At 73.3% G+C, this 55584-nt stretch carries 53 protein-coding genes and 1 pseudogene (1 of these 54 running past the window's edge); 25 read left to right on the forward strand and 29 right to left on the reverse strand.

Annotated elements, in window-relative coordinates:
• Positions 1 to 160: 160 nt before the first annotated feature.
• From ACIRYZ_RS18445 to ACIRYZ_RS18455, 3 genes are all read right to left on the reverse strand, one after another.
• Positions 161 to 955, reverse strand: a complete 795-nt coding sequence (locus ACIRYZ_RS18445; RefSeq protein ID WP_402945732.1) for a spermidine synthase — start codon at positions 953 to 955, stop codon at positions 161 to 163.
• Between the two features lie 53 nt (positions 956 to 1008).
• The gene (locus ACIRYZ_RS18450) at positions 1009 to 1980 is read right to left on the reverse strand and encodes an alpha/beta hydrolase (protein WP_402945308.1); all 972 of its coding nucleotides are present in this window, start codon (positions 1978 to 1980) and stop codon (positions 1009 to 1011) included.
• A 177-nt stretch (positions 1981 to 2157) separates the two neighbouring features.
• Complete coding sequence (locus ACIRYZ_RS18455; RefSeq protein WP_402945311.1) at positions 2158 to 2688, reverse strand: hypothetical protein; 531 nt, start codon at positions 2686 to 2688, stop codon at positions 2158 to 2160.
• Positions 2689 to 2703: 15 nt separating this feature from the next.
• Between ACIRYZ_RS18455 and ACIRYZ_RS18460 the strand changes: the two genes are divergently transcribed.
• The 5 genes from ACIRYZ_RS18460 to ACIRYZ_RS18480 all read left to right on the forward strand — a co-directional run bounded on the left by ACIRYZ_RS18460 (position 2704) and on the right by ACIRYZ_RS18480 (position 7303).
• Positions 2704 to 2841 (forward strand): hypothetical protein, encoded by a 138-nt coding sequence (locus ACIRYZ_RS18460; RefSeq protein WP_402945314.1) that lies wholly within the window; start codon positions 2704 to 2706, stop codon positions 2839 to 2841.
• A gap of 169 nt (positions 2842 to 3010) precedes the next feature.
• The gene (locus ACIRYZ_RS18465) at positions 3011 to 4414 is read left to right on the forward strand and encodes a selenium-binding protein SBP56-related protein (protein ID WP_402945316.1); all 1404 of its coding nucleotides are present in this window, start codon (positions 3011 to 3013) and stop codon (positions 4412 to 4414) included.
• A 378-nt stretch (positions 4415 to 4792) separates the two neighbouring features.
• A complete protein-coding gene (locus ACIRYZ_RS18470) occupies positions 4793 to 5308 on the forward strand; it encodes a hypothetical protein (protein WP_402945318.1) in 516 nt (171 codons plus the stop codon).
• A 4-nt stretch (positions 5309 to 5312) separates the two neighbouring features.
• Positions 5313 to 6344 (forward strand): peptidase, encoded by a 1032-nt coding sequence (locus ACIRYZ_RS18475; RefSeq protein WP_402945321.1) that lies wholly within the window; start codon positions 5313 to 5315, stop codon positions 6342 to 6344.
• A 227-nt stretch (positions 6345 to 6571) separates the two neighbouring features.
• Positions 6572 to 7303, forward strand: a complete 732-nt coding sequence (locus ACIRYZ_RS18480; RefSeq protein ID WP_402945324.1) for a hypothetical protein — start codon at positions 6572 to 6574, stop codon at positions 7301 to 7303.
• Between the two features lie 124 nt (positions 7304 to 7427).
• On the opposite strand, the gene ACIRYZ_RS18485 is transcribed toward ACIRYZ_RS18480, so the two are convergent.
• Both ACIRYZ_RS18485 and ACIRYZ_RS18490 read right to left on the reverse strand, forming a co-directional pair.
• The gene (locus tag ACIRYZ_RS18485; RefSeq protein ID WP_402945326.1) at positions 7428 to 8354 is read right to left on the reverse strand and encodes a globin domain-containing protein; all 927 of its coding nucleotides are present in this window, start codon (positions 8352 to 8354) and stop codon (positions 7428 to 7430) included.
• Positions 8355 to 8440: 86 nt separating this feature from the next.
• On the reverse strand, positions 8441 to 9334 hold the full coding sequence (locus ACIRYZ_RS18490; RefSeq protein WP_402945328.1) for a helix-turn-helix domain-containing protein: 894 nt from the start codon (positions 9332 to 9334) through the stop codon (positions 8441 to 8443).
• Positions 9335 to 9508: 174 nt separating this feature from the next.
• On the opposite strand from ACIRYZ_RS18490, the gene ACIRYZ_RS18495 reads away from it, so the two are divergent.
• Complete coding sequence (locus tag ACIRYZ_RS18495; protein WP_402945331.1) at positions 9509 to 10585, forward strand: NAD(P)-dependent alcohol dehydrogenase; 1077 nt, start codon at positions 9509 to 9511, stop codon at positions 10583 to 10585.
• An 86-nt stretch (positions 10586 to 10671) separates the two neighbouring features.
• On the opposite strand, the gene ACIRYZ_RS18500 is transcribed toward ACIRYZ_RS18495, so the two are convergent.
• The 3 genes from ACIRYZ_RS18500 to ACIRYZ_RS18510 form a co-directional block, all read right to left on the reverse strand.
• Positions 10672 to 11253, reverse strand: coding sequence for a DUF6114 domain-containing protein (locus ACIRYZ_RS18500; protein ID WP_402945333.1), 582 nt, complete (start codon positions 11251 to 11253; stop codon positions 10672 to 10674).
• A 2-nt stretch (positions 11254 to 11255) separates the two neighbouring features.
• On the reverse strand, positions 11256 to 11912 hold the full coding sequence (locus tag ACIRYZ_RS18505) for a DUF6230 family protein (protein ID WP_402945336.1): 657 nt from the start codon (positions 11910 to 11912) through the stop codon (positions 11256 to 11258).
• A 137-nt stretch (positions 11913 to 12049) separates the two neighbouring features.
• Entirely contained in the window at positions 12050 to 12802 is a 753-nt protein-coding gene (locus tag ACIRYZ_RS18510; protein WP_402945338.1) for a TetR/AcrR family transcriptional regulator, read from the reverse strand.
• A gap of 510 nt (positions 12803 to 13312) precedes the next feature.
• Between ACIRYZ_RS18510 and ACIRYZ_RS18515 the strand changes: the two genes are divergently transcribed.
• Complete coding sequence (locus ACIRYZ_RS18515; RefSeq protein WP_402945340.1) at positions 13313 to 13984, forward strand: Tat pathway signal sequence domain protein; 672 nt, start codon at positions 13313 to 13315, stop codon at positions 13982 to 13984.
• A 79-nt stretch (positions 13985 to 14063) separates the two neighbouring features.
• Here ACIRYZ_RS18515 and ACIRYZ_RS18520 read toward each other — a convergent pair whose 3' ends face one another.
• Positions 14064 to 14450 (reverse strand): hypothetical protein, encoded by a 387-nt coding sequence (locus ACIRYZ_RS18520; RefSeq protein ID WP_402945343.1) that lies wholly within the window; start codon positions 14448 to 14450, stop codon positions 14064 to 14066.
• A 166-nt stretch (positions 14451 to 14616) separates the two neighbouring features.
• Between ACIRYZ_RS18520 and ACIRYZ_RS18525 the strand changes: the two genes are divergently transcribed.
• Both ACIRYZ_RS18525 and ACIRYZ_RS18530 read left to right on the forward strand, forming a co-directional pair.
• Entirely contained in the window at positions 14617 to 15507 is an 891-nt protein-coding gene (locus ACIRYZ_RS18525; RefSeq protein ID WP_402945346.1) for an AAA family ATPase, read from the forward strand.
• The gene (locus ACIRYZ_RS18530) at positions 15504 to 16931 is read left to right on the forward strand and encodes a VWA domain-containing protein (protein WP_402945348.1); all 1428 of its coding nucleotides are present in this window, start codon (positions 15504 to 15506) and stop codon (positions 16929 to 16931) included. Before ACIRYZ_RS18525 ends, ACIRYZ_RS18530 begins: the two co-directional genes overlap by 4 nt.
• Before the next feature lie 7 nt (positions 16932 to 16938).
• Here ACIRYZ_RS18530 and ACIRYZ_RS18535 read toward each other — a convergent pair whose 3' ends face one another.
• The 3 genes from ACIRYZ_RS18535 to ACIRYZ_RS18545 form a co-directional block, all read right to left on the reverse strand.
• The gene (locus ACIRYZ_RS18535; protein WP_402945351.1) at positions 16939 to 17904 is read right to left on the reverse strand and encodes an alpha/beta fold hydrolase; all 966 of its coding nucleotides are present in this window, start codon (positions 17902 to 17904) and stop codon (positions 16939 to 16941) included.
• A gap of 182 nt (positions 17905 to 18086) precedes the next feature.
• Positions 18087 to 21572 (reverse strand): S8 family serine peptidase, encoded by a 3486-nt coding sequence (locus ACIRYZ_RS18540; RefSeq protein ID WP_402945355.1) that lies wholly within the window; start codon positions 21570 to 21572, stop codon positions 18087 to 18089.
• A 472-nt stretch (positions 21573 to 22044) separates the two neighbouring features.
• Positions 22045 to 22926, reverse strand: a complete 882-nt coding sequence (locus tag ACIRYZ_RS18545) for a siderophore-interacting protein (protein ID WP_402945358.1) — start codon at positions 22924 to 22926, stop codon at positions 22045 to 22047.
• Positions 22927 to 23005: 79 nt separating this feature from the next.
• Here ACIRYZ_RS18545 and ACIRYZ_RS18550 point away from each other — a divergent pair, with 79 nt between their 5' ends.
• Complete coding sequence (locus tag ACIRYZ_RS18550) at positions 23006 to 23767, forward strand: TetR/AcrR family transcriptional regulator (RefSeq protein WP_402945361.1); 762 nt, start codon at positions 23006 to 23008, stop codon at positions 23765 to 23767.
• Positions 23768 to 23786: 19 nt separating this feature from the next.
• On the opposite strand, the gene ACIRYZ_RS18555 is transcribed toward ACIRYZ_RS18550, so the two are convergent.
• Positions 23787 to 23984: a hypothetical protein gene (locus tag ACIRYZ_RS18555; protein ID WP_402945363.1), complete on the reverse strand. Its 198-nt coding sequence runs from the start codon at positions 23982 to 23984 to the stop codon at positions 23787 to 23789.
• A 157-nt stretch (positions 23985 to 24141) separates the two neighbouring features.
• Between ACIRYZ_RS18555 and ACIRYZ_RS18560 the strand changes: the two genes are divergently transcribed.
• The 6 genes from ACIRYZ_RS18560 to ACIRYZ_RS18585 all read left to right on the forward strand — a co-directional run bounded on the left by ACIRYZ_RS18560 (position 24142) and on the right by ACIRYZ_RS18585 (position 29764).
• Positions 24142 to 25503, forward strand: a complete 1362-nt coding sequence (locus tag ACIRYZ_RS18560; protein ID WP_402945365.1) for a D-alanyl-D-alanine carboxypeptidase family protein — start codon at positions 24142 to 24144, stop codon at positions 25501 to 25503.
• Positions 25504 to 25533: 30 nt separating this feature from the next.
• Positions 25534 to 25944 carry a PPOX class F420-dependent oxidoreductase gene (locus ACIRYZ_RS18565; protein ID WP_402945367.1) on the forward strand — a complete coding sequence of 137 codons (411 nt, stop codon included), beginning with the start codon at positions 25534 to 25536 and terminating at the stop codon, positions 25942 to 25944.
• Positions 25945 to 26151: 207 nt separating this feature from the next.
• Complete coding sequence (locus ACIRYZ_RS18570) at positions 26152 to 26559, forward strand: NTP pyrophosphohydrolase (RefSeq protein ID WP_402945370.1); 408 nt, start codon at positions 26152 to 26154, stop codon at positions 26557 to 26559.
• A 225-nt stretch (positions 26560 to 26784) separates the two neighbouring features.
• Positions 26785 to 26946, forward strand: a complete 162-nt coding sequence (locus ACIRYZ_RS18575; RefSeq protein ID WP_380612408.1) for a hypothetical protein — start codon at positions 26785 to 26787, stop codon at positions 26944 to 26946.
• The gene (locus ACIRYZ_RS18580) at positions 26943 to 29240 is read left to right on the forward strand and encodes a heavy metal translocating P-type ATPase (protein WP_402945373.1); all 2298 of its coding nucleotides are present in this window, start codon (positions 26943 to 26945) and stop codon (positions 29238 to 29240) included. Before ACIRYZ_RS18575 ends, ACIRYZ_RS18580 begins: the two co-directional genes overlap by 4 nt.
• A 29-nt stretch (positions 29241 to 29269) precedes the next feature.
• On the forward strand, positions 29270 to 29764 hold the full coding sequence (locus ACIRYZ_RS18585) for a copper chaperone PCu(A)C (protein WP_402945376.1): 495 nt from the start codon (positions 29270 to 29272) through the stop codon (positions 29762 to 29764).
• Between the two features lie 321 nt (positions 29765 to 30085).
• Here the strand turns inward: ACIRYZ_RS18585 and ACIRYZ_RS18590 are convergent, their stop codons facing one another.
• Complete coding sequence (locus ACIRYZ_RS18590) at positions 30086 to 30934, reverse strand: universal stress protein (RefSeq protein ID WP_402945379.1); 849 nt, start codon at positions 30932 to 30934, stop codon at positions 30086 to 30088.
• A 324-nt stretch (positions 30935 to 31258) separates the two neighbouring features.
• Between ACIRYZ_RS18590 and ACIRYZ_RS18595 the strand changes: the two are divergent.
• Positions 31259 to 32545 (forward strand): annotated as a pseudogene (locus ACIRYZ_RS18595) (GAF domain-containing protein); the annotation flags it as partial.
• Positions 32546 to 32708: 163 nt separating this feature from the next.
• Positions 32709 to 33173, forward strand: a complete 465-nt coding sequence (locus ACIRYZ_RS18600; protein ID WP_402945734.1) for a hypothetical protein — start codon at positions 32709 to 32711, stop codon at positions 33171 to 33173.
• Positions 33174 to 33219: 46 nt separating this feature from the next.
• Here ACIRYZ_RS18600 and ACIRYZ_RS18605 read toward each other — a convergent pair whose 3' ends face one another.
• The 10 genes from ACIRYZ_RS18605 to ACIRYZ_RS18650 all read right to left on the reverse strand — a co-directional run bounded on the left by ACIRYZ_RS18605 (position 33220) and on the right by ACIRYZ_RS18650 (position 42721).
• Positions 33220 to 33474, reverse strand: a complete 255-nt coding sequence (locus ACIRYZ_RS18605; protein ID WP_402945382.1) for a hypothetical protein — start codon at positions 33472 to 33474, stop codon at positions 33220 to 33222.
• 105 nt (positions 33475 to 33579) lie between these two features.
• Entirely contained in the window at positions 33580 to 34296 is a 717-nt protein-coding gene (locus ACIRYZ_RS18610) for a response regulator (RefSeq protein WP_393027583.1), read from the reverse strand.
• 116 nt (positions 34297 to 34412) lie between these two features.
• Complete coding sequence (locus ACIRYZ_RS18615) at positions 34413 to 34946, reverse strand: hypothetical protein (RefSeq protein WP_402945386.1); 534 nt, start codon at positions 34944 to 34946, stop codon at positions 34413 to 34415.
• A gap of 142 nt (positions 34947 to 35088) precedes the next feature.
• Complete coding sequence (gene ctaD / locus ACIRYZ_RS18620) at positions 35089 to 36753, reverse strand: cytochrome c oxidase subunit I (RefSeq protein ID WP_402945736.1); 1665 nt, start codon at positions 36751 to 36753, stop codon at positions 35089 to 35091.
• 303 nt (positions 36754 to 37056) lie between these two features.
• Positions 37057 to 37929, reverse strand: a complete 873-nt coding sequence (locus ACIRYZ_RS18625) for a virginiamycin B lyase (protein ID WP_402945389.1) — start codon at positions 37927 to 37929, stop codon at positions 37057 to 37059.
• 77 nt (positions 37930 to 38006) lie between these two features.
• Positions 38007 to 39089, reverse strand: a complete 1083-nt coding sequence (locus ACIRYZ_RS18630) for an AI-2E family transporter (RefSeq protein WP_402945392.1) — start codon at positions 39087 to 39089, stop codon at positions 38007 to 38009.
• 80 nt (positions 39090 to 39169) lie between these two features.
• The gene (locus tag ACIRYZ_RS18635) at positions 39170 to 40255 is read right to left on the reverse strand and encodes a winged helix DNA-binding domain-containing protein (protein ID WP_402945395.1); all 1086 of its coding nucleotides are present in this window, start codon (positions 40253 to 40255) and stop codon (positions 39170 to 39172) included.
• Positions 40252 to 40989, reverse strand: a complete 738-nt coding sequence (locus ACIRYZ_RS18640; protein ID WP_402945397.1) for a glycerophosphodiester phosphodiesterase — start codon at positions 40987 to 40989, stop codon at positions 40252 to 40254. Before ACIRYZ_RS18640 ends, ACIRYZ_RS18635 begins: the two co-directional genes overlap by 4 nt.
• A gap of 42 nt (positions 40990 to 41031) precedes the next feature.
• A complete protein-coding gene (locus tag ACIRYZ_RS18645; RefSeq protein ID WP_402945399.1) occupies positions 41032 to 41448 on the reverse strand; it encodes a molybdopterin-binding protein in 417 nt (138 codons plus the stop codon).
• 88 nt (positions 41449 to 41536) lie between these two features.
• Positions 41537 to 42721 (reverse strand): ROK family transcriptional regulator, encoded by a 1185-nt coding sequence (locus tag ACIRYZ_RS18650; RefSeq protein ID WP_402945401.1) that lies wholly within the window; start codon positions 42719 to 42721, stop codon positions 41537 to 41539.
• Between the two features lie 164 nt (positions 42722 to 42885).
• Between ACIRYZ_RS18650 and ACIRYZ_RS18655 the strand changes: the two genes are divergently transcribed.
• Both ACIRYZ_RS18655 and ACIRYZ_RS18660 read left to right on the forward strand, forming a co-directional pair.
• Positions 42886 to 44115, forward strand: a complete 1230-nt coding sequence (locus ACIRYZ_RS18655; protein ID WP_402945404.1) for an MFS transporter — start codon at positions 42886 to 42888, stop codon at positions 44113 to 44115.
• Positions 44116 to 44212: 97 nt separating this feature from the next.
• On the forward strand, positions 44213 to 44986 hold the full coding sequence (locus tag ACIRYZ_RS18660; RefSeq protein WP_402945406.1) for a dienelactone hydrolase family protein: 774 nt from the start codon (positions 44213 to 44215) through the stop codon (positions 44984 to 44986).
• Between the two features lie 38 nt (positions 44987 to 45024).
• Here the strand turns inward: ACIRYZ_RS18660 and ACIRYZ_RS18665 are convergent, their stop codons facing one another.
• Positions 45025 to 45672 (reverse strand): response regulator, encoded by a 648-nt coding sequence (locus tag ACIRYZ_RS18665; RefSeq protein ID WP_402945409.1) that lies wholly within the window; start codon positions 45670 to 45672, stop codon positions 45025 to 45027.
• Positions 45657 to 46916, reverse strand: a complete 1260-nt coding sequence (locus ACIRYZ_RS18670; protein WP_402945411.1) for a sensor histidine kinase — start codon at positions 46914 to 46916, stop codon at positions 45657 to 45659. The genes ACIRYZ_RS18665 and ACIRYZ_RS18670 overlap by 16 nt, the downstream gene beginning before the upstream one ends.
• Before the next feature lie 310 nt (positions 46917 to 47226).
• Between ACIRYZ_RS18670 and ACIRYZ_RS18675 the strand changes: the two genes are divergently transcribed.
• From ACIRYZ_RS18675 to ACIRYZ_RS18695, 5 genes are all read left to right on the forward strand, one after another.
• Positions 47227 to 47973, forward strand: coding sequence for a TVP38/TMEM64 family protein (locus ACIRYZ_RS18675; RefSeq protein WP_402945413.1), 747 nt, complete (start codon positions 47227 to 47229; stop codon positions 47971 to 47973).
• Positions 47974 to 48034: 61 nt separating this feature from the next.
• Complete coding sequence (locus ACIRYZ_RS18680; RefSeq protein WP_402945415.1) at positions 48035 to 48550, forward strand: DinB family protein; 516 nt, start codon at positions 48035 to 48037, stop codon at positions 48548 to 48550.
• Positions 48551 to 48822: 272 nt separating this feature from the next.
• Complete coding sequence (locus tag ACIRYZ_RS18685; RefSeq protein ID WP_393028875.1) at positions 48823 to 49215, forward strand: cell division protein SepF; 393 nt, start codon at positions 48823 to 48825, stop codon at positions 49213 to 49215.
• A gap of 166 nt (positions 49216 to 49381) precedes the next feature.
• A complete protein-coding gene (locus ACIRYZ_RS18690; RefSeq protein ID WP_402945418.1) occupies positions 49382 to 50008 on the forward strand; it encodes a TetR/AcrR family transcriptional regulator in 627 nt (208 codons plus the stop codon).
• The gene (locus ACIRYZ_RS18695) at positions 50005 to 51570 is read left to right on the forward strand and encodes an MFS transporter (protein WP_402945421.1); all 1566 of its coding nucleotides are present in this window, start codon (positions 50005 to 50007) and stop codon (positions 51568 to 51570) included. The genes ACIRYZ_RS18690 and ACIRYZ_RS18695 overlap by 4 nt, the downstream gene beginning before the upstream one ends.
• Before the next feature lie 98 nt (positions 51571 to 51668).
• Here ACIRYZ_RS18695 and ACIRYZ_RS18700 read toward each other — a convergent pair whose 3' ends face one another.
• The 3 genes from ACIRYZ_RS18700 to ACIRYZ_RS18710 form a co-directional block, all read right to left on the reverse strand.
• On the reverse strand, positions 51669 to 54134 hold the full coding sequence (locus tag ACIRYZ_RS18700; RefSeq protein ID WP_402945423.1) for a SpoIIE family protein phosphatase: 2466 nt from the start codon (positions 54132 to 54134) through the stop codon (positions 51669 to 51671).
• A 143-nt stretch (positions 54135 to 54277) separates the two neighbouring features.
• Positions 54278 to 54898, reverse strand: a complete 621-nt coding sequence (locus ACIRYZ_RS18705; RefSeq protein ID WP_402945424.1) for a TetR/AcrR family transcriptional regulator — start codon at positions 54896 to 54898, stop codon at positions 54278 to 54280.
• Between the two features lie 86 nt (positions 54899 to 54984).
• Positions 54985 to 55584, reverse strand: the 3' portion of a protein-coding gene (locus ACIRYZ_RS18710) for an AMP-binding protein (protein WP_402945426.1). Its footprint extends 1002 nt past the window's final position; 600 of the gene's 1602 nt are visible here — the last part of the coding sequence; the start codon falls outside the window, past its right edge; the stop codon is at positions 54985 to 54987.

The raw sequence follows: 55584 nt of genomic DNA on the forward strand, positions 1-55584 counted from the left end.
CCCGCGCCGCCATGCGCGCTTACGCGGGGTTGGGCCCCACGTGCCTTAAGGCCCGGCGGTTTTCGGACCCGCGGGGGGGGGGGGGGCCCGGGCCGACGCGCGGCGCGGCCCGTGCCCCGCCCGTGCCCCGCCCGTGCCCCGCCCGTGCCTCGCCCGTGCCTCAGCCGATGCTGAAGGCGCCGTCCGGCGGGGGCGGGGAGTCGGTGGCGTTCGCGTCCGTGACCGGGGCGGTACGACCGACCAGGGCGGAGAGGTCCTCGCCCTCGGTGAGGCGGGCCGGGAAGATGTCGCCCGCCAGCAGCCGGGTCAGCTCCGTCACCGGCAGCGGCGCCGTCGAACCGGCCAGCAGGATGTTGCCGTACCGGCGCCCGCGCAACACCGGGGCCTCCGCGACCAGGCAGACGTACGGGAACACCGCCCGCACCGTCGCCGCCTGCGCCCTGGCGAAGGCCAGCGGCGGACCGTCCGCCAGGTTGGCGGCGTAGCAGCCGCCCTCGCGCAGCGCGCTCGCGGCGAGCCGCAGGAACTCCACCGAGGTCAGGTGCGCCGGGGTACGGGAACCGTGGAAGACGTCCGCGATCACCAGGTCCTGGCTGCCCGCCGACGTCGCGGCCAGCGCCTCCCGGGCGTCGCCGACCGTCGCGGTGATGTCCGCCCCGGGCCCCTGCCAGGGCAGGTGCTCGGCGACCAGCTCCAGCAGCGGCCCGTCCACCTCCACCACCCGCTGCCGAGAACCGGGCCGGGTCGCGGCCAGGTAGCGCGGCAGTGTCAGCGCGCCCCCGCCGAGGTGCAGCACGTCCAGCGGCCGCCCGGCGGGCGCGAGGGCGTCGGCGAGGTGGCCGAGCCTGCGGGTGTACTCGAACTCCAGGTGCGTCGGATCGGCGAGGTCGACGTACGACTGCGGAGTGCCGTCCAGGGTGAGCAGCCAGCCGCCGTCCCGGTCGATGTCCGGCATCAGCTTGGCGAAGCCGAGGTCGGTCCGCCGACCGACCGGCACCGGCTCCTCCGTCACGCGTTCTCCCCCACCGGCCGCACGTCCAGGTACGCGGCCAGCCAGCGGTCCAGCTCGGCGAACGCCTGGGTCCGGGCCGCCTCACCGGAGAGCACCAGGTCGTGCATGCCGCCCTTGATCCGCACGACCGTCACGTGCCGGCCCAGCCGCGACCCCTGCGCGGCGATGTCGTCGGCGCGCAGCACGGCGTCGGCGTGGTGCAGGGCGTTGTGCCACTTGGTGGTGGAGATCGACTTCGTCGAGGCCATCAGCAGCACCGGCACATCGATCCCGAGCCCGTTCCGCAGCTGTCGGTGCCCCTGGTGAATCGCCGACAGCCAGCCCGCGAACAGCGGGAAGCCCTCCGCCGGCTTCAGCGTCAGGTCGAAGTCCCACTCGCCCTTGTGGTCCTTGTGCAGGCTGTGGGTGTAGTGCGGGTTCAGCGAGGACGGCAGGATGCGGGTCGGCGCCAGCCTGCCGATCGCCGTCACCACCGGGCCCCCGGCGGTCCGGACAGCCGGCCCGGCCGGCATCGACAGGAACGGGCTGTTCAGGAACAGCCCGTCCACCACCCCCTGGCCCGCCCGTCGGCCCGCCCACAGGGCGGCCACCAGCCCGCCGGTGGAGTGCCCGTTCACCAGCAGCTGCCGGTGCCCGTCCATCTCCCGGATGATCCGCACCGCCTCGTCGATCTCCTCGTCGTACTCGGCGAGGTCCCGGACGAAGTTCGGCGACTGGTGCGGCCGCAGGGAGCGGCCGTACTTGCGCAGGTCGAGGGCGTAGAAGGAGAAGCCGAGGTCGGTGTAGTGGTCCGCCAGATTGGTCTGGAAGAAGTAGTCGTTGTACCCGTGGATGTACAGGACGGCCCGGTCCGCCCCCGGCACCACCCGGCGCACCAGGGTCGCGCAGACGGCGCCCTCGCCGTCGGGCCGCAGCGTCAGCTCGGCCGCCTCGTAGGGGGCACCGAGGATGTCTTCCCGAAACTCCATCTGCCCTGAACCCGTCCCTCTGCTCCGCCCGCCCGTTACGGCAGGTGACCACCCGTTCCGAGCCACGACGATACCGGCCGGTAGGGGCGGAGCGCTCGGCGGCGGGGTCGCGTGCGGAGCTCGCCCCTCCGGTTCGGCCGGGATCCGCCGGGATCCGCCGGCCGTTCCTGCCCGTTCCTAGCGCCGCGCCAGCCACGTCGCGATGTCGTCGACCATCGCCGGCTCGACGTGCCCCGGTCGCGCGTACTCGGCCGGAGTGGAGCGGCCACTGCCGGAGAAGAAGAGGTGATTGGAATCCTGGTGGATCCGGCTGACCGCCTCGGAGCGGTCCCCCAGGACGGCCTGCCAGCGCGTCAGGTCGTCGGCAACGGTGACCTGGTAGTCCCGCCCGCCCTGGAGGATCAGCATCGGGCAGGTCAGCCCGGCCGCCGTGGACACCGGGTCGTACGCGCGCAGGTCGAGCCAGTAGGGGGCGGAGAGCCCGAGCGGCAGCAGATCCGACGGCGTGTCCGGCGTGAGGTCGGAGCCGGCCACCAGTGCGGCCTGCCGGGTCAGCGCCGCCACCGCCTCGTCCGCCCCAGGGGAGGGAGCGAGCGCCGCGAGATGGCGGGCGACCCGGACGACGGCCTCGTGCATCGGCTGGGCATCTGCGGCGAGCAGCACCAGCCCGGCGATCGACGGGTCGGCGGCTGCGATCCGGGGCGCCACCTTGCCCCCCATGCTGTGGCCGAGCAGGTGGATCAGCTGATCGGCGAGCTGCGCGCGGCCATCGTGACCAGGCTGGCCAACCGGCCGGGCCCCGAGCGGGTGCAGTACCTGCTCAGCCCGATCCACTTCCCGGTGGAACCCACGCCGTCGTGAGCCGTACGCCCGAGAGCCGAAGTCGATCACCCGACGGTCCCGGCGATGCCGTTGCGCACCCCGCACGGGGTAGCCGTCCGCGCCTCCTGACCACTTCTCGTGCGCCTGCTGTGCGCCGGTGTTCATGTGGAACGCTTCCCGGACGGACAAGGCGAGTTGGGGAGTTTGCATGCAGCACGGGCACACCGATCCGTCGCTCTACCGGTCGGCCGCGGAGGCGATCGCCGCGCCGCCGGAAACATTGGCGTACGTGGCCGGGTTCGACCGGTCGGCGCGGCAGCCGGACGCGTTGCTGACCGTCGACACGGATCCGGCGTCGGCGAGCTACGGGAAGGTGCTCAACTTCGCCGAACTGCCCACGCTGGGTGACGAGTTGCACCACTTCGGGTGGAACGCCTGTTCCAGCGCCCTCGCACACGCCTGCCACGAGAACCCGGAGCGGCGGTTCCTCCTCCTCCCGGGGCTCCGGTCGTCGCGGCTGCACGTGATGGACACCCGGCCGGACCCGGTCCGCCCGCGCCTGGTCAAGACCGTAGAGGCGAAGGAGCTGGCCGCCAGGGCGGGCTATTCGCGCCCCCACACCCTGCACTGCGGCCCGGACGGTGTGTTCCTGTCCTGCCTCGGGTCCGCCGAGGGCGCCGACGGGCCGGGCGGCGTCGCGCTGCTCGACCACAGCACCTTCGAGGTGCTCCGCCCGTGGGAGACCGAGCGCGGTCCGCAGCACTTCGCGTACGACGTCTGGTGGCACCTCGGCACCGATGTCGGGGTGACCAGCGAGTGGGGCACCCCGTGGATGGTGGAGGACGGGGTGCTGCCCGAGCAGTTGCTGGCCCGCAAGTACGGGCACGCGCTGCACTTCTGGGAGTTGAGCACCGGGCGGCACCTGCAGCGGATCGATCTCGGGGACCAGTACCAGATGGTGCTGGAGCTGCGTCCCGCGCACGATCCGCAGGCGGAGTGGGGGTTCGCCGGGGTGGTGACGAATGTCGAGGACCTCTCCTCCTCGGTGTGGCTCTGGTACCGGGAGGGGCCCGCGTTCACCGCGCGCAAGGTGATCGAGATTCCCGCCGAGCCGGCCGCAGCGGAGCAACTGCCGCCCGCGTTGCGGCCGTTCAGGGCGGTGCCGCCGCTGGTGACGGACATCAACCTGTCGGTGGACGACCGCTGGCTGTACGTGTCGGCCTGGGGCACCGGCGAGTTGTTCCAGTACGACGTCTCGGACCCGTTCCACCCCCGGCTGGCCTCCTCCGTCCGGCTCGGCGGGGTGGTGGCCCGCACGCCGCACCCGGCGGAGCCGGGCCGGCCGTTGAGCGGGGCGCCGCAGATGGTGGAGATCAGCCGGGACGGGCGGCGGCTGTACCTGACCAACTCCCTCTACGGCGCCTGGGACGACCAGTTCTACCCGGACGGCATCGAGCCGTGGATGGTCAAGCTGGACGCCGATCCCGAGGCCGGCGGGCTGAGCATCGACGAGCGGTTCTTCCCGCACGGCGACGACTTCCGGGGCCTGCGCGTCCACCAGACGCATCTGGCGGGTGGCGACGCCTCCTCCGACTCCTACTGCTACCGGTAGGCGGCCTACCGGTAGAGCGCCTGGTCGTACCGGATCGGCACGGATCGGGCGCGAGCCGGGGTGCTGCGTCGCGTAGGCGTCCGTGACGCGGTCAGGCCCGGGCGGGCTGCAGGGCAATGGACGGCGTGATGGCCTCGTCCCCGCCAGGGGGCGAGGCCATCGGCGTTGGTGAAGGTCAGCCGCTGGCGCATCCGGCGGCAGCGGAGGCCGGTTCGGTGGCCTGCTTCGCTCCGGCTGAAATCTGACCATTCGTGTGGCGGAACGCGGCGCGCGTCGGCTTGTGCGAACAGGCCGCAACCGTTTCCCTGAGTCGCGTCAATCACCAGGTCCGCCGTCAGCCGGTATGCCCGCTGACAGGTAGCCACTCCGGGAGTTATCGTGCGCGTACGAAGCCTATCTGTCGCAGCCGCAGCCGCTCTTCTCGCCCTGGTCCAGCCAGGCCTCGCCACCGCGAAGGACGACCCCAGCACCACGGTCACGTTCACCGTCACGTCCGGCGCATTGACGCTGTCGGTACCGGTCAGCGCCAACCTCGGCTCGGGAGCGCCCGGCACCACGATCAGCGCGCCGATCGGCCCCTGCACCGTCACCGACAACCGCGCCCTCCTCTCGGCCACTTGGACGGTGACCGCGGCGGAGACGGACTTCGCGAACGGTACGCAGACGATTCCCGCCACCGACGCCACCTACTCGGCCGGGACGGTGACGACGACCGGTACCATCACCGTCACTACGACGAACGTGACGCTGAGCAACAGCGCGCAGACGGTAGTCACCGGGACCGCCGGCGTCGGAGACAACACCGCGAGCTGGGACCCGACAGTCGCCGTCAACGTGCCCGCCAGCGCCGTCGGCGGAACCTACACCGGAACGCTGACCCAGTCCGTTGCCTGACGGAATGAAGGGGGCGTGCCGGTACTGGGTTCTCCTGCTGATGCTGGCCTTCGTGCAGGCCGCCGGGGTGATGCCGGCGGCGCACGGGGCGCCCGGGGCTCCACCCCCCCAGGACCCGGCTGCGGGCAGGACCATCGGCATCAAGCTGCTCGACGCCCCGGAAGACCGCCGTGCCGACCCCAGAGCGCATGCCTACATCGTCGACCACCTCGCACCCGGCTCGACCATCGAGCGGCGGGTGGAAGTCACCAACCAGTCGTCCACACCGATGCACGTCAACATCTATGCCGCGGCAGCCAGCATCGCGAAGGGCGAGTTCACCTTCGCGCCGGAGCACACCCCCAACGAGCTGACCGGCTGGACATCACTCGATACGACGGGCCTTGATCTGGCGGCCTCCGAAACGGCGCGGGTCCGCACCACCGTCCAGGTGCCCAGGGACGCCACCGCCGGGGAGCGGTACGGCGTCATCTGGGCGCAGACGGGCAACCCCACGGACCGCTCCCACACTCTGACGGTGCTGGGCCGGGTGGGCGTCCGCATGTACATCGACGTCGGTCGCGGTGGTGAGCCACCCTCGGACTTCAAGATCGAGCGGCTCTATCCGACCCGGGACCGCGACGGGCGGGAAGAGGTTCGCGCCCGGATCCACAACACGGGGGGCCGCGCCCTGGACATCAGCGGGGCACTCTCCCTCCTCAACGGGCCGGGCGGGCAGCACGCCGGACCGTTCTCGGCCGCCAAGACGGGCACCACACTGGCTCCGGGCGACCGGGGGGAGGTGGTCGTCCCGCTGGACGCACCGCTGCCGAACGGCCCGTGGACAGCGGAGCTCACGCTCAGAAGCGGCCTGGTCGAGCACACCACCCGCGCCACCATCACCTTCCCGACGACCCCCGGCAGCATCGGAGCGGTCGCCGCGGTCGCCCAGGAAGAGGACTTCCCCACCCCCGCGGTCGCCTGGCTTTCGGCCCTCGCCCTCGCCCTCGCCGCTCTCTGCCTTCTCCGCACCAGGTTCCTCCGGCGTCGCCGATGACCACTCCGACCAAGTCCCGCCCCCGCAGGTGTGTTTGTCGACTCTGTGCGCTCGCCACGATCACCGTCGTGTTGCCTTCGCGAGCCCACTCATGCATGCGTAAAGTAATGTCCATGTCACGATGAGTATCTACGGCTTGTTATCGACGGCTGGGAGCGGAGATATCGGTGTTCAGACATGAGAGAGGGCGAGCCGGAGCAAGCCGCGGCACGGGAGCTACGGGCGGCATGTTTCGATCGTGGCTGAGGGTGCGGGCCCGCAGGGCGGGGGCGGTCACGCTGACCGGGCTGGCCGTCCTGGTGATCGTCCTGGCCACGACCTGGACCGCCACGGTTCAACCCACCTACGTCGCCCAGGTCAGCGACGGGGCGGTGCCGATGATCGACACCTTCACCGCCACCGGCCTCAGCAAACCCAGTGGCACCGCCACCGCTGGCGCCGTCAGGGCCAGCGGTACCGGCAGTACCAGCCTCACGTTTACGGTCATCCCGGTCAGCCTGACCATCGCCAAGAGTCACACGGACCCCTTCATCCGGGGCGAGGACGGCGTGTACACCATCACTGTGGGCAACCTCGCGACGGCCAGCCCCACCAACGGCACCCCGGTCATCGTCCACGACACCCTCCCCGAAGGCCTTCGGGCCGACAGGATCACCGGTGCGGGATGGAACTGCGTTCTGGCCACCCTCACCTGTACACGCAGCGACATCCTGCCTGCCGGGCAGAGCTACCCGCCCATCACCCTGACGGTCGACGTCTCCTGCCACGCCCGTGAGCAGGTCACCAACACCGCTACCGTCACTGGAGGCGGTGACACCACCACCCACACCGCCACCGACCCCACCACGATCAAGCGCCACGGGCACGACGACGACGGGCACGACGGGCACGACGGCCACGGCGGCCACGACGGCCACGACGGGCACCATGACCACTGCGACAACAACGACCACTGGTAACACTCAGCCCGCGTGGACGTAGCGGGAGGTGGTGGAGGTCCTCCGTCTCTGCAGCGGACCTCCACCACCTCCCGCGTCGGCACCGAGACACTCGACAACAACTCCCGGCCGGCCCACCGCATGATCAAACAGTGCCTTCGGCCCCTCCGTATGTGCCGTCCACGTCGGGCGGCAGGCCGCCGCGCGGCGGTCCGAGGCGCAGCCGGTCGCCGACGGCGGTGTGCTCGACCAGGGCCGCGCTGACGCCGCCGGGACCGGTGCGGCGGACGTGGAACTCCAGCTCGTCGTCGGCGCGCGGGGCGCGGCCCATCGAGTACTGCCGCCAGGTGTGCGGCAGCGCGGGGTGCTCAACGGTGCCGAACTGTCCGGCGCGGTAGGGGTACGGCTCGCCGGTGCGCACCCGCAGGACGGCGAGGTCGGGGCGGCGGCGTTCGTGGCCGGTGACCACGGCGTGCCAGTACGGGGGTTCGGCGAGCGCGGAGTCGGCGCCGGCGACCATCGCGCCGACGGCGAAGCGCAGCATCCGCACCCAGGCGGCTTCCAGCTCCTCGGTCCAGCGCTCGCCGGCCCGGTGCCGGAGGGCCGCGCACAGAGCCTCCTCGAAGGCCTCGTAGTGGACCGGTCGGACGCCCAGTTTCCGGTGCTCACGGCCTAGTTGACGTAGCGTCCGGTGGAGTCCGGCGGGGCGGTGCAGGTGGCCGATCAGGTGGCGGAAGATCCGTTCCAGGTGGGTCTGCTGGAACTCCATCGAGGCGGGGAAGAGCGGTCGCAGGTAGGGGCGGCGGCGGAACATGACCGCGTAGAGGTGGTCGATCAGCTCCGCGAGCGGCGCGACCAGGTCGAGGTCGCGCCGGATCAGGTACTGGTCTCTCGCGCCGTCGTAGCCCTCGCCGCCGCCGATGCCGTGGCCGGCTCCGGATCCGGGCCCCGACGGCGAGGCGGGGGTGAGGAGTTGGCGCCGCAGTCGCATCGCGTGGTGGCGGGCGATCAGACGGTCGTACTCGGCGGTGGCGGTGACCCTGCTGCTGTTGTCCATGACCTGCCCAGTCAACTGCCGCCCACCTGGCACGAGAAGGGCCGATCGCCTCGGGCGGACCCGGGACCATCGGCCCTGTATCGACGAACCGGTCGAAACGCCTACCGGCTCTGCTCGGCGGTCCGCTCAGCCGCGTCCGCGGACTCCTCGCGCAGCTCGGTGGCCGCCCAACTGGCCAGCAGCCGAAGGGACTCGGCGGAGGCGGAGCCCGGTTCGGCGTGGTAGGTGACCAGTACCTGGTCGCCGTCCCCGGCCGGGCGCAGCGTCTCGTACTGCAGGGTGAGCCGGCCGACCACCGGGTGGTGCAGGTGCTTGGTGCCGTGGCCCTTGTCCTGGATCTGGTGGGTGGCCCACAGGCGACGGAAGTCATCGCTCTTGACGGAGAGTTCGCCGATCAGCGAGGCGAGCCGGGGGTCGTCCGGGTCGCGCCCGGCGTCCAGCCGCAGGATGCCGACCACGTCGGTGGCCTTGGTCTCCCAGTCCTGGTAGAGCTCGCGCGCGGCCGGGTCGAGGAAGACGTGCCAGGCCATGTTGCGCTGCTCGGGCAGCATCGTGGCGAAGTCGCCGAGCAGGGCGGTGCCGAGCCGGTTCCAGGCGATGATGTCCAGCCGCCGCCCGAGCACGTACGCGGGCACGCCCTCCATCGCGTCCAGCAGCTGCTGCAGCGCGGGCCGGACCCGCTGCGGACGGGCGGCGGCGCGGCCGGCGCGGCGGCGGGCGGGCTTGGTGAGCCGGCCGAGGTGGTCGCGTTCGGCAGGGCTGAGCCGCAGTACCCGGGCGATGGCGTCGAGGACGGCGGTGGAGACGTTCTCGCCGTGGCCCTGTTCGAGCCTGGTGTAGTAGGCGGTGCTGACTCCGGCCAGCTGGGCCAGCTCCTCGCGGCGCAGTCCGGGTACCCGCCGGCGGGTGGTGGTGTCCGGCAGGCCCACGTCCTCGGGCCGCAGCCGGGCGCGGCGGGATCGAAGGAACTCGCTGAGTTCGGTGCGCTGGTCCATGACTGCAGTATGCGGGCGATCCGACGCGCCCGGGTGCGGGTGAGGGTGATACTGCCGTGCGTAGGTTCCGCTGTCCTACGTTCCGCTTCCCTACGCGCCGCTGTCGTACGCCCCGCCTTCGTACGACGATCTCTGGTCTGGTTGGCCTTCCGGCGCCGCCGCAGTCTTGTGGTCATGACGAACGAGACCACGCAGAACGCCGCCACCCGCACCGTCGCCGCCTACGCGGCCCAGCAGCCCGACGCCCCGCTGGCGAGGACCACCGTCACCCGCCGGGCCGTCGGCGAGCACGACATCGTGATCGACATCAAGTACTCCGGCATCTGTCACTCGGACATCCACCAGGTCGGCGAGGACTGGGGCACCGGGATCTTCCCGATGGTCCCGGGCCACGAGATCGCCGGCGTGGTCAGCGAGGTCGGCCCGGGCGTCACCCGCTGGAAGGTCGGCGACCGGGTCGGGGTCGGCTGCTTCGTCGACTCCTGCCGGGAGTGCGACAACTGCAAGGCCGGCCTGCAGCAGTACTGCACCGGTGAGGGCGGCGCCGTCTTCACCTACAACGCCATGGGCAAGGACGGCCTGCCGACCTACGGCGGCTACGCCGCGGAGCTGGTGGTGGACGAGGCGTACGCGCTGGGCATCCCCGACAGCCTGCCGCTGGACGCCGCCGCGCCGCTGCTGTGCGCGGGCATCACGCTGTACTCGCCGCTGGCGCACTGGGGCGCCGGCCCCGGCAAGAAGGTCGCGATCGTGGGCCTCGGCGGCCTCGGTCACATGGGCGTGAAGATCGCCCACGCGATGGGCGCGGAGGTCACCGTGCTCAGCCAGTCGCTGCGCAAGCGCGAGGACGGTCTGAAGCTCGGCGCCGACCACTACCGGGCCACCTCCGACCCGGCGACCTTCAGCGAGCTCGCGGGCAGCTTCGACCTGATCGTCAACACGGTCTCCGCCGACCTCGACCTGAGCGCCTACGTGGGCCTGCTGCGCACCGACGGCACCCTGGTGCAGGTCGGCATGCCGGAGAAGCCGGTCACGCTGCACCCGTACCCGCTGGCCACCGGGCGCCGCTCGCTGGCCGGTTCGATGATCGGCGGGTTGCCGGAGACCCAGGAGATGCTGGACTTCTGCGGTGAGCACGGCATCGGCGCCGAGATCGAGGTGATCCGGGCCGAGCAGATCAACGAGGCGTACCAGCGGCTGCTGGCCGGCGACGTCCGGTTCCGCTTCGTGATCGACGCCTCGACCATCTGAGCCTCGACCGACCGACGCCACGCCCCGCGCCCTGGTGCTCTCCCATCACCAGGGCGCGGGGCGCCGCCGTTATCCCCTGCCGGGGGTCAGACCCCCGCCGCCCCGGCCCCGGCCGCCGCCCGGCGCTCCGCGCGCCGGTCCTCCCGCCGCTGCCGTCCGCGGCGCAGCGGCTGGTCGGGCAGCCAGCCGAAGGTCAGACAGGCACCCACCACCCCGAGCAGCATCCCCATCAGGAAGCCGCCCAGGTTGGAGGTCACCCAGCTGACCAGCGAGGCGAGCACGGCGAGGACGGAGTAGAACAGCCGCTGCGCCGGGTTGAACAGGATCAGCAGGCCGCACAGCACCATCACCACCGGCACCAGGTACCCCGCCAGCCCGGCCATCCCGATGTGCAGGAGGACGGGCAGCGGGGCCCACAGCGTGAACAGGATCTCGGCGCCGCCGAGCGTGACCAGCAGCCCGCCCCAGAACGGTCGCTTGCCCCGCCAGTCGCGCCGCACCGGGCCCCCGGCGGGCGCGGACTCCGGTGCCGGGGCGACGGCGGCCGGAGCGGCGGGTGCGGGCGTGGCCGCGGCGGGCGCGGCGCCCGTCCCCTCGGCCGCCACCCCCTCGGGCCGCGGCACGTCGCCCTCGCCGGTTCCGGTCGGCTCCGGTACGGACTCCGTCACGGTCAGCAGCCCTTGGAGCTGAAGCTCAGCCGCAGGTTGGGCAGTTTGAACCCGACGGCTGTGCTCGCGTAGTTGTGCTGCTTGAGGTGCGTCAGCTGGACGTGGTCGGCCTGCTGGCCGAAGACGCCCCGGCCACCCTTGCCGATGTCGCCGGCCTTGTCGAAGGTACTGGCGTCGCCACCGATCTCGATGTTCTTGAACTCCGCGTCGCCGGACAGCAGATCGGAGTCGGTGGTGAGGTCGGAGGCGGAGACCGGGGTGCCGTTGTCGCCGGCGTGGATCACCAGGTTGACGCCGCCGAGGTCGACGCTCTGGCAGAGGTTGGTGATCTCGGCGGTCTTGATCGCCGACACCGCGACCAGCACCTGGCCGCCGGTGTTTCCCTTGTTGGGGCTGTTGGGGATCATGTGGTCCAGCGAGCCGAACTGCGCGAATCCGTCTCCGTCGAGCTTGTCCGCGGTGATCGTGAACGGCATGCCGGAGATGGAGAACTGCGCGGCGAGCACGCCTTGGGCGGTGAGGGTCATCAGGATGCCCCCGACCGCGACGGCCGGTACCGCCATCAGGACCGAGCGCTTCAGCCGTACCCGGCCTCTTCTCGCCCCGGTCGGCCTCTGCGGGGATTCCGCCGCGGCTGCGGCGTCCTCGGACATGGCCATGTGTGCTCCCTGTCGATGGATTGGGTGTGCAGGCACTGGCACGTTGCCCTGGCGCGGACAGCGTTGCGCATCCCGACCGGGCCGTCCGCCCCTCGGCAGCGGGGCGGGCTCGGTCGGAGCGCGAAGTAACTGGGAAGCTACTGCCCGGTATTGGCCGGGTCAATACGGGTGCACGAAGGATCTTCACCAATCCCGGCTCCGAGCCGCTCGGCCGCCTGCGCCGGGCCGAGGAAGGGAGCGAGGCAGAACAGGCTCAACACCGGTAGCAGTTCCGGCAGTTGATCAGTGAGACCGGAGTCGATCCGGCGGTAGACCGCGCTGTAGACGCCGCCCACCACGGCGTCCACCATCTCCTGCGCCCCCACGCCGCCCGGCAGTTGGGGCACCTCGGCGAAGAACGCCCGGAACCGGGTGAGGAGTTGATCCCGCTCGCGCCGGCCGGCCGGGCCGACCGACTCGATCTCGATCACCGCCATGGTCGCGAAGGACGGTGTCCCGGCGAGGAGTTGGAGCATCGCGTCGAGCGCCTGGCGAATCCCCGCGCACCAGTCGGATTCGGCCGCGAAGGCCGCCGCCATCCGCCGGATCACCACCCCGGTGCCGTACCGGTGCGCGGCCAGGAAGGCGTCCTCCTTGCCGCTGAACAGCTCGTAGAAGACCGGCCTGGTCACACCCGCCGCGCGGCAGATGTCGCTGACCGTGGCGTGCTGGTAGCCGCGTTCGGCCACCGTCCGGACCAGCCCGTCCAGCAGCCGCTCGCGCTGGGTCGCGGCGACCACCCCGGCGGGCAGCCGGCGAGGGCCGGGCTTGATCGATCTGGCCGGATCCCGGCCGGTCCGGGCACCCGGCAGCAGGATCACCTCGGCACTCCGGAAGTGGTTCCGATCCATCCCAACTCCTGTGTCCTGTATTGACATTGACGGAAGAGCGGGTTTACAACACTGGCAGGTTTCCAACCGGTGGGTGAGCAGGCCACCACCGGCCGACCTCCAGGGGCTCCGACGGCCCCGGGCCAGCCGCCCGGGCCTCGGGACCACGGCGGACCCTTGACCCGCGGCGGCGGCAGCCGCCGACGCGCACCCCCACGGCACCGCACGTCCGCACCGATCCGGCTCCGTGCCACTGCGAACCGAACCGCCGCGTACAACACCTCCGTACCACACACAACGCACCTGCACACCGCCGTACCGCACGAGCGGGCCCGTGGCGCCGGGCCCGCCCGCGCCACGGTCCGTCGGACCCCTCGTACGCCGAAGCCCTCGTACGCCGAAGCCCTCGTACGCCGAAGCCCTCGGCCCGCCGGAGCCCTCGGTACGCCATCACCTCCCCCGCCGTGCACGCCACCACACCCGCACGCGGGGACTCCCCCACCCGTCTCCGCACGGAGAGAGGCACCACTCATGCGCATCCGTCGCACGCTCGCAGCCGCATCCCTCGCAGCCATCGCCCTCACCGGCGCCGCCGTGGCACCGGCCCAGGCCGACGCCGCCGCCGTCCTGACCACCGGCAGCGCCTCCGGGCCGGCCGTCTCCGTCGGAGACACCCTCACCGCAAGTCTGGCCTCCGGCACCGCCGCGACCTTCACCGACGGCCCCGGCAGCTCAAACGGCGTCAGCTGCGCCACCTCCTCCTTCTCCGCGACCGTGACGTCCAACCCGGCCGCCCCCGGCAGCGCGACCGAGCAGCTCAACAGCCAGTCCTTCGACTCCTGCACCTCCAGCGTCATGGGCGTCATGGGCGTGCAGAGCGTCACCGCCACCAGCCTGCCGTACACCAACACGGTCACCTCCGGCTCCGGCAACAACGTCTCGCTCAACGGCGGCACCGCCGGCCCGGTGGGGATCACGGTGGTGCTGAACACCCTCCTGGGCACCATCGAATGCGACTACCAGAGCCCCAACGGCATCACCGGCTCCACCTCGAACAGCGGCAACACCATCGGCTTCGCCAACCAGCCGGCCAACCTGGTCTCCGGCCCGGGCCTGTGTTTCTCGACCGGCTACTTCAGCGCCAACTACGGCCCGGTCACCGACACCTCGGCCGCGGGCAGCCCGGTCCTGTACGTCAACTGACGTTCCGGGGCCCGGACGGACGGGAGCGGCGTACGACGGGCAGCAGCCCGCCGTACGCCGCTCCACCGCGCCCGGGCGGCTACGGCTTGATGCAGAAGTACACCACCATGCCGGCGGTCAGGCTCAGCAGGATCTGCCCCATCATGGCCACCGGCATCACATCCCGGTCCGACCTGCCCTCCCGCTTCGCCTCCATCAACCGCTGGGCGAGCTTCCGGCGGTGCCCGACGGCCCCCAACCCGAACGACAGGATCGCCGTGGAGAACATGGACAGCGCGTCGGCCGGATCCATCCCCTTGATCTCGTAGTGGGCCAGCAGGACCAGCGCCCCACCGAACGGCGCCAGCACCGTCATGATCCGGTACTCCCGCGTGGGCATGGACGGCACCCAGATCGCCCAGAACACCGCCGTCACCAGGACGGCGATCCACCACCACGTGGCCACACTCAGCCCGAGTGGAGTCATGTCCCCTACCCCCCAGTTCACAAAGGACGTTCGCTCACGCACGTCCACCACCGAGCACCCTAGCCACGCGTCCGGACCCCGGGCCCGGCGACCCCCCGAGACAAGCAAGTGACCGGCGGGTAGGGTGGCGCCGCACGGACACGGCGAACCGGAACGGGGCAGGCAGATGGCCAGCGGCAGCAGCGCGAACGGCGACGGCACGGGGTTCTTCGCGTCAGTGGCGGACACCGCCGACCGACTCGCCGCGACCGGGTACCTGGCCTCCACCGCCGTGGCCACCACCGTCTTCCTCGCCGACCGGCTCGGCAAGCCGCTGCTGGTCGAGGGCCCGGCCGGGGTCGGTAAGACCGAACTCGCCAAGGCCGTGGCCGAACTCGGGCAGGCCCGGCTGGTCCGGCTGCAGTGCTACGAGGGCATCGACGAGGCCCGCGCGCTCTACGAGTGGAACCACGCCAAGCAGCTGCTGCGGATCACCGCCGGCCGCGACGAGGGCTGGGACCAGGCCCGCACCGACATCTTCGGCGAGGAGTTCCTGCTCACCCGCCCGCTGCTCACCGCCATCCGCGGCGAGGAGCCCACCGTGCTGCTGATCGACGAGATGGACAAGGCCGACGTCGAGGTCGAGGCGCTGCTGCTGGAGGTGCTCAGCGACTTCCAGGTGACCGTCCCCGAACTCGGCACCATCACCGCGAGCCGCCGCCCCTTCGTACTGCTCACCTCGAACGCCACCCGCGAACTCTCCGAGGCCCTGCGCCGCCGCTGCCTCTTCCTCCACCTCGACTACCCGGACGCCGAGTTGGAGCGCCGGATCGTCCGGCTCAAGGTGCCCGGCCTGGACGACACGCTGGCCGCCTCCCTGGTCCGGGTGGTCGGCGCACTGCGCGCGATGGAGCTGCGCAAGGCGCCGTCCGTCGCCGAGACCATCGACTGGGCCCGCACCCTGCTCGCCCTCGGCGCGGACACCCTGGACGAAACAATCGTCCAGGACACCCTCGGGGTGATCCTCAAGCACCAGGACGACGTCCGGAAGGCCGCCCAGAAGCTCACCCTCGCGTGACGGCGCCGCAGCCGGCCGACACCGCGGCCCGACTGACCGGCCTGGTCCGCGCCCTGCGCGAGCACGGCCTGCGGATCGGACCGGCCGAGACGGTGGACGCCGCCGCCGTGCTCGACGTGCTCGGCTTCGCCGACCGCGAGCAGATGCGGGCCGGCCTGGCCGCCGCCCTGCTGCGCTCGGACGGCCAACGGGCCGTCTTCGACGCCTCCTTCGACCTGTTCTTCCCGCTCGGCGTCGGCACCCCCGAGGCCCTGCGCACCGACCCGCCGCCGCTGCCGGACGACCCCGAGCCGCCGCGCTTCGGCCGCCCCGACCCGCTCCGCGACCAGCTGCGCGAGCGCCTGGCCGCCGCCCTGGCCGCCGACGACCGGGCCGCCCAGGCCAGGCTGGCCGGCGAGGTGGTCGAGGCCTTCGGCCGGTACGGCACCGGGAGCACACCGGGATCGGACGGCTGGTCCGCCCACCAGGCGCTCGGCCGCCTCTCCCCCGAGACCCTGCTGGCCCGGATCCTCGCCGCCCTGCGCGAGAACCCCGGACCGGAGGACCTCTCCGACCGCGTCCTCGCCGACGAGATCCGCCGCCGCATCCGGGACTTCCGCGCCCAGGTCACCGGCGAGGCCCGCCGCCGGGTCGCCGAACTGCGCGGCCCCGAGCGGATCGCCGAACGCGCCGTCGCCCCCACCGCCGACCGGATCGACTTCCTCTACGCCGGCCGCGAGCAGCTCGCCGAACTACGGCGCACCGTCCACCCGTTGGCCCGCAAGCTGGCCACCCGACTCGCCGCCCGGCGCCGCCGCGCCGCCCGCGGGCAGATCGACCTGCGCCGCACCCTGCGCCGCTCGCTCGGCACCGGCGGGGTGCCGCTGCGCCCGGCGTACCGGCTGCGCCGACCGGCCCGGCCGGAGCTGGTGCTGCTGTGCGACGTGTCCGGCTCGGTGTCGGGCTTCGCCGACTTCACCATGCTGCTGGTCCGGGCGATGAGCGAACAGTTCAGCAAGGTCCGGGTGTTCGCCTTCGTCAACCGCACTGCCGAGATCACCGACCTGCTCCGGGAGAACAGCGCCGACCCGGCCCGGCTGGCCACCCGGATCCTCGCCGAGGCCAAGGTGATGGGCTACCACGGCAACAGCGACTACGGCTCCGCCCTCGGCGAGTTCGCCGACCACCACCTGGACGCCGTCGGCCCGCGAACCTGCGTGCTGGTCCTCGGCGACGCCCGCAACAACCACCGCGACCCCAACCTGGACGCGCTGCGCCGGATCGCCGGCCGGGCCCGGAGGGTGTTCTGGCTCAACCCCGAACAACCCGCCCTCTGGCCGACCGGCGACTCCGCCGCGCTCGCCTACGCGGACGTCGTGGAGATGCACCCCTGCCGCAACGCCCGCCGCCTCGGCGAGCTGATCGCCCGCCTGCTACCGGTCTGAGGAAGGATTAGTCCAGCGTCTTCAGGAAGTCCAGCAGCGCTTCCGTCACCTCGGCCGGGCGCTCCTGCTGCGTCCAGTGCCCGGTGTCCGGCAGCCGGACGTGCCGGTGCAGCCGGGGCGTCAGGTGCTCCAGCAGGTACGTCACCACCTCGGGCGCGATCATCGCGTTCACCAGGTCCTGCTCGCCGGCCACGTACAGCGCGGGCGCCTCGATCCGCCGGCCGGCGAACGCCGCCATCAGCTCGTTGTTCCGGTCGATGTTGCGGTACCAGTTGAGCCCGCCGGTGAAGGCGTGCTCCCCGTGCAGGGCGTAGTCGGCCGCGAACGCCTCGATGTCCGCCTCGGTGAGCCAGTCCGGCAGCCGTTCGGGCTCCGGGACACTGTCCAGCAGACCCTGGCCGTCGGGGACCACCCACGGCCGCGGCTTGCCCTCGGGGGAGATGCCGCCGAGGATGCGGCGGAAGCTGCTCCTCAGGTCGGCCGCCAGCTCGGCGTCGGCCCGGCCCGGCTGCTGGAAGTAGATCTGGTAGAAGCCCTCGCCGAAGTTCTCCCTGGCAGCGGCCAGCGGCCCCGGCCCGGCCGTCACCGGCGGCACGCTCAGCCCGGCCACCCCGCGCACCAGGTCCGGCCGCAGCGCGGCGGTGGCCCAGGCGACCGGCGCTCCCCAGTCGTGGCCGACCACCACGGCCCGCTCCTCGCCCAGCGCGCCGATCAGCGCGGTCACGTCCCCGACCAGGTGCAGCAGGGTGTACGCGTCCACGTCCTCGGGCTGCGAGCTGCGGGCGTACCCGCGCTGGTCGGGGGCGACCACCCGGTACCCCGCCTCGGCGAGCGGTGCGAACTGGTGCCGCCAGGAGTACCAGCTCTCCGGGAAGCCGTGCAGCAGCAGGACCAGCGGCCCCTCGCCCTGCTCCGCGAGGTGCAGCCGGACGCCGTTCACCTCGACGTGGCTGTGCTTGATCGCGTCGTTCAACTCCGCTCCCGGTTCGCTTCGATGGATCCGTTCGGTGGGTCCGTCCGACCCCCTGCCCAGCCCAACGCCCACGCAATCCCCGCGAATTCCCCTTCCGGCATGGACACGCGGAAAGCAGCCGAGGCCGCCCCGGGAATTCCGGGACGGCCTCGGCCTCAGCGTTGCGCTGAACTGATTGAGCGTCAGTTCACCGTGTAGCTGTACGGGATCGCCGCGAGCACCGAACCGGTGGTGCCCAGGCTGTTGTTGGCGGTCGGCGCGAAGGTCGGGCCGGACACCAGGTAGAGGATGCCCTTGACCGTGCTGCCCTTCGGGCCGGTCGGGGTCACGGTCACCTGCAGCGAGCCGGTGGCGCCCGGGGCGACGGTCACCGGGTTGGCGGCCGGAGCGGAGGCGTTGACACCGGAGGCGAACGGGTCACCGGTGCTGGAGGCCAGCGCCGGGTCGAACGCCAGGGTGTGCGCGCTGGCGGTGATGGTGGAGGTACCGGCCGGCGCGGCGTTGTTGCCGAACGGGCCAATCTGCTGGACGAAGGTGCCCCAGGAGCCGGGGACGACCGGCTGCTCGGCGCTGCCCTTGTCGGTGACGACCGAGATGGTCGAGCCGTCCTGGGCCTTCTTCAGGTCACCGAACAGGTCCGGCGAGCCGGTGGTGGCGTTCAGCTCGATCTGCGCCGGCGTCGAGGACGCCGCCACGGCCTTGAGCTGGTCGGTGCCCGGGGGCACCAGGAAGCCGGGGACCGAGGAGGTCAGGCTCAGCGGCAGGTTGACCGAGGCCGAGGCGCCCTGCGGCACCAGCGGCAGGTCGACGCGCTTGTCGAGCCGGCCGTCGGCCGCGATGCGCTGGGTGGCCGCGGTGTTGTTGGTGTAGTTCACCTGGACGGTGACCGGCTTGCCGGCCGCCAGCTTGGTCTTCGCGTCGTTGGGCAGACCGGCCGCGGTGGCCTGGTTCTGGTTGAACGCGATGGTACCGGTGAAGTCCTGGGCGAGCTCCTGGCCGCTGACCGGGCCGAGCACGTTCAGGACGAACCGCCAGTGGCCCTCGGCCGGGTTGACGGTGGTGGCCGAGACACCGTTGGAGGTGCCGGTCAGGTTGCCCTGGGCGTCGAACAGCGCGTTGCCCTCGATGTCGATCGGGGTGCCGTTCGGGCTGATCAGCGCGCCCTGCATGAGCAGGTTGGCGTCCTTGGCGACGGTGACGCCGACCCGCAGGTCCTTCTGGCCCTTCGGGACGTCGAAGCCGTAGGTGAAGCTCTGCGTCGGCGAGGAGCCGCGGCCGTTGCCACCGGTGATGGTGCCGGTGAAGGTGCCGGTGCCATTGGTGACCGGGACGAGGCTGCGCAGGATCACCGGAACGCTGGTGGTGTTGCCGTTCGAGCTTGAGACGGTGACCGCCTCGCTCGAGTCGCCGCTGGTCGCCGGGGTGGTGAGCTGGACCTTGAGGGTCTTGGTCTCACCGGGCTTCACGTCGGTGCTGTTCGGGCTCACCGCGCCGGCCGGAACCGCGCGCTGGGTGGAGGTGCCGAACTGGACGTCGCCGGTGTAACCGGCCTTGCCCGCCGGGGTGTACATGATCGCGGTCCACTCACCGGCGACCGGGTGCGGGACGTCCACCAGGCCGAAGTTGGCCGGGGTCGCACCGCCCTGCGGACGGGTGTTGGTCTCGAAGCGGCCCGACGGGTCGAGCAGCGTCATGCGGACCACGGGGCCGTTGGTGACCGGGTTCGGGCCACCGTGCCAGGCGATCGACGCCGCGAGGCGGTCGGCACCGGCCGGAACCGTGAACTTGACCTGCTTCTGCACCCAGTCGGCACCGTTGGTGGCGTACTTGAAGGTGTCCGTGGAGGCCGAGTCCATCTTGACGGTCTGCTGGTTGTTCGCCAGCGGCGCGAAGCTGCGGGTCGCGGCGCTCACCGTCTGGGTCTCGTCACTGGTGTTGGTGACGGAGATGTCGGCGGTGTGGGTCGAGCCGGGGGTGCCGGAGATGCTCAGCTGGCCGGTGTTGACCACGACGGTCTTGGCACCGTCGGTGCCGTCGCCGTCGTCGTAGCCGCGGGCGGCCTCGACGGCGGCCCGGACGTTCAGCAGACCGGCGCCCTGCTCCTCGGCCGGAACGCCGAGGTCGGTGGCGGTACCGGTGATGAACTTCTTCACCAGCGCCGGGGACGGCGAGTCGCCGCCGTGGGTGTCGCGGTAGGCCTGGATGACCAGGGCCGCGGCGCCGGTGACGAACGGGGCGGCCTGGCTGGTGCCACCGAAGGGCTGGATGCCCGAGGGCTTGCCGTTGAAGTCGGTGCACTCGGTGTACTTGGTGGTGTCGGGGGTGCAGAGCGCCCAGTCCGACTCACCCGGGGCGACCAGGTCGACGGTCCGGCCGGCCTGGGTGAAGCCACCCGAGGACAGCGCGGAGATGCGGTTGTTGCTCCAGGTCTTGTTGGAGAACTTGGAGGCCGCGTAACCGGTCTGCTGGTAGTTCTGGTTGTCCGTCGAGGCGCCGACCGCGATCACGTTCGGGTCGGTGGCCGGGGTGCCGATCGTCCCGCTCAGGCCCGCGTCACCGGAGGAGACGGAGACCGTGACACCGGCCTTGACGGCCTGGTCGTTGAAGAGCGAGATGGTGTCGTGCGCGCCGCTGTCCGGGGTGACGTTGCCACCGAAGGACTCGTTCAGCACGTCGACGTGGGCGACCCGCACCGCGTAGTCGATGGACTGCAGGATCGACGAGTTCGACATCATCTCGCCGCCGGCCTTCAGCGCGACCAGGTCCGCGTCCGGGGCGAGGCCCTTGATGCGGATGTTGCAGCCGGCCGGCAGCGGGTGCGAGGAGTTGACGAACTTGGAGACGTCGTAGGTCTGGCGCCCCTGGGCGATGACCGCCGAGGCGTCGCCGAAGGCCTCGGCGGCGCCGGTCGGCGCACCCCAGCCGTCACCCGCGAAGTCCTGGTAGTCGACGACGGCGTGCGAACCGTCGGCCCGGATGAAGTCCGGGTTGTTCGGGTCGAGGCTGTCGGCGATGTAGGCGACCTTGACGCCCTTGCCGGTGGCCAGGTCGGCCGCGCCGGGCTGACCGTTGCCGGTCACGCCGCGCACCGAGTACAGGCCCTCCGGCTCCAGCAGCGGCTTGGAGGGGTCGGAGGGGCAGACCGCGTTGGTCGCGTTCTCCTCGGGCTGGCCGTTGCTGCCCGAAACGGCCTGCGGAGCGGCATCGCTCTTGGCCGCACCGGCCGTGGCCTCGTCCGCGGTCTTCGCCTTGGTCGCGGCGATCGGGGCCACCTGGACCTGAGCGTCCGCCACCACGGTGGCGACCGCCGGGTCGGCCTGCAGCTTGGCGCGCAGCGCCGGGCTGACCGTGGCCGAGAAGGCGTTGCCGACCACGAAGCTCTTGATGTTGGTGCCGCCGTTGGCCTTGACCTTGTCCAGCAGCGGCGCCTGGGAGTTGGCGGTCTTCTGCTGGCGGTCGCCCAGGTGGCCGTGGTCGGCCGGGGCGTCCGCTATCTGGTCCTTCAGGATCACGATCACCGGTGCCGGCGCCCCGTCCGCAGACGCCGCCTGGGCGTTCTGCGGGTCCTGGAGCGGGGCTGCGTTGGCGATGGTCCCGAGAGTCAGGACCATGGACGCGGTGGTGACCGTGACGGCGGCTGCAAGCTGGGTCTTCCGCCAGCCGATCAATGGACATCCTTTCGTCTGATGAGACGTCAGGTTGCACGGCCCAGCGTACGCGGATCCTGGTCGGACGCACGGTTGCTCCGGACCGCGCGTCCCGACAGCGGTCGCATTCCAGCGCATCCGACACGACCACGACAAGGGGGGAAATCCCCATCAGAAAGTAAAAATGACCATCGGAAAGTAAAATTCACAGTATAAATCGCGCCGCGTCCGTCCCTTTTTCACCGATCAGAGCCGGTCAGTGACGGTCAAAACTGCCCGCTGCGACGGCAAAAGTGCCGGTGGCGGACTCTCGACAGTGGCGGAACATCGCCACTGTCCATCCACTCGCCACCTGCCCGCTACCTACTTGTCGACACTTCGACCCTTCCTTCCCCGTCGAGCGCGATCGAAACAACGCGCAGCGGCGAGGCCGTCCGGACAGCCGGGGAGTTCGTCCACGCCCCCGGCCACCCGGGCGTTTCCGCGGGGAGTTTCACCGGGCGGCATTTCCCGAGGTGCTGTCAGGACCAGCCGCCAGCCGCTCCTGAGCGTCCGCCAGGTCCTCGGCGGTCGGCGCGTCGTCCTGGGTCAGCCGGTGGCGCCAGTACCCGGTGAAGTCGATGTCCGACTTCGGCACCCCCTGTTCCTCGATCAGGCAGCGGCGGATCGCCCGGACCGCCCCCGTCTCCCCGGCCAGCCAGACGAAGGGCTCACCCCCCGGCAGCACGGCGTCCCGGAACGCCTCGGTCAGCACGGTGCCCGGAGCCGCGCCGTCCCGGTACAGCCACTCCACCTCCAGATCGGCGCGGCTCTCCAGCTCCTGACGTTCCGCCCGGTCGGCGACCTCGATCCACACGTACGCCCGCCCTCCCTCGGGCAGCGCCTCCAGCAGCGTCGCGATGGCCGGCAGCGCGGTCTCGTCCCCGGCCAGCAGCACCCAGTCGGCGTCCGCCGCGGCCTCGGCGAGCGGCACCGGCGGGGCGTACAGCGCGGACGGCCCGACCATTCCGAGCCGGTCCCCCGGCGCGGCCCGCAGCGCCCAGCCGGCGGCCGGCCCGGTGTCGCCGTGCAGCACGAAGTCGATCTCGATCCGCCGGGTGCCCGGCTCCCGGCGGCGCAGGGTGAAGCTGCGCAGCAGCGGACGTTCGGCCTCGGGGATCGCCAGGTAGGCCTGGTACCAGCCCATCGGGTCGTCCTGCGGCGCGGGCAGGACCGGCTCGCGCTGCCCGGGGCGGGGGAAGCAGAGCTTGAGCTGCTGGTCGGGCGCGGTGCCGACGGTGTCGGCCAGGGCCTCGGCCTCGAAGGTGACCCGGGCGGTACGCGGCGTGATCCGGCGGACCGCCACGACCTCGACGAAGGTGACGGGCAGTGTCATCGCGAAACCCCTTCGATTGATAACCTTACGGCATAAAGAGTTGCCGCCGCGAGGATACTTTACGCCATAAGGAGATCGGATGACCGTCTACGCCGGGCAGGGCGACGCCCGCCGCTCGCTCGCCCTGCTCTGGAGCGCGCCCGAGGAACCGCGCACCGGACGCAGCGGCCCCAAACCGGGCCTGAGTGTGGACGCGATCGTGTCCGCCGGAATCGCGGTGGCCGACGCCGAGGGCATGGCCGCACTGTCCATGCGTGCCGTGGGCGAACGGCTCGGACGCACCGCGATGGCGCTCTACACGTACGTGCCCGGAAAGGCCGAACTGCTCGACCTGATGCACGACCGGGCGCTCGCCGAACTGCCGGGCGACCTACCGCTGCTGGACGGCTGGCGGGCCGCCGTCGAAGCCTGGGCCGAGCAGCTGTACGCCTGCTACCTGCGCCACCCCTGGGTGCTCCAGGTCTCGCAGGCCCGCCCGGTGCTCGGACCCGCCGAACTGGCCGCGATGGAGGGCCTGTTGAGCGCCCTGCAACCCGCCGCACTCACACCGGGGCGGCTGCGCGGGGCCGTCGCCGCACTCTGGCAGTTCGTCCGCGGCATGGCCGCCACCACCGCCGACACACGCGGCGCGGCCGCCGCCACCGGCGTTACGGACGAGGACTGGTGGACCGCCCGATCCGCCCAACTCACCGAACTGGCACCGGACTTCCCGTCACGCTTCCCGCTGCTGACCGCACTGCAGAGCGCCACCGGCGGCGCACCCGAGGAGGGCGGCCGGGAGGCCTTCCGCACCGGTCTCGCGGTGCTGCTCGACGGCATCGCGGCCGGCGCGCCCGCTTGAGGGCGGCGGGGGTCCCTGCTCAGTCGTGCCGGGCGGCGGGGATCGCCAGCAGCACGCCGAGCACCAGCAGCGCGACGTACCCGACGGTCTCGTGACCGTCCGGCACCAGGAAGCGGACGAAGCCGAACAGTCGGAAACCCCCGAGCCGGTCGGCCAGCAGGCCGGAGCCGCCGCCGAGGATCAGCACGAAACCGAGGTAGCCGAGCAGGTTCTTCATACCCCCGAGCCTAGGAATCCGCGACCGCCGGTTCATCCGACTTTCGGCGCGGACCGGGGCCACCAAAGTCGCGGCCCTCTCCCGCGCCCGCGTCCCGGTGGCTCCGAACGGAGCAGCAGCACCGGCGGCCCGGCGGCGGCGCCGGTACGTTCGCGGTGTGCAACCAAAGCGTATACGGCAGAAATCACTCTCCGTCACCGGCCTCGCCGCCGCCTCCGCGGCCTCGGCCCTGGTGCTCGGCATAGGCACCCCCGCCGCCTTCGCACAGGACGCCGGCTCCAGCTCCACCGTCGGCGGCGAGCGGCTCGGCCGCCCGGCCGTCCAGGTCGCCCCACTGGCCGGGGCGCCCGCCCTGCCCTCCGGGCTGAGCGGCCGCTCCTGGCTGGTCGCCGACGCCACCACCGGCGAGGTCCTCGCCGCCCACGACGCCCACCGGCAGCTGCCCCCGGCCAGCACCCTCAAGATGCTGTTCGCGGACACCGTGCTGCCCAAGTTCGACCGTTCGCTGGAACACCAGGTCACCCCCGCCGAACTCGCCAACCTCGGCGTCGGCAGCAGCCTGGTCGGCGTCAAGGAGAACCTGCCGTACCGGGTCGAGGACCTCTGGCGGGGCGTCTTCCTCAGCTCCGGCAACGACGCCGTGCACGTCCTGGCGAACATGAACGGCGGCGTCCCGCAGACGGTCGCCGAGATGCAGATCCGCGCCCACTCCCTGCAGGCCCTGGACACCAAGGTGATCTCCCCCGACGGCTACGACATGGACGGCCAGGTCTCCTCCGCCTACGACCTCACCCTGTTCGCCCGCGCCGGGCTGCGCAACGCCGACTTCCGCTCCTACTGCTCCACCCGCACCGCGCGCTTCCCCGGCGGGCTGGACAAGACCACCGGCCAGCGCATCACCTACGACATCGCCAACACCGACCGGCTGCTCGGCAAGTACCCGGGCCTGATCGGCGTCAAGAACGGCTACACCACCAACGCGGGAGCCACCTTCACCGGCGCGGCCGAACGGGACGGCCGCACCCTGCTGGTGACGGTCATGCACCCCGACGCGCAGGGCAAGGTCTACGACGAGGCCGCCAGCCTGCTCGACTGGGGCTTCGCGGCAGCCGGCAAGGTCCAGCCGGTCGGCCGGCTGGTCGAGGACCTCGGCGTCCTGAAGGCCGCCTCCCCCGACGCCACCTCGGAGGCCGCGGCCGCCGACCAGCTGCCGCCCTTGTCCCGCCAGCCCGTCCTCCACAACGGCGGACCAGGCCTCACGCCCGCGCTCTGGTCGGCCGGCATCCTCGGCGCCGCCCTCGCCGTCTGGGGCGCCGCCCGCGCCGCCACCCGCCGCCGCCGCACGGCCACCGCGTCCGCGGCCGCCCCTGGTGCGCCCGATGCGCCCGATGCGCCCGGTACCGGCTCCACCGACGCCGACGAGATCGGCTCGACCGGCGTCGGCGGCCCCAACCACCGCCGTCTGACCCGCCGCGCCCGCGCCCTGTTCCACGACGCCCGCACCCGCCGGACCGACTGAGCTGCGGACATTCCCTCTACACTTCGGGCCATGACCACGCCTGACCCCGCCGCCTCGGACCGGCTCGCCCGGATCGTCAGCCTCTCCTCCGGGAGCTACCTGCTCGTCACCACCTTCAAGAAGGACGGCACCGCCGTGCCGACCCCGGTGTGGGTGGTGCGCGACGGGGAGGCGCTCGGCGTCTGGACCGTCGCGGACTCCTGGAAGGTCAAGCGGATCCGCAACCGCGCGGACGTCCTGGTCGGCCCCTGCGACGTCAAGGGCCGCCCGACCGGCAAGCAGCACCCGGCCACCGCCGAGATCCTCGGCCCCGAGCGCACCGCCACCTATCGCACCCTGCTGCGGCAGAAGTACGGCCTGCTCGGCGTGCTCACCCTGCTCGGCAGCCGCCTGCGCCGCGGCGAGCGCGGCACCGTCGGGATCCGGATCACCCTGACCTGATCGTTTCAGCGGGGCTGGGGGTCCGCCGGCACGCCCGGCAGGCCGAGGAACTCCGGCGTAGCCGCGCTCGGCGATCCCGTCGATGCGGGTCTCCATGGGCCCGTTGCCCACCCGACCGCCGTACCGGCGCCCGACCGGGGCCGCCGGACATCGCGGGCACGTCACCGGTTCGGCTGAGCAGGGTGCGGGCTGGCAGGCTTGACGGCCATGGAAGAGAACGAAGCCGCGCCGCTGCCGCTGCCGCTGCTGGTGGTGGACGGCGCGAACGTGGTCGGCTCGGTGCCCGACGGCTGGTGGCGCGACCGGCGGGGAGCCGCCGAGCGGCTGCGGGACGCGCTGGTCCCGCTCGCCGCCCGGGGGCTGCCGGACCTGCCCGGCCCGCTGGAGGTGGTGCTGGTGGTCGAGGGCGCCGCCCGGGGCGTGACCGGCCTGCCCGAGGTGCGGGTGGTCGCGGCGGGCGGCAGCGGCGACGACCGGATCGTCGAGCTGCTGCGGGAGGCCCGTACCGAACAGCCGGAGCGGGAGTGCCTGGTGGTCACCGCCGACCGTGAACTGCGCGCCCGGGTCGGCGCGTTGGGTGCGGCGGTGACCGGTCCACGGAGCGTGCGACCGTAATCCGGCCCCGGGTCAGCGGGGCTGGACGGCGTACATGCCCCAGTGAATCGACGGATCCGAGGTGGCCGACTCGGCGAGCAGCCCGGCAAGGACCCACCGGGCTGCTCACCGGCCCGCCCCGCGTACGGCACTCCACCGCGCCGCGACTTCGCAGCGTGCGGGAACCACTCGCGATCTCCATCCGACTGCTGTGAGGTGAATGCGAAGTCGCCGGGTGTCCGGCCGTTGAGTGTGCTGGTGGGGTTCGCCCTGCTGCTGGTGGTGGTGTTCGTGGTGGCGTTTGCGGTGGGACGGCAGGCCGGGCCGGTGGCGCCGGGGCTGACGCCGAGCCGGAGCGGCGGGGCGTCGCCCGGGATGGGCGGGCACGACATGGGCGGGATGCGGTGAGCCCGGTCGCAGGTGCCGACGCCGGGGCGCTGGTGTCCACCGATCTGGCGGTCGGCGGGATGACCTGCGCGGCCTGCGTGGGCCGGGTGGAGAAGCGGCTGGCGCGGATCGACGGGGTGACGGCCGGGGTGAACCTGGCGACCGGACGGGCCCGGGTGCTGCACCCGGCCGGGGTGTCCGTCGAGGATCTGGTCGCGGCGGTCGAACGGGCCGGCTACACCGCCGAGTTGGCGTCGGCGGGGGTACCCGGCGGGTTGGCGGAGGAGGAGCCGGACGAGCGGTGGCGGCTGCTGGTCACCACCCTGCTGGCCGTCCCGGTGCTGGCGCTGTCGATGGTGCCCGCGCTGCAGTTCACCGCCTGGCAGTGGGTCTGCTTCGCGCTGGCCGTGCCGGTGGTGACCTGGGGTTCGGCGGGTTTCCACCGCCGGGCCCGGCAGGGGCTGCGGCACGCCACCGCGACCATGGACACCCTGGTCAGCCTGGGTGTGGTGGCCTCCTTCGGCTGGTCGGCGTACGCGCTGTTCCTCGGCGGGGCAGGCCAGTTGGGCATGCGGATGCCGTTCTCACTGACCGCCGACGGCGGCGGCACGGCGCACGTCTACCTGGAGGCGGCGGTCGGCGTGCCGCTGTTCGTGCTGGCCGGGCGGCTGCTGGAGGGCCGGGTGCGGCGGCGCAGCGGCTCCGCGCTGCGCGCACTGGCCGAGCTGGGCGCCAAGCAGGTGTGCCTGCGGGCGGAGGACGGTGAGGAGCGGCTGATACCGATCGAACTCCTGTTGCCGGGGCATGAGTTCGTGGTACGGCCGGGTGAGCGGGTGGCCACCGACGGGGTGGTGGTCGACGGCGGTTCGGCGCTGGACCTGAGTCTGCTGACCGGGGAGAGCGTGCCGGTCGAGGTCGGCCCGGGCGACCAGGTGGCGGGTGCGACGGTGAACGTCGGCGGCGCCCTGGTGGTCCGGGCGACGGCGGTCGGCGCGGACACCCAACTGGCCCGGATCACCGCGCTGGTGGCGGACGCCCAGGCCGGCAAGGCGCGGGCCCAACGACTGGCGGACGCGGTCGCCGGGGTGTTCGTGCCCTGCGTGCTGACGGTCGCGGTGTGCGTGCTGGGCTTCTGGCTGGGCGCGGGCGCGGCCCCGCAGGCGGCGGTCACGGCGGCGGTCGCGGTGCTGGTGGTGGCCTGCCCGTGCGCGCTGGGTCTGGCGACCCCGACCGCGCTGCTGGCGGCCACCGGGCGCGGCGCCGAACTCGGCGTGCTGGTGCGCGGCCCGGAGGTGCTGGAGAGCCTGCGCCGGGTGGACACCGTGGTGATGGACAAGACCGGCACGCTCACCACCGGCCGGATGGAGCTGGCGACGGTGACGGTGGCCCGGGGCTCCGCCGAGGAGTTCACAGCAGAGTTCACGACGGAGTTCACGACGGAGTTCACGGAGGAGGAGGTGCTCCGGCTGGCCGGCGCGGTCGAGCACCGCTCGGAGCACCCGATCGGACGGGCCGTCGCGGCGGCCGCCCGGGAGCGGTGCGGTCCCCTCCCGCCGGTGGAGGCCTTCGCGGCCACGGCCGGTCTCGGGGTGTCCGGCACGGTCGAGGGCCGCGCCGTCCGGGTGGTACGGCCGGACGACGTCTCCCTGCCCCCGGAGCTGGCCGAGGCCGCGGCGGCCGCCGGGGAGGCGGGCCGCACGGCGGTGCTGGTGGAGCTGGACGGGCGGGGCGCGGCAGTTCTGGCGGTCGGCGACACGGTGCGCTCGGGCAGCTGGCGGGCCCTGCACCGGCTGCGCGGGATGGGCCTGGAGACCGTCCTGCTGACCGGCGACGGCCCGGGCGCGGCCCGCGCGGTGGCGGCCGAGCTGGGCATCGAGCGGGTGCACGCCGGCGCCTCGCCCGAGCACAAGGCCGAGGTGGTGGCCGAACTGCGGGCCGCCGGACGGACGGTGGCCGTGGTCGGCGACGGCGTCAACGACGCGGTCGCGCTGGCCTCGGCGGACCTCGGGGTGGCCCTGGCCTCCGGCAGCGACGCCGCGATCGGCGCGGCCGGGCTGACCTTGGTGCGCGGGGACATCGAGGCCGTGGTGGACGCGGTGCGGCTGGCCCGGCAGACCCTGGCGACGATCCGGGCCAACCTGCTCTGGGCCTTCGGCTACAACCTGGTGCTGATCCCGCTGGCGGCCGTCGGACTGCTGAACCCGATGCTGGCGGCGGTCGCGATGTCGCTGAGCTCCCTGCTGGTGGTGGCCAACAGCCTGCGGCTGCGCACCTGGCAGCCGGGGCGGGGCCGGCAGCAGGGGGGTCGACGATGAGGGCGACGGCGACGGCGACGGCGACGAGGATGTTCGAACGGCTCACGTTCGAACGGCTCAAGGTGGTCGCCCCGCCGGTCGGCGCGGCGGCGCTCGCGCTGGCCCTGCTCACCGGCTGGACGGCGGTCGGCGGGGCCGGCGGACCACGGCCGGTGGCGGCCGACGCCGGCTGGGTCCTGCTGCCCGCGCCCGGCGCGGCCTCGGCGACGGCGGCCTTCTTCACGGTCCGCAACCCGGGCGACGTCCCGGACGAACTGACCGGCGCCAGCTGGGAGTTCGGCGGCCCGATCACCCTGAAGCGGCACCTCCACCAGGGCGCGGCCGGCCGCTGGGAGGCGGTCACCGCCCTGCCGGTGCCCGCCCGGGGCGAACTGGCGATGTCCCCCGAGGACGCCGACCTGATGATCGCCGCTCCGCCCGCGCTGAAGCCCGGCCAGGGGGTGGGCTTCACCCTCACCTTCCGGCACAGCCCCCCGTTGCGGCTGGTCGCCCGGGTGCTGCCCCCGGGCGCGCGGCCGCGCTGAGCGCCCGGCCCGGCGGCAGAACGGGCGACGTGCCGGGCCGGGCGCCGGGTCGGGTGAACCCCGACGGTGCCGGGCTCCGTTGGAGACAGTGGTGGGCGGCCCGTGTGTGGGGCGCGGCCGCACACCACTGTCACGCGGTCGGGCCGCCACCCCGGGGCCGACCGAGCGTGTCCCGGGCGGGCCGACGGGGTGCGACCACGCCGGCCGGCCCGTACCCGGCGCGCGGCACCGGCTGGACGTGGCCGGGCCCGTCGGCCGGGTCGCGCAGGGTCCGGCAGATGTGACGTCAACGCGTGCGTGAGCCCGTACCCCGCCCCTACGTCAGCCGTGCGGGACGACCGCGACCGGCGCCTCGGCGTGGTGCAGCGCCGCGTGCGCGACCCGGCCGAGCCGGGGGCCGAGCTCGATCGGGCGGCGGCGCCGGCCGACCACGACCAGGGCGGCCCCGGCGGAGGTCTCCACCAGGCCGCGGGCGGCGCCGAGCCGGACGTCCTCGACCACCTCGACCTCGGGGTGCCGCTCGCGCTGCCCGGCCAGGGCGAGCGACAGCAGCTTGGCCTCCAGCTCCTCCAACTGGGCGGTCTCCCCCACCGGTACGGCACCTCCCGCGTAGCCGAACAGCGGCGGCAGGTCCCAGCCGTGCACCGCCCTGAGCCGGGCACCACGCAGCGCGGCCTCGCGGAAGGCGAAGGCGAGCACCTCCTCCTCGGGCCCGTGCGCGTCGACGCCGACCACCACCTCGCCCCCCGTTGCCCGCCCCTCCCGTACCACGACCACCGGCCTGCTGCTCCGCCCGGCCACCGCCATGCTCACCGAGCCGAGCAGCAGCCCGGTGAAGCCGCCGAGCCCGCGCGAGCCGAGCACCAGCAGGTCGGCGTCGGCGGCGGCCGCCACCAGTCCGTCCACGGGCGAGTCCAGAACGACGTCGGTGTGCACGGACAGGCCGGGGTGGCGCTCGCGGATCTCGTCGGCGGCCGCGGCCAGGGTGCGCTGGGCGGCCTCCGGCAGGTCGTCCGGCCCCGCGAAGGAGGACACCCCGTCGGTCAGCCACGGCCAGGCGTGCACCAGCCTCAGCGAGGCCCCGCGCCGTACCGCCTCCTCGGCGGCCCAGTGGGCGGCGGCGGTGCCGGCGGGCGAGCCGTCCACCCCGGCCGCAACGGTTGACGTCATGACGGTTCCTCCAGTGCCTCGGCGCCGGGAACGGTGCGTCCTGACGCCCCGTCCGCTCCTGGTCCCCACCCTGACGTCCGGGTCCGGCGCCCGCCAGAGGCCACAAGCCCCGCGCCGACGGGACGAAGGACCCGTCCGCCGGAACATTACGGGCCACCCCGGCCTCCACCGCGTCGACACCCGGGCACTACCGCGTGTACACGGCATTCCCGCTGGTCGGACGGCACCGAAGCCACCCGGCCCGACAGCGGTGGACGGTCAGCGAGCACGAGGAGGACGGCGGTGGGCGAAGCGGACGGCAGCGCGGCGGGCGGCGGCGCGCGGATGCCCCGGCTGCGCCTGGACGAGCTGCTGGAGGAGTTGCAGTGGCGGATCGACGCGGCGCGCGGGACGCAGAACCGGGTGCACAAGCTGCTGGAGGCGGTGCTCGCGGTCGGCCGTGAGCTGGACCTCGCCCAGGCGCTGCACCGGATCGTGGAGGCCGCCGATCTGGTGGACGCCCGCTACGGCGCGCTGGGGGTGATCGGGCCGGACGGGCACTCGCTGTCGCAGTTCCTGACGGTGGGTCTGTCCGACGAGGAGATCGCCGAGATCGGCCCGCCGCCCGCCGGCCGGGGCATCCTCGGCGAACTGATCCGCCATCCGCAGCCGCTGCGCTGCCCGGTGCTGTCCGAACACTCGGCCTCGGTCGGCTTCCCGGCGAACCACCCGCCGATGCACACCTTCCTGGGGGTGCCGGTGCGGGTGCACGGCGAGGTGTTCGGCAACCTCTACCTGACCGACAAGCGCGGCGGGCTGGACTTCGACGAGGACGACGAGGCGGTGATCTCCACCCTGGCGGTCGCGGCCGGGGTCGCGATCGACAACGCCCGCCTCTACGAGGAGGCGCAGCTGCGCCAGCGCTGGCTGCGGGCGAGCACCGAGATCACCCGCAGCCTGCTGTCGGGCGCGCCGCGCCTGGAGGTGGTCGAGCTGATCGCCCGCCGGGCCCGGGAGATCGCGGGTGCCGAACTGGCGGACGTCTCGGTGGCGCTGGCCGGCCCTGGGGAGCGGGCCGAGGAGCTGGCGGTCGAGGTCGCGCTCGGCGGCTCGCCGGACGCCCGGCTGGGGGTGACCGTGCCGGTGGACGGCACCGTCTCCGGCGCCGCGTACGCCTCCGGCTCGCCGGTGACCAGCGACGAACTGGCCTGCGACGCCCGCTTCCCGGCCGGTCCGGCGGGCCGCTTCGACGGGCTGGGCCCGGCCGTCGCGGTGCCGCTGGGCACCGGCGCCGGGTACGGGCGCGGCGTGCTGCTGCTGGCCCGGGCGCAGGGGCAGCCCGCCTTCGGGCCGGAGGAGACCGGCCCGCTGCTGGGCTTCGCCGACCAGGCGGCGCTGGCCCTGGAACTGGCCGAACGGCGGCGCGACGCCGAGCAGTTGAACCTACTGGAGGACCGCGACCGGATCGCCCGGGACCTGCACGACCTGGCCATCCAGCGGCTGTTCGCCACCGGGATGACGCTGCAGAGCGCGGGCCGACTGATCGAGAGCCCGGCCGCCGCGGACCGGGTCGCCCGGGCGGTCGCGGACCTGGACGAGACCATAAAGATCATCCGCTCGACCATCTTCGGCCTGCGCGCCCACAGCGAACCCGACCGGGGCCTGCGCGCCCGCGCCACCCGGGTCGTCACCGAGGCGCAGGGGCCGCTCGGCTTCGCGCCCCGGCTCAGCATGGAGCGAGCCCTTCGCCACCTCCCTGGTCGGCGCCGGGACCTCGCTCGGCATCGACCGCTTCCTGCTCGTGCAGTGGCTCGCCCCGCTCGCCTCGGAGGCCCCCGAGCTGATCGTCGCGGTGGTCTTCGCCTGGCGGCTGCGCGGCGACGACGGCCTGGGCGCGCTGCTGTCCAGCAAGGTCAACCAGTGGACCCTGCTGGTCGGTTGTCTGCCGCTCGCCCACCTCGCGGGCGGCGGAGGAGCCTCCCTCCCGCTGGTCGAACGCCAGGTGGACGAGGTGCTGCTGACCGCCGCCCAGACCGTCCTGGCCGTGGTGCTGCTGCTGGACCTGCGCTTCCTGCCGTGGAAGGCCGCGCTCCTACTCGCCCTGTTCGCCGTCCAGTTCGCGCTGCCCGGCGAGTCGGCCCGGTTCGCCCTCAGCTGGGTCTACCTCGGGATCGCCGCCCCGCTGCTCGCCCTGCGTCTGCGCCAACTGCCGCCCACCGTCCGGGCGCTGGCGGGGCGCATCGAGGGCGATCCGCACTGAGTTCCCGCCCGTGAACGGCCGGGCGGTCACCGTCGCCCGTCGTCCCTCAGGCGCGGAAGGCCAGCAGGCGGTACTGCGGGTCGGGGCGCGAGGTGTCCTGGTCGGGGAGCGCGGCGAGCGCCCGTACGGCGGTGGCCGCGTCGGCGGGGTCCCGGCACCAGAGAATGCGGCCCTTGCCGACGGACTCCCGCCAGGCGCGGGGGCTGCGGCCCTGGCCGAGGCCCGAGAACGACGTCTCGGCCGCCGGGCTGAGGCCGAGGGCAGCCGCCCGGGCGGTCAGGCGCTCGGCGTTGTCCGGCAAGCGGTCCGGGTCCGGCAGGACGAGCCCGCGAGGGCCGAAGGTCCCGCCGGGGGCCCGGGGCGGACGGGCCCTCAGCCCCCGACCGCCCCGCAGCCCCGGCGACCCTCAGCCCCGGCCGACCCTCAGCACGGACGGCTGAGCGGCGGAGGACTGCCGCAGCTCGGTGGCGATCAGCGCCGCCTGCACCCGGCGCTCCACGCCCAGCTTGGCGAGCAGCCGGGAGACGTGGTTCTTCACCGTCTTCTCGGCCAGGTAGAGCCGCTCGCCGATCTGCCGGTTGGTCAGGCCCTCCCCGATCAGTGCCAGCACCTCCTGCTCACGCGCGGTCAGCCCCGGCCCCGCGGTCACCGGCCGGGCGGGCTCGGCGTCGCTGCGCAGCCGGTTCAGCAGCCGGGTCGCCGCACCGGGGTCGAGCATCGACCGGCCCGAGGCGACGGTACGGACGGCGGCGACCAGGTCGGTACCGCTGATCTGCTTCAGCACATAGCCGGCCGCGCCCGCCATCACGGCGTCGAGGAGCGCCTCCTCGTCGTCGAAGGAGGTCAGCATCAGACAGGCCAGGTCGGGCATCCGCGACCGCAGCTCACGGCAGACCGACACCCCGTCCCCGTCGCCCAGCCGCACGTCCAGCACCGCCACGTCGGGCCGCAGCGCCGGCACCCGTACCAGGGCCTGTTCGGCCGTCGCGGCCTCCCCGACCACCTCCAGGTCCGGCTCGCCGTCCAGCAGGTCGTGCACCCCGCGGCGCACCACCTCGTGGTCGTCCAGCAGGAACACCCGGACCGGCGCCGAATCCCCGACACCCTCCGCCTTGGTCGCCATCACGCGGCTCCACCTTCGTCAACCCCCGCACACTCCCAGCGGGGCCCACCGCATCATCCCCCGCCCGGCCTCACGGGAGCAGGGCCAAATGGCCCCATTCCGGGAGCAGCGCCCCCTCAGCGTCCCTGCCGCCGTACGTTCCCCAGCCCCAGGAGCAGGAACGCGAGCGCCACCCCGGCGCCGCCGACCGCCGCCAGCACCACCCTCGGCACGACGTCGCCCCCGCTCGACAGCAGGATCGCCACCGCCCCCAGCGAGGCCACCGCCGCGCCCACGACCAGCCATCCCGCCAGCGTCACCGCCGCCGGGCGGCCCGTGCGCGGCACCGGGCCGACGTCCAGGGCGGCCCAGCGGGCGGCGGTCTCCCGCTGCTCGCCACGGCGGTCCCACCGGGCCCGCACCCGCAGGGCCGTACCGCCCGCCAGCCCGGCGAGAGCCACCTGGGCGGCGGGGCGCCAGTCGGACAGCGCGAGCAGCAGCGCGCCGGCCAACGCCAGCCCCGCCCACCACATCACGCAGGCCGCCGCGGCCGTCCGGGTGGAGCGGGGCCGGTCGGCGCCGGCCTGGAGGTCGGCGATGGCGGGCAGGTACCAGACGCAGCCGCTCGCGGTGAGGGCGGCGGTGCCGATGGCGAGGACGGTGTGGGTCACGGGCCGGCCTTCCTAGGCGCACGGGGATCGGGGATCGCACGGAGTTCGCGGACGGGGGGCGGGGACAGCGGAGCCGTCCCCGCCCCCCGGGGGCAGCGACGCGGGCGGGGACGGCGTTCAGGGGTACGGCCCCGGTGCGGCCTCAGCCGTCGGAGCCGGACGGGGAGGAGGACGACACCCGCCCCCGCTCCGCCCGCGGCAGCGGCCGGTCGTACTTCGCCGGCTCCACGTCGCCGAGGTGCGTGGCCGGCTTGCCGGTGTTCTCCAGTACGTCCCGGGCCGCGATGTCCGGGTGGTGCAGGTCGAAGGCCGGCGATTCCGACCGGATCCGCGGCAGCTTGACGAAGTTGTGCCGGGGCGGTGGGCAGGAGGTGGCCCACTCCAGCGAGCGGCCCCAGCCCCACGGGTCGTCCCCGGTCACGCGCTCGCCGTACTTGGCGGTCTTCCAGACGTTGTAGAGGAACGGCAGGATCGACAGCCCGAGCAGGAAGGACCCGATGGTCGAGACGGTGTTGAGCGTGGTGAAGCCGTCCGAGGCCAGGTAGTCGGCGTACCGGCGCGGCATGCCCTCCGCACCGAGCCAGTGCTGCACCAGGAACGTCGCGTGGAAGCCGACGGTGAGCGTCCAGAAGGTGATCCTGCCGAGCCGCTCGTCGAGCTTCTTGCCGGTCATCTTGGGCCACCAGAAGTGGAAGCCGGCGAACATCGCGTACACCACCGTGCCGAACAGCGTGTAGTGGAAGTGCGCGACGACGAAGTACGAGTCGGAGACGTGGAAGTCGATCGGCGGCGCGGCGAGCAGCACGCCCGTCAGACCACCGAACAGGAAGGTGACCAGGAAGCCGACCGTCCACAGCATCGGCGTCTCGAAGCTCAGCGAGCCCTTCCACATGGTGCCGACCCAGTTGAAGAACTTGACTCCCGTCGGCACCGCGATCAGGAAGGTCATGAAGGAGAAGAACGGCAGCAGCACCTGCCCGGTGACGTACATGTGGTGCGCCCACACCGTCACCGACAGGCCCGCGATGGCCACCGTTGCGGCGATCAGGCCCGCGTAGCCGAACATCGGCTTGCGGCTGAACACCGGGATGACCTCCGAGACGATGCCGAAGAACGGCAGCGCCAGGATGTACACCTCCGGATGGCCGAAGAACCAGAACAGGTGTTGCCAGAGCATCGCCCCGCCGTTGGCCGGGTCGAAGACGTGCGAGCCGAACTTGCGGTCGCATTCGAGCGCGAGCAGCGCGGCGGCCAGCACCGGGAAGACCAGCAGTACCAGCACCGAGGTGAGCAGCACGTTCCAGCAGAAGATGGACATCCGGAACATGGTCAGTCCGGGGGCCCGCATGCAGATGATGGTGGTGATGAAGTTGACCGCACCGAAGATGCTGCCGAAGCCGGACAGCGTCACGCCCATGATCCACATGTCGGAGCCGACGCTCGGCGAGTGGACGGCGTCGGACAAGGGCGCGTAGAGGAACCAGCCGAAGTCGGCGGCGCCCTGCGGGGTGGCGAAGCCTGCGGCGGCGATCAGCGAACCGAACATGAACAGCCAGAAGGACAGCATGTTCAGGCGCGGGAAGGCCACGTCCGGGGCGCCGATCTGCAGCGGCATGATCCAGTTCGCGAAGCCGGTGAACAGCGGCATCGCGAAGAGCAGCAGCATCACCGAACCGTGCATGGTGAAGGCCTGGTTGAACTGCTCGTTGGAGAGGATCTGGGTGCCGGGCCGGGCGAGTTCGGCGCGCATGACCAGCGCGAGGATGCCGCCGATCAGGAAGAACGCGAACGAGGACACCAGGTACATGGTGCCGATCGTCTTGTGGTCGGTGGTGGTCAGCAGCCCGACCACGGCCGAGCCGGGTCGGCGGGCCCGAACCGCCCCTGTCGGCAGAGGCGTTGGCGGTGAGGTGGGGTCGCCCTGTGCCTGGGTGGCGCTCAAGGACGCACTCCTTCGGAACGTCGTGCGAATGATGACGCTCCATGATCCGAACGCACCGCCACCGCGCCCCAGGGCCCTTGGGCCCGCCCGCCCGGGGCCGCTGGGCCCGACTTCCCGGGCCTGGGCCGGGACCACCCGCCCGGGCCCCGAGCGCGCCGTCGCGCTCGCTCAGCCCGCCAGCCGGGCGATCTGACCGCGCTCCAGCGCCGCGTACACCGCGCCGTCCGGGCCGACGGCGATCCCGTGCGGCTCGGCGCCCGGGCCGGGGACCGGGTGCCCGTCCAGCCGCCCGTCCGGGGTCAGCACCCCGATCCGGCCGGCGCCCCACTCGGTGAACCAGAGCCGCCCGTCGGGGCCGGCGGCGATCGCGTGCGGCTTGGCGGCCCGGTCGGCCAGCGGGTACTCGGTGACCTGCCCGTCGACGGTGATCCGCCCGACCAGCCCGCCGCCGATCCCCACGTACCAGAGCGCGCCGTCCGCCCCGGCCGTGATCCCGACCGGCGCGGTGCCCTCGGTGGGCAGCCGGTGGACGGTCACCTCGCCCTCGACGCCCACCCGGGCGACGGCGTTCGCCTGGTTGAGCGTGCACCACAGCGCGCCGTCCGCCCCGGCGGTGATCAGCGACGGGAAGGCCCCGGCCAGCGGCAGCGGAAACTCCGTCACCTGCCCGTCCACGGTGATCCGCCCGAGCCGGTCGACGTTCAGCTCGGTGAACCAGAGCGCCGCGTCGGGCCCGACCGCGATCCCGTACGGCCCGGCGTTCTCCGTCGGCACCCCGTAGAAGCCCACCTCGCCGTCCACCGTGATCCGCCCGATCCGGTGGTCCCGCATCCGGCTGAACCACAGGGCCCCGTCCGGCCCCACGGTGATCACCGAAGGCCCGCACCCCGGCGCGCCCAGCCCGAACCGCTCCACCGAGCCGTCCGCCGACAGCCGCCCGATCTCCCCGGCGTGCACCAGCGTGAACCACACACGCCCGTCCGGCCCCACGGTCACTCCGTACGGCCCGGCCCCCGCCTCGGCCACCTCGAACAGTTCCATCCCCACCCCCTGGATACTATTGCGACTGCGGTCGCGTTAGCGATGCTCGCACGTCCACCCCACCCAGGGCAACAGACTTATTCGGGGCCGGTTGCCAGGCCCCTGAGCACCGAGATCACTCCGCTCCCCGCGGCGCAGAACGGGACGGCGAGCAGGGCGCCGATGATGCCCGCGACACCGGCGCCGGCGACCACGGCGACCATGATCGTCGCCGGGTGCAGCTCGACCGTGCGGCTCTGGATGATCGGCTGCAGGATGTTGCCCTCGATCATCTGGACCGTCAGCACCACGCCGAGCACCCACAGCGCCGTCCCGAGGCCGCCGTCGGCGAGGGCGACCAGCACGGCCACCGTGCCGGACAGGAAGGCCCCGACGAAGGGGATGTAGGCGCCCATGAAGACCAGCGCGCCGAGGCCCGGCGCACCGGGCACACCGAGGGCGAGCAGGCCGATGGTGATGAAGCCGGCGTCGATCAGGGCGATCAGGGTGGTGCCGCGCATGAAGCCGGCCATCGCCTCGAAGGCGCGCACCGCGCAGGCGGTCACGGTTTCGGCGCCGCGCCCGGGCAGGTAGGAGCGGATGGCATCGCCGGTGCGGTGGCCGTCACGGAGGAAGAAGAAGACCAGGGCCAGCGCCAGCACCCCGCCGGTGATCAGCTGGGTGAGCAGACCCAGGCCCGAGAGCACGCCGCTGGTGAGCGTGGAGGCCAGCGAGTTGGTCTCGCCCTTGGCGTTGGTCAGGGCGTGCTGGATCTTCTCCCCGAACGGGCCCAGCCAGTCGGCCAGCCGTTTGCCGGCCGCCGGGAGCGAGGCGGCGATGTGCGGGGCGCTGTGCACCAGGGAGTTGACCAGCAGCACGATCACCCCGGCCACCGCCGCGACCAGCACGACGCAGGTCAGCCCGGCCGCCAGGCTTCGGCTCACGCCCCGGCGGACCAGCCAGGGCACCACGGGGTGCAGCAGCGCGGCCCCGAGCAGCGCCAGGACGAACGGCACGGTCGCCGCCCGCAACTCCACCAGGGCGAAGACCACCAGTGAGGCGACGGCGATCAGCAGGATCACCGCCACCGACCAGGCCGCCGCCCCCCGAACGGCCGGTGGCAGCATCAGGTACGGCCTGCGGTGGTCGGGCTGCCCACCGGGCGGGCGCTCCACGGACACGGCCACCTCCGCCGGGGATCGTCGTTGAGTCCGAACCGACCCATCTCAACAGAGAATCTGACGATCTGCCCGTTTTGCGGCTAAGTGGCTGCCTCGATCCGCACGGCCCCGCCCGCACCCGCGAAGGTCAGCACCCGTCGCGCCTCCGCCTCCGCCGCCTCCCGGTCGGCCCGCGCCAGCCGGACGAACGGCTGGACGACGACCTCCTGCTCCCCCGTCAGCCGCCACGTCCCGGCGATCAGCCCGTCCACCAGCAGGGTGCCGAGCACGAGCCCGTTCCGGGTCATCACCCGCCCCTTGTACTCCTCCGGCAGCACCCGGCTGCGGTCGGCGTGCGAGAGCAGCAGGTTGTCGAACGGCGCGACCAGCCGCACCGGCGCCGGGACGTCCGGCTCCGGCCGGGGCGCCTCCGGCAGGTCGTACAGCAGCCGGCCCCGCTCGTCCCGGAAGGTCAGCAACCGCGGCGCGAGCCGCCCCAGCACCGGGCCGAGCCCGGTGAGCCCGCACCACTTCCTGAGGTCCGCCGCGTCGGCCGGGCCGAAGGCCGCCAGGTAGCGCAGCACCAGCCGGTCCGGCGCGGGTGCGGGGTCCATCGGGCGGCCGAGCCAGGCCTCGGCGGTGGTGTGCGCGGCCGGGCCGCTGCGCCCCCACAGGCCGCGCGGCGGCACCTGCACCAGTGGCAGCAGGCACCGCGCCGCCTGGGCGAGCGCGGCCGGGTCGCGGTCCGGGCGACTCGCGGCAAGCAGCGCGCCGAGCTGCTGGAAGGTGCGTGGCTGCGCCTCGACCAGCGCCCGGGCCTCGCCCGCCAGCGCGTCGAGGTCCAGCCCGGCCAGCCGCTTGCCGTAGGTGGTGCGCAGCGCCTGGTCCAGGACGGGCTGGAGCAGCGGGCGCAGCGTCCGGCAGTCCTCGGCGGTGACCAGATGGATGGTGCCGCGCTGGAGGGCGATCCGGACCACCGCCCGCTGTTCGATCAGCGCGCTCAGCCGCTCCGGGGAGAAGGCGTCCAGCCGGGAGAGCAGCCCGAGGTAGGGCGGCTGCGGTACGGCCTGGGCCTGGAGCCCGCCCAGGTGGTGGATGACCTCGGCGGGCTCCAGGTCAGTGCGGGCGAGCAGGTGCTGACGGGCCAGCAGGGCCCGGCCGAGCTCCCGGGTGCTGAGCACCCTCACCGGCGGCCGTCCAGCACCGAGCGCAGCACGGAGATCCGGTTGGTGGTGATGGAGTCGACCCCGGTGTCGCGCAGCCGGCGCATGGTGCGCCGCAGGTCGGCCGTCCAGGTGGAGACGGCGAGCCCGGCGTCCGCCGCGGCGCCGACGAACTCGGGGGTGACCAGGCCGAACGGCGGGTTGAGGAAGGCCGGGCGCAGGTCCTTCAGCAGGGCGGGCGCGGGCATCCGGGGCTGCTTCCAGGTGAGCGCGATGGAGGCGTTCGGGGTGAGTTCGCGCACCGCGAGCATGGCGGTGACGGGGCCGCAGAAGGCGACCAGCCGTTCGGCGCCGAGCCCCGTGACGACAGACCAGGTGGCGGCGGCCGGGCCGGGCTCGTCCAGGTCGATCAGCAGCCGGGGGCCGTTCGCGGCCGCGACGCTCTTGACCGCCTCGGCGAGGGTGGGGATCGCCAGGTCGCCCCGGCGCAGCTCGTCCAGCTGCTCGACGGTGACCCGGTCGACGGCGCGCGGGTCGCCCCAGAGCCGCTCCAGGGTGCGGTCGTGCAGCAGCACCGGCACCTTGTCGCGGGTGAGCTGGACGTCCACCTCGACGGCGTCAGCCCCGGCGGCGAGCGCGGACTCGACCGAGGGCAAGGTGTTCTCCCGGTAGCGGTAAGGGTCGCCGCGGTGGGCGACGGCGAGCACCGGGCGGCGGTCGGCGGGGGCGGGCACGGGGGCGGTGCGGGCGAGACTCATCGAATCAGTCCAGAAGGCCAGGGGGTCGGGTGGAGGACAGGGCTAGCGTCGTTCGATCATCACGTTGGTGGACTTGATGACCGCCGTGGCCGGTGCGCCGGGGACCAGGTTCAGCTCCTCCGCCGACTCCCGGCTGATCAGCGACACCACCCGGAAGGGCCCGGCCTGCACCTCCACCTGCGCGGCCACGTCGCCGAGCCGCACCTCGGTGACGATCCCGGGGAAGCGGTTGCGCGCGGAGGACGGCCGGCCCTCGGCCTCGGCGACCTCCGGCCGGGCCAGCTCGCGGGCGAAGGCGGCGAGCTCGGCGCCGGGGATGATCCGGTGCCCGTGCTCGTCCCGCACGGCGGCGATCTTCCCGGCGTCCACCCAGCGCCGCATGGTGTCCGAGCTGACGCCGAGCAGCGCCGCGGCCTCGCCGATGCGGTACGGGTTGACCGGCACCCCGGACTGGCCCATGTGCGACTCCTGACGGTGGTTCGAGGTACGGAGGTACGCGCCCCCGGCCGCCATCCTGCCGTACCGGGGACACTGACGGGAAACTCCCCTACGGCTCGCCGAACAGGTCCCGGCGGACCGCGTCACCCGCGGTGAGGACGGCCCCGGCGAGCACCGCGCCGCCACCCGCCGCACCGGCCCGCACCTCGGTGCGCAGCGGGGAGAACCCGGCGAGGCGCCGTTCCACCCGTCCGGCCAGTTCGGCGCCGCCGGCCCGGCCGATCTCGCCGCCGAGCACCACGCAGCCGGGGTCGAGCACCACGCAGACGCCGGCCGCGCCGAGCGCGATCCGCTCGGCCAGCTCGTCCAGGAACGGTTCGCCCCGTGCCCCGGCGGCCAGCGCGGCGCGCACCGCGGCCTCGGCGGCGCCCGCGTCCCCGGCCGGGCCGGCGGGCAGCCCGTGGGCGCGGGCGAGTTCGCAGACGGCGGCGCTGCCGACCAGCCCGTGGAAGCCGCCCTCGCAGCTGTCGGCGCTGGGCAGGCCGACGGTGCCGGGGACGGGCAGGAAGCAGATCTCGCCGGTGCCGCCGGAGAAGCCGCGGCGCAGCCGCCCGTCCAGGATGACGGCGGCGCCGACGCTGTGGCCGAGCCACATCAGCACGAAGGTGTCGCGGTCCCGGGCGGCGCCGACCCGGTACTCGGCCCGGCCGGCCAGGTTGACCTCGTTCTCCAGGATCACCTCGGTTTCGGGCAACTCCCGCAGTGCGGCGAGGAGTTCGGCGTGCCAGCGGGGGAGGTTGCCGGTGCTGTGCAGGCGCCCGGTGGCGGGGTCGACCAGGCCGGGGGCGCCGACCGCGACGGTGTGCAGCCGCTCGACGCCGGCGCCGCGCGCGCTCTCCAGCAGGGTGGCGACGATCGCCCCGGCGGTGTCGGGCGCGCCGTCGCCCTCGACCGGGACCTCGGCGGTGGCGAGGGTGCGCCCGGCCAGGTCGGCGACGACCAGGCTGACGCCGCCGGAGCGGACGTCGAAGGCGGCGATGTGGGCGCGGGAGGCGACCAGGGCGTAGACCCTGGCGTTGGGGCCGCGCCGCTGCTCGCCGCGTTCGCCGACGACGGCGACCAGGCCGGTGCGCTGGAGGCGGTCGAGCAGGTCGGCGACGGTCGGCCGGGACAGGCCGGTGAGGTCGCGCAGCTCGGTCGCGGTCAGCGGGCCCTGTTCGAGCAGGAGGTTGAGCGCCAGCCGGTCGTTGATCGCCCGGGCGGTGCTCGGCGTGGCCGTACGCGCGGTGGTCATGGCAGCTCATCCTTCCAGAGTGTTTCTATCAGGGTCCCTTCCTGATAATTTATCGAACTGTCCGCCGGACGGCCGCGTCCGCCGCGCGGACCGATCGGCCTGCACGTAGACCACCCACAGGGCACCGTCGCGCCCCGCCCCGCGCGACCGGGAGGGAAAGCCGCATGACCGTGAAAACACTCGAACCACTGGAGGCCCCACGCCGGGCCCGGGCGAGCATCGCGCTGGTCTTCGCCGTGCACGGCGCCGTCGGCGGCACCTTCGTCACCCGCATCCCGTGGATCCAGGACCGGCTGGACCTCTCCCCCGGCCAGCTCGGCCTGGCGCTCGTCATGCCTGCCGTCGGCTCCTCCCTCGCGATGCCGCTGGCCGGACGCTTCGTCCACCGCTACGGCGGCCGGGCGGCGGTGCGCGGGCTGATCTCGCTCTGGTGCCTGGCCCTCACCCTGCCCGCGCTCGCCCCCGCACTGCCGGCGCTGTGCGCGGTGCTGCTGGTGTACGGCGCCGCGGCGGGCATGGCGGACGTCGCGATGAACGCCCAGGGCGTGGAGGTCGAGCAGCGGCTCGGCCGCTCGATCATGTCCGGGCTGCACGGGATGTGGAGCGCGGGCGGCCTGCTGGCCTCCGGCTTCGGCATCCTGGCCGCGCACCTCGACCTCGACGCCCGGCTCCAGCTGGCCGTCACCGCGCTCGTCCTGCTCGCCCTCGCCCAGCCGGTCTGCCGGGGCCTGCCCGACCTGCGGGCGCCCGAGGAGGCGCAGGCGCCGCCGCGCTTCGCGCTGCCGCCGCGCAGCTCGCTGGTGATCGGACTGGTCGGCTTCTGCGCGGTGTTCGGCGAGGGCGCCTCGATGGACTGGAGCGGCGTCTACCTGAAGGACGTCACCGGCGCCTCCGCCACCGTCGCGGCCGCCTCGTACACCGCCTTCTCGCTCACCATGGCGGTCAGCCGGCTCGCCGGGGACGCGGTGATCCGCCGCCTCGGCGCCGTCCGCACCACCCGGCTGGGCGGGGCGATCGCCACGGCCGGCGGGGTGCTGGTGGTGGCCGCCGACCACCCGGCGGTGGCCGTCCCGGGCTTCGCACTGATCGGCGTCGGCGTCGCGGTGATCGTCCCGCTCGCCTTCGCGGCCGCCGGACGGATCGGCAGCAACCCCAGCCAGGCCATCGCGGGCGTCGCCACCGTCACCTACACCTCCGGCCTGATCGCCCCCGCCGTGATCGGCGCCCTCGCCCAGGCCACGTCGCTCACCGTCTCCTTCGGGCTGGTCACCCTGCTCGTCTTCGCCCTGCTGCTGAGCGCCGGGGCACTGCGCCGGGCCGAACCGAATTTCGCCGAGAATGTGACCGCATTGAAACCGGAAAGCACTTCCGGAAAAGATCTCTCCCCGATATGATGGGAATTCCTTGAGGGAATTCCCCGCTAATATCGCCGACCGTCGGGCGCGCTCCAGCGCCCGGCGGTTTTCGCCATCCGCGAGGGGAATCCCGGACATGTGCTACGACCCGGACGCCGCGCCGCCCGCCTTCAGCCCCGCCCGCCAGCCGCTGGCCGAGGCCTCCGCACTGACCCTGACCTCGGCGGACGGCACCGAGTTCGCCGCCTTCCTGGCCCGCCCCGAGGTGACGACAGGGGTCGGCGTGCTCGTCCTGCCGGACAACAAGGGCCTTTCCGCGTTCTACCGGCAGACCGCCGCCCGGCTCGCCGAACAGGGCCACCCGGCGCTCGTCCTGGACTATTACGGCCGCACCGCCGGAGCCGCCCCGGAAAACCGACCGCCGGAATTCGGCGAGCTGCCGAACCTGCTCCCCCACCTGCTCGCGCTCACCCCGGACACCCTGGACGCGGACCTCACCGCCGCGCTGGCCAGGCTGCGCGAGGTCGGCCCGGCCGAGGTGGTCGCGCTCGGCTTCTGCTTCGGCGGCCGCCAGGCCTTCCGCGCCGCCGCCCCACGGTTCGGCCTGGCCGGGGTGGTCGGGTTCTACGGCTACCCGGACGTGATCAACGGCGCCCCCGGCCCGACCCAGCTCGCCGCCGGCCTCACCGCCACGATCCTCGCCCTCTGGGGCGGTGCCGACGACCACATCCCGCCCAGCACCGTCGAGGCCTTCGACGCGGCACTGACGGCGGCCGGTTGCCCCCACGAGTTCATCAGCTACCCGGGCGCGCCGCACAACTTCTTCGAGCTCTCGGCCGCCGGGCCCTCCGGAGCCGCCGCCCGGAACGCCTGGGGCCGGCTGCTCACCTTCCTGGCCGAGGCCGCCTGAACCGGCGCGGGGCGCTTCGGGGCCGGCTCACGACCGGTTCACGACCGGTTCAGGTACGTGAGCACAGCCCGCACTCGGCGGTTGGTGTCATCGTCGTCGGCGATGCCGAGCTTGCCGAACATCGAGGTGGTGTACTTGCTGATCGCGCTGTCGCTGAGGAACAGCCGCCGCCCGATGGCCTGGTTGGACAGCCCCTCGGCCATCAGGCCCAGCACCTCGTACTCGCGCTCGGTGAGCTGGCTGAGCCCCCGCTCCGGCGGGCTCGCCGACAGCAGCTTGGCGATGACGGCCGGGTCCATCGCCGTCCCGCCGGCCGCGACCCGCTCCAGCGAGCCGATGAACTGGTCGGCGTCGAACACGCTCTCCTTGAGCAGGTAGCCGACCCCGCCGAAGCCGTCCGCCAGCAACTCCCGTGCGTACAGCTGCTCCACGTGCTGGGAGAGGATCAGCACCGGCAGCCCGGGCAGCTCCTTGCGCGCGGCCAGCGCCGCCCGCAGGCCCTCGTCCGACTGGGTCGGCGGCATCCGCACGTCGACCACGGACGCGTCCGGGCGGTGGGTGCGCAGCGCTTCGAGCGTCTCGGGCCCGGTGGAGGCGGTGGCCACCACCTCGTGCCCGCACGCCTCGATCAGACGGACCATCCCGTCGCGCAGCAGGTAGAGGTCTTCGGCTACGAGGATTCGCATGGCACCGTCATCCTGACATGGGTCGGTCCGCCGGGCGGACTGGTGATCTCCAGAGTTCCGTCGAAGGCGCCGAGGCGGCGGCGCAGGCCAGCGAGCCCGCCGCCGGGCCGTTCCCGGACGCCGCCCGAGCCGTCGTCCTCGACCTCGACGACGAGTCCGAGCTCGTCCTGACGGAAGGTCACGCCCGCCCGGGTCGCCCGGCCGTGCTTGAGGGCGTTGGCCAGCAGCTCGGCGACGCCGAAGTAGACGGCGGACTCGATCGGCGCGTCCACCCGCACCGGGGCCTCGGCCTCGACGGTCACCGCGAGGCGAAGGTCCAGCGCCAGGGCCCGCACCGCGTCGACCAGTCCGCGCTCGGTCAGCACCGGCGGGCTGATCCCCTGGATCAGCCCGCGCAGTTCGGCCAGCGAGGCCTTCGCCCCGGCCTGTGCCTCCCGCATCAGCGCCTTGGCCTGCTCCGGGTCGCGCTCCACCAGCCGCTGCGCGGTCGACAGCGAGAGCCCGAGCGCCACCAGCCGGGCCTGCGCCCCGTCGTGCAGGTCCCGCTCGATCCGGCGGATCTCGGCGGCCTGGGCGACCGTCGCGTCCGCGCGCTGGGCGGTCAGCTCCGCCACCCGCTCCGCCAGCGCCATCGCCGCCGTGGGCCGCAGGAAGCGCACGGCCACCGGCGTCACCACCCGCCAGGCGTACGGGGCACAGCCGACGGCCAGCAGCACGCCGAGCGCCCCGGCCAGCCGGGCCGCGGTCCCGGGCCGGCCGAGCCCCAGCACCGCCGCGGCCACTCCGGCGGGCGGCAGCGCGGCGACCAGGCCCGCGGTGAGCGGCGCGATCACGACGAACCGCAGGTCGCGCAGGTTGGCGGGGTCGCGCCAGCGGATCCGCCAGTGCTGGTCCATCAGGGCGTCGCGGCGGGTCTTCTCGTAGCTGAAGCCGTTCCACCAGAACCCGGTGGACATCCGGACCACCGGCGGGGCCTGCCGGTACCCGGCGTCGATGACGGTGCCGTCCCACCGCACGACCAGGGAACGCACGGCCCGGCACACCGGGCGGCCCAGCGCCAGGGTGCCCGCGCACACCAGTACCACCGGCAGCAGCCAGGACCACGGGTTCGCCGGCCCCCAGTGGACCCCGAGCGCCACCGCGCCCGCCCACACCGCCGGGGCCGACAGGGTCACGGCCGCGACCACGCACGCCCGGCCGAACCCCACCGCGGCCCGCGCCGCCCACGCCCCCGGTCGCCCCATGGCCGCCCTTCCTCGCCTTCCGTCGGAGCTCCCCACTCTGCACCGCGCGGAGCCCGCGTCCGCCCCGTTCGGGCGAGGAGTGTGGCCAGCCCCACCCGACCGTGCGTCCAGCCGGACACCGGCACCCCCGATCCGACCCGACCGCGGCAAGATCCCCGACCGACATCATGCCGAGTGCGACCACCGGCGTCGACCCTCGCCCCGGCGGACCGGCGAACCGGCGAACCGGACCGGACCTGCGAACCGGACCGGACCGGCCCGGCCCGGCCCGGCAGACCGGCCGGGCCGGGGCAGCGGTTAGGCTCGGGCCGTGCCCGAAGCCCTGACGACCTCCTCCCTGCCGAGCGCCGCCGAGCCCGGCCCCGAGCCCGGTTCCGAGCCCGGCCCCGAGCGCCCGGCCCGTTCGGCCTGGTGGCGGTTCGGCCTGCTGGTGCTGCTGCTGGGGGCGTGCGCCGGGTCGCTGCTGCTGTGGAGCCCGACGGACCTGCTCTCCGGCGGCCTGGCGAACCGGATGCCCGGCTACTGGTTCGCACCGCTGTTCACCCTCGTCTACGCGGTCGGCACGCTCGCCTTCGTCCCGCGCCCCGCGCTGAACGCCGTCGCCGGACTGCTGCTGGGCATCCAGCAGGGCGTGCTGCTCGCCGTGCTCGGCACCACCCTGGGCGCGGCGATGGCTTTCGGCCTGGGCCGGGGCCTCGGCCGGGAGGCGCTGAAGCCCTACCTGCGCGGCAAGGTGCTGGGCGCCCTCGACCAGCGCTTCACCGCGCAGGGCTTCCGCAGTGTCCTGGTGCTGCGGCTGCTGCCCGGCCTGCCCTTCCAGGCCGGCAACTACGGCGCGGCCTTCTCCGGGGTCCGTTTCCTGCCCTTCCTCCTCGCCACCGCGATCGGCGTGGTGCCCACCACCGCCGTCTACGTCACAGCCGCCGCCAGCGCGGACCAGCCGGGCTCGGCGGCGTTCCTGGTCTCCGCCGGAGTGATCGCCCTGCTGGTGATCGGCAGCCTGGTCGGCCTCTGGCGCGCGACCGCGGCCCGCCGCCGGGCCCTGAGAACCGGTTGACCCAGCGGCCGGCTGACAAATCGGTCGCGCCGCCGCGCCGCCGGGGGCCACGATGGCCGGCATGACCGAACTCAACCCGCGGGTGGACCCGCCGATGGCGGCCGGCGAGGCCGCCATGCTCACCGCCTGGCTCGACTACCACCGCAGCACTCTCGCCCTCAAGTGCGAGGGTCTGACCGACGACCAGCTGCGGCTGCGCTCCGTCCCGCCGTCCACGCTCTCCCTGCTCGGCCTGGTGCGGCACATGACCGAGGTGGAGCGGCACTGGTTCCAGGGCGTCCTGCGCGGCGAGGAGGTCGCCACCGGCCACTACTGGACCGAGCAGGACCCGGACGGCGATTTCGACAACGTCGGCACCGCCGACGTCGCCGCCGACTTCGCCCGCTGGCGCGCCGAGATCGCGGCCGCCCGCGAGGCCTCGGCCGGCCTGCCGCTGGAGACCGTCGGCAAGCGGCTGCGCCACGACCGGGAAGTGACGCTCCGCTGGATCCTGGTCCACATGATCGAGGAGTACGCGCGGCACAACGGCCACGCGGATCTTCTGCGCGAACTGGTGGACGGCTCCACCGGCGAATGAAATCGTTTCCGCATTGTTGACAGAAGGTCAATTAAGCGGTGACCGCTACCGATAAGGTCTACGCGCGCAACCGTACGGAGCTGCGCCGCGTCGCTTCCTTTACCCGGGTCCGCCCGGGCTTCGGGCACGGCACGACTCGTACGGGGGTCGCGAGCGGGCACGGGACCGGTGAACAGTGCGATACTCGGACAGTTCCGACGAGTGGATGACGTGTCAAGAAGGACACGCACCCCCCGGGGGGACCAGGACGGGACGAGGCAGGGAGGCGCGGCATGGGAGCACTTCGCGACGAGCACCACAACGGGTGGCTGATGCCCTCGGGGAACTACCCGGCCGCTGTGTACGACGACGAGTGGGTCGAGCAGGAGGCGGTTTCCGCCGCCCCCGCGCCCGCGAAGATCGTCTCCCTGCGGCCGACGGGCTTCGAGGCGGCGCGCACGGTCGGCGAGCACATCCGGGCGAGCACCCCGGTGGTCATGGACCTCACCGAGATGGAGGAGGCGGAGGCCAAGCGCATGGTCGACTTCGCCTCCGGTCTGATCTTCGGCACGCGGGGCGGCATCGAGCGGATCGCCCGCCGGGTCTTCCTGCTCACCCCGGCGGACGTCGAGGTCATGGTGATCGATCGCCCGCTCGACGAGACCGGGTTCTACAACCAGAGCTGAGCCAACCAGAGCCGAGCCGGCCGTAAGGCCACGCAGCGCCCCGACCGGGGACGGCACACCCGCCGTCCCCGGTTTTTGCTGTCCGAGGGCCGGACAACCGTGGATCATCTGAGACGACAGAAATAATTTTGAGACATAGATGTCTCAACTCGTCTAGACTCGATGCATGGCCACCGACCGCGACACCGTCCTCGAAGCCGCCGTCGGCGTCCTCTCCCGCCGCCCCACCGCCCACCTGGACGAGATCGCCCGGGCCGCGGGCATCAGCCGCGCAACCCTGCACCGGCTGTTCCCGGGGCGCGAGGCGCTGATCCGCGAGGTCGGCCGACTCGGCCTGGAGCGCTTCGCCGCCGCCCTGGACACCGCCGCGACCGAGGAGGGCGACGCCGAGGCCGCGCTGCGGCGCCTGGTGGACGCCTCCGTCCCCGACGCCATGCTCTGTGCCTTCCTGGCCGGCGAGAACCAGCTCTACGACCACGACGACATCAACGACCTCTGGGAGGTCCAGATCGCCCGGCTGCACGCGCTCTTCCTGCGTGGACAGCAGCAGGGCGTCTTCCGGATCGAACTGAGCGCCGCCTGGCTGAGCGAAGCCTTCTTCGACCTCGTCGCCGGCATCGGCTGGGCCGTCCAGGACGGCCGGCTCGCCCCCCGCGAGGCCGCCTTCTCGCTCGCCGAACTGTTCCTCGGCGGCGCGCTGCGCCGGCCGGACACCCCCGCCCCCACGGCCCACATCCCCGTTGGCCCGACCCACAGCACCTCGGACCGGAAACCGGAAACCGATATCCCATGAGCTTGACGGCTCCCGCCCTTCTGACCGCCCGCCAGCGCTGGACCGGCCTCGCCGTCCTGGTGCTGGCCGTCACCGTGGTCGCCCTCGACGCGACCGTGCTCTCCCTCGCCATCCCGTCCATCAGCGAGACGCTGCGCCCCAGCGGCACCCAGCTGCTCTGGATCGGCGACTCCTACTCCTTCGTGCTGGCCGGCCTGCTGGTCAGCATGGGCGCGCTGAGCGACCGGATCGGCCGCAAGAAGCTGCTGCTGTCCGGCGCCACCGCCTTCGGCGCCGCCTCGCTGCTGGCCGCCTACGCGCCGGGCCCGGGCTGGCTGATCCTCGCCCGCGCGCTGCTCGGCGTCGCCGGGGCGACGATCATGCCCTCCACCCTGTCGCTGATCCGCAGCCTGTTCCCGGACGACCGGGAGCGGGCCACCGCGATCGGCATCTGGGGCGCGGCCGCCACCGCCGGCGCCGCGCTCGGGCCGGTGATCGGCGGGGCGCTGCTGGAGCAATTCTGGTGGGGTTCGGTGTTCCTGCTGAACATCCCGGTCCTGCTCCTGCTGCTGGTGTCCGGCACCTGGCTGCTGCCGGAGTCCAGGGACCCGAAGCCGGGCCGCTGGGACGTGCTGAGCGTCGCGCTGTCGATGGCCGGTGTGATCGGCGTGGTGTACGCGGTCAAGGAGGGCGCCGCGCACGGCCCCGCCCGCTGGGACGTCCCGGTCACCTTCCTCCTGGGCGCCGCCGCGCTGACCCTCTTCGTCCGCCGCCAGCTGCGGCTGGAGACCCCCCTGCTGGACGTCCGGCTGTTCCGCGACCGGCGGTTCACCGCCGCCGTCACCGCTTCGCTGATCTCCCTGGTGGGCCTGAGCGGCGTGATCTTCGTGGTCTCGCAGTACCTCCAGCTGGTCCGCGGCTACGAGCCGCTCCAGGCGGGCCTGGCGGAGCTGCCGGCCTTCGCCGGCTCGGTGGTCGGCGGTCTGCTGACCGCCCGGATCGCCCGGCGCTTCGGCGTCCGCAAGGCGCTGACGGCCAGCCTGCTCGCCATGGGTCTGGCCGCGGGCGTGCTGGGCTGGCTGCAGCAGGACACCACCTACCTGCTACTGGCCGTCTCCTTCCTGCTGACCGGCACGGCCGAGGGCGTGGTCTACACGCTCGGCGCCGACCTGGTGCTGAGCGCCGCACCCGCCGACAAGGCCGGGGCCGCCTCGGCGGCCTCCGAGACGGCGTACGAACTGGGCACCGCGCTCGGCATCGCGCTGGTCGGTTCGGTGGTCGGCTCGATCTACGCGAACGGGCTGTCCGTGCCGGCCGGGGTCTCCGCGGAGACCGCGGCCCGGGCCGGTGAGTCGCTCGGTTCGGCCGTGGAGGAGGCGCACGGGCTGCCGGCCGAGGTGGCCCAGCCGCTGCTGGCGAGCGCCAAGGACGCCTTCGTGCACGGCATGAACAGCGCCGGGCTGGTCGCCGGCGTGCTGCTGGTCGGCGCGGCCGTCCTGGCCTGGCGACTGCTGCACGGGCTGTCCGCCCCGACGGCGGCCGAGCCGGTCGAGGCCGCCGAGCCGCAGAAGGTCGACGCGTAGGAACGCGTACGAGAACGGGTACGAGAACGGCCGTTTCCATCCGGGAACAGCCGTTCTCGTCTGCGGAACGCCCGTTCCCGGGGGGCTGCGTACACGCCTCAGGACGCCCCGAAGGGCAGCTCCAGCTCGGCCCAGACCACCTTGCCGTCCCGGGTGAGCCGGCTGCCCCAGCGCTGGGCCAGCTCGCTGACCAGGAACATCCCGCGCCCGCCCTCGTCCTGCTCGGCGAAGGGGCGCAGCTGCGGGGTCTGGCCGCCGGCGTCGGAGACCTCGACGGTCAGCACCCGGTCGCGGAACAGCCGCAGTCGGCGCGGTGCCTCGGCGTGCAGCAGGGCGTTCGTGACCAGCTCGCTGACCATGAGTTCGGCGTAGTCGGAGAGCGCGCTCAGGCCCCAGCCCTCCAGGGTGGCGCGGGTGAAGCGGCGGGCCTTGCCGGGCAGCTTGCCGCCGCCGGCGAGCGGGAGGGTGGCGATCCGGTCGGCGGCCACCGGCAGCGCCCGCGCCATGATCATCGCGATGTCGTCCTCGGTGCCGTCGGTGACCAGCGCGCCGAGGACGGCGTCGCAGCTCTCCTCCAGCGTCCGGCCGGTCTGGGACAGGGTGCGGGCGAGCAGGTCGATGCCGTCGTCCAGGTCCTGACCGCGCCGCTCGACCAGGCCGTCGGTGTAGAGGGCGAGCATGCCGCCCTCGGGGAGGGTGAACCCGATCGACTCGAAGGCGACCCCGCCGACGCCCAGCGGCACGCCGGGCGGCACCTCGATCGTGCGGGCGGTGCCGTCGGTGTCGACCCACACCGGCGGCAGGTGCCCGGCCGAGGCGATCTGCACGGTGCGCTCCAGCGGGTCGTAGACCGCGCATATGCAGGTGGCGAACTGGCCCTCGCCGATGCCCGAGGCGGTCTCGTCCAGTCGGGTGAGGACCTGCTCGGGCGGCATGTCCAGGGTGGCCAGGGTACGGGCGACGGTGCGCAGCTGGCCCATGGTCGCGGCGGCCCGGATGCCGTGGCCCATCACGTCGCCGACCACCAGCGCGACCCGGCCGCAGGACAGCGGCACCACGTCGAACCAGTCGCCGCCGACCTCGCTGACCACGCTGCTGGGCAGGTAGCGGTAGGCGATCTCCAGGCCGAGGGTGCGGTGGATCTCCTGCGGCAGCAGGCTGCGCTGCAGGGTCAGGGCGGTCTCCCGCTCGCGCCGGTAGAGCCGGGCGTTGTCGAGGGCCAGCGCGGTGCGGGCGACCAGTTCCTCGGCGAGCGCGACGTCGGCGTCGGTGAACGGCTCGGGGTTGCGCATCCGGATGAACTCGGAGCCGCCGAGCACCATGCCCCGGGCGGTGATCGGCACCATCAGGTACGAGTGGATGCCGGCCGCCATCCCTGGGGCGATCCGGTCCTCGCTGGACACCAGTCCGCGCAGCACCTCCTCGTCCACGTGGGAGCGCAGCAGCGGCCGCCCGCTGCGCAGGCACTGGGTGTAGCTGCGGTCGGGGGCGTACTCGGAGGTCTCGCCGACGACGTCCACGGCGTGCGCGAGGCCGGACTCGTAGCTCTCCCCGACGGCGACGGCGCGCAGGGTGACGGACCGGTCGGAGGGGATCGCGGTGGGCTCGGCGCCGCGCAGGACGGGTTCCAGCAGGTCGACGGTGGCGAAGTCGGCGAACCGGGGGACGACGGCCTCGATCAGTTCCTCCGCGGTGCGCTGGAGGTCGAGGGTGGTGCCGATCCGGGCGGTGGCCTCCGCGATGGTGGTCAGCCGTTCCTGGGCGCGGGCGGCGCGGGCCTCGGCCTGGAAGCGCTCGGTGACGTCGATGATCGAGGAGGCGACGCCGAAGACCTTTCCGGCGGAGTCCTCCAGCCGGAAGTAGGAGGCGGACCAGGCACGGTCCCGCTTGGGGTCCCCGGGGACGCGGCCGTGCGAGCGGGCGTCGACGACGGGCTTGCCGCTCTTGAGGACCTGTCTCATGGTCTGCTCGATCTCGACGCTGTTGATGCCGGGCAGGACGACGGTTATCCGGCGGCCGAGGTGGCCGGAGGCCGGGACACCGTTCATCCGGGCGAGTGCGTCGTTGATCCGGACGAAGCGCAGCTGGGTGTCGTAGACGGCCATCCCTATCGGCGAGCGGCCGAAGATGCCGTCGAGGACGGCGAGGTCGGCCTCGATCTCGTGCAGGGCGCGGGTGTCGGAGGCGGTGGCGAGCAGCAGCAGGGTGCCGCTCGGGCCGGCGATCGGGTAGGTGCGGAACTCCAGCTCGACCTTGTGGCCGTCGCGGTGGCGGACCGGGAAGACGAAGGAGGTGCCGGTGCCCGCCATGATCCGCCGGAAGATGTCGAGCACCTCGGGGCGGTCGGTGTCGTCGGTGAGCAGCCGGGCGGCGTAGCTGCCGACGGCCTCCTCGGCGGTGTAGCCGAGCAGGGCCTCGGCGTCATCGCTCCAGTGCAGGATCAGGCCGTCGCTCTGGAGCAGGGCCGTCGCGAGCGGGACCAGTCGGTGGCCCTCCGGGCGCGCGGAGGCGCCGCCCGCTGTGAGGCCGGCGGCGTCGGTCGCGTCCCACTCGTGTCCGTGCATTCAGGCAGCACCCCGGTTCGGCTCGTGCCCGGCCGGGTGGGCCTCGCGGTGGGTGCCGACCGGGTTTCTTCTCCAGACTGCACGGACATCGGCCGCCCGGCGACCCCTTGGTCAGGGGTGTCCGGCCGCTCGTTGTACGGGCGTCATGGGCGTACCGGGCGCAGCGTACTCTCCAGAAGGCCCGCCCACTGCCCGATCACTCCGGAACGTCGAACACTGTCGTCGGTCAGCAGGTTGGCCAGGCCCAGTCCGCGGGCGAGGTCGAGGGTGGCCTGCACCGATTCGCGCACGCCCGGGCGGGTCTCGTCGGCTCCGAGGAACTCCACGGCGGCCCGGTGGGCCTCCCGGCCGACCCGGCCCTCCAGGGCGACGATCCGCTCGCGCAGGGCCTCCTCGGTGGCGGCGGCGGTCCACAGGTGCAGGGCGGCGCGGAAGTCCGGGCCGGTGTAGAGGCGGACGATCATGTCGACCACGGCCCGGGTGCGGTCGGGGCCTGCGGCCGGCAGGTCGTCCGCGTGGGTGCGGACGGCTGCCAGCCGCTCGGCGGTGACGTACTCGACGGCCGCGGTGAAGAGGTCCTCCCGGGTCGGGAAGTGGTGCTGGGCGGCGCCCCGGGAGACGCCGGCCCGCTCGGCGACCACGGCGACGGTGGAGCCCTGCCAGCCGAGCTCGGCCAGGCAGTCCACGGCGGCCGCGAGCAGCCGGGCCCGGGTCGCGCGGCTGCGGTCCTGCTGGGGGGTGCGGACGGCGGGGTGGCTGGTCATGGCGGGCGGCGGTTCCTGTTCCGGTCGGGGCGCGGCGGGTCGATCCTCACAGACGCGCCGCGGTCTTCGCCGGTCAGGGGCCCCGTTCAGCTCGCCGCCTCGGCCCGTGCGGCCTCGCGGGCGCGCAGCTCGCGGCGGAGGATCTTGCCGGCCGCGGACTTGGGGACGGCGTCGACGAACTCCACCGTGCGGACCTTCTTGTACGGGGCGACCTGCCCGGCCACGTAGCCGGTGACGTCCTCGGCGGTCAGGGCGCTGCCGGGGGCGCGGACCACGAAGGCCTTGGGGCACTCGGTGCCGTCGGCGTCCGGGACGCCGATCACGGCGGCGTCGGTGATCTGCGGGTGGCCGAGCAGCACGGCCTCCAGCTCGGCGGGGGCGACCTGGTAGCCCTTGTACTTGATCAGCTCCTTGACCCGGTCGACGATGTGCAGGTAGCCGCGCTCGTCCACGCAGCCGATGTCGCCGGTGTGCAGCCAGCCCTCGGCGTCGATCATGGCGGCGGTGTCGGAGGGGCGGCCGAAGTAGCCCTTCATCACCTGGGGGCCGCGGATCCACAGCTCGCCGCGCTCGCCGGCGCCGAGGTCCCGGCCGCTGCCGTCCAGGGCGGTGACCCGCAGTTCGGTGGAGGGGACCATCCGGCCGACCGAGCCGGGTGAAGGGTCGTGCTCGGTCGGGGAGACCAC

Origin of the sequence: Kitasatospora sp. NPDC101155 (genome assembly GCF_044768305.1) — a bacterium.
GTDB lineage: Bacteria > Actinomycetota > Actinomycetes > Streptomycetales > Streptomycetaceae > Kitasatospora.

What these genes read in the sequence shown, in the direction of transcription:
- ACIRYZ_RS18565 (WP_402945367.1), top strand. Translation starts at nt 25,534, where the DNA reads ATGACCACGCCTGACCCCGCCGCCTCGGACCGGCTCGCCCGGATCGTC.
- ACIRYZ_RS18680 (WP_402945415.1), top strand. Translation starts at nt 48,035, where the DNA reads ATGACCGAACTCAACCCGCGGGTGGACCCGCCGATGGCGGCCGGCGAG.
- ACIRYZ_RS18685 (WP_393028875.1), top strand. Translation starts at nt 48,823, where the DNA reads ATGGGAGCACTTCGCGACGAGCACCACAACGGGTGGCTGATGCCCTCG.
- ACIRYZ_RS18645 (WP_402945399.1), bottom strand. Translation starts at nt 41,448, where the DNA reads ATGGGCCAGTCCGGGGTGCCGGTCAACCCGTACCGCATCGGCGAGGCC.
- ACIRYZ_RS18555 (WP_402945363.1), bottom strand. Translation starts at nt 23,984, where the DNA reads ATGAAGAACCTGCTCGGCTACCTCGGTTTCGTGCTGATCCTCGGCGGC.
- ACIRYZ_RS18510 (WP_402945338.1), bottom strand. Translation starts at nt 12,802, where the DNA reads ATGGATCGGAACCACTTCCGGAGTGCCGAGGTGATCCTGCTGCCGGGT.
- ACIRYZ_RS18690 (WP_402945418.1), top strand. Translation starts at nt 49,382, where the DNA reads ATGGCCACCGACCGCGACACCGTCCTCGAAGCCGCCGTCGGCGTCCTC.
- ACIRYZ_RS18450 (WP_402945308.1), bottom strand. Translation starts at nt 1,980, where the DNA reads ATGGAGTTTCGGGAAGACATCCTCGGTGCCCCCTACGAGGCGGCCGAG.
- ACIRYZ_RS18505 (WP_402945336.1), bottom strand. Translation starts at nt 11,912, where the DNA reads ATGGCCATGTCCGAGGACGCCGCAGCCGCGGCGGAATCCCCGCAGAGG.
- ACIRYZ_RS18495 (WP_402945331.1), top strand. Translation starts at nt 9,509, where the DNA reads ATGACGAACGAGACCACGCAGAACGCCGCCACCCGCACCGTCGCCGCC.
- ACIRYZ_RS18475 (WP_402945321.1), top strand. Translation starts at nt 5,313, where the DNA reads ATGAAGGGGGCGTGCCGGTACTGGGTTCTCCTGCTGATGCTGGCCTTC.
- ACIRYZ_RS18590 (WP_402945379.1), bottom strand. Translation starts at nt 30,934, where the DNA reads ATGACGTCAACCGTTGCGGCCGGGGTGGACGGCTCGCCCGCCGGCACC.
- ACIRYZ_RS18700 (WP_402945423.1), bottom strand. Translation starts at nt 54,134, where the DNA reads ATGCACGGACACGAGTGGGACGCGACCGACGCCGCCGGCCTCACAGCG.
- ACIRYZ_RS18445 (WP_402945732.1), bottom strand. Translation starts at nt 955, where the DNA reads ATGCCGGACATCGACCGGGACGGCGGCTGGCTGCTCACCCTGGACGGC.
- ACIRYZ_RS18480 (WP_402945324.1), top strand. Translation starts at nt 6,572, where the DNA reads ATGTTTCGATCGTGGCTGAGGGTGCGGGCCCGCAGGGCGGGGGCGGTC.
- ACIRYZ_RS18665 (WP_402945409.1), bottom strand. Translation starts at nt 45,672, where the DNA reads ATGCGAATCCTCGTAGCCGAAGACCTCTACCTGCTGCGCGACGGGATG.
- ACIRYZ_RS18515 (WP_402945340.1), top strand. Translation starts at nt 13,313, where the DNA reads ATGCGCATCCGTCGCACGCTCGCAGCCGCATCCCTCGCAGCCATCGCC.
- ACIRYZ_RS18490 (WP_402945328.1), bottom strand. Translation starts at nt 9,334, where the DNA reads ATGGACCAGCGCACCGAACTCAGCGAGTTCCTTCGATCCCGCCGCGCC.
- ACIRYZ_RS18610 (WP_393027583.1), bottom strand. Translation starts at nt 34,296, where the DNA reads ATGGCGACCAAGGCGGAGGGTGTCGGGGATTCGGCGCCGGTCCGGGTG.
- ACIRYZ_RS18525 (WP_402945346.1), top strand. Translation starts at nt 14,617, where the DNA reads ATGGCCAGCGGCAGCAGCGCGAACGGCGACGGCACGGGGTTCTTCGCG.
- ACIRYZ_RS18585 (WP_402945376.1), top strand. Translation starts at nt 29,270, where the DNA reads ATGTTCGAACGGCTCACGTTCGAACGGCTCAAGGTGGTCGCCCCGCCG.
- ACIRYZ_RS18520 (WP_402945343.1), bottom strand. Translation starts at nt 14,450, where the DNA reads ATGACTCCACTCGGGCTGAGTGTGGCCACGTGGTGGTGGATCGCCGTC.
- ACIRYZ_RS18705 (WP_402945424.1), bottom strand. Translation starts at nt 54,898, where the DNA reads ATGACCAGCCACCCCGCCGTCCGCACCCCCCAGCAGGACCGCAGCCGC.
- ACIRYZ_RS18670 (WP_402945411.1), bottom strand. Translation starts at nt 46,916, where the DNA reads ATGGGGCGACCGGGGGCGTGGGCGGCGCGGGCCGCGGTGGGGTTCGGC.
- ACIRYZ_RS18550 (WP_402945361.1), top strand. Translation starts at nt 23,006, where the DNA reads ATGACCGTCTACGCCGGGCAGGGCGACGCCCGCCGCTCGCTCGCCCTG.
- ACIRYZ_RS18545 (WP_402945358.1), bottom strand. Translation starts at nt 22,926, where the DNA reads ATGACACTGCCCGTCACCTTCGTCGAGGTCGTGGCGGTCCGCCGGATC.
- ACIRYZ_RS18655 (WP_402945404.1), top strand. Translation starts at nt 42,886, where the DNA reads ATGACCGTGAAAACACTCGAACCACTGGAGGCCCCACGCCGGGCCCGG.
- ACIRYZ_RS18640 (WP_402945397.1), bottom strand. Translation starts at nt 40,989, where the DNA reads ATGAGTCTCGCCCGCACCGCCCCCGTGCCCGCCCCCGCCGACCGCCGC.
- ACIRYZ_RS18625 (WP_402945389.1), bottom strand. Translation starts at nt 37,929, where the DNA reads ATGGAACTGTTCGAGGTGGCCGAGGCGGGGGCCGGGCCGTACGGAGTG.
- ACIRYZ_RS18570 (WP_402945370.1), top strand. Translation starts at nt 26,152, where the DNA reads ATGGAAGAGAACGAAGCCGCGCCGCTGCCGCTGCCGCTGCTGGTGGTG.
- ACIRYZ_RS18660 (WP_402945406.1), top strand. Translation starts at nt 44,213, where the DNA reads ATGTGCTACGACCCGGACGCCGCGCCGCCCGCCTTCAGCCCCGCCCGC.
- ACIRYZ_RS18695 (WP_402945421.1), top strand. Translation starts at nt 50,005, where the DNA reads ATGAGCTTGACGGCTCCCGCCCTTCTGACCGCCCGCCAGCGCTGGACC.
- ctaD (WP_402945736.1), bottom strand. Translation starts at nt 36,753, where the DNA reads ATGTACCTGGTGTCCTCGTTCGCGTTCTTCCTGATCGGCGGCATCCTC.
- ACIRYZ_RS18650 (WP_402945401.1), bottom strand. Translation starts at nt 42,721, where the DNA reads ATGACCACCGCGCGTACGGCCACGCCGAGCACCGCCCGGGCGATCAAC.
- ACIRYZ_RS18465 (WP_402945316.1), top strand. Translation starts at nt 3,011, where the DNA reads ATGCAGCACGGGCACACCGATCCGTCGCTCTACCGGTCGGCCGCGGAG.